The organism is Lentzea xerophila, from assembly GCF_051094245.1.
GTDB lineage: Bacteria > Actinomycetota > Actinomycetes > Mycobacteriales > Pseudonocardiaceae > Lentzea > Lentzea xerophila.
Map to the genome: position 1 here is coordinate 8,458,280 of NZ_CP194934.1, position 55,890 is coordinate 8,514,169.

The 55,890-nt window shown below is 68.8% G+C and carries 55 protein-coding genes and 1 pseudogene (2 of these 56 only partly in view); 26 read left to right on the forward strand and 30 right to left on the reverse strand.

Features of this window, described 5'->3' with window-relative positions; genetic code table 11:
• Nucleotides 1-285: the 3' end of a TetR/AcrR family transcriptional regulator gene (locus tag ACRSBM_RS40620; RefSeq protein ID WP_434452022.1), read on the forward strand. Its footprint begins 318 nt before the window's first position; only the last 285 of its 603 coding nucleotides appear in the window; the start codon falls outside the window, past its left edge; it ends in the stop codon at nucleotides 283-285.
• A 319-nt stretch (nucleotides 286-604) separates the two neighbouring features.
• Here ACRSBM_RS40620 and ACRSBM_RS40625 read toward each other — a convergent pair whose 3' ends face one another.
• Nucleotides 605-1,465 carry an NAD(P)-dependent oxidoreductase gene (locus ACRSBM_RS40625; protein ID WP_434452023.1) on the reverse strand — a complete coding sequence of 287 codons (861 nt, stop codon included), beginning with the start codon at nucleotides 1,463-1,465 and terminating at the stop codon, nucleotides 605-607.
• Between the two features lie 73 nt (nucleotides 1,466-1,538).
• On the opposite strand from ACRSBM_RS40625, the gene ACRSBM_RS40630 reads away from it, so the two are divergent.
• The gene (locus ACRSBM_RS40630; protein WP_434452024.1) at nucleotides 1,539-1,901 is read left to right on the forward strand and encodes a MerR family transcriptional regulator; all 363 of its coding nucleotides are present in this window, start codon (nucleotides 1,539-1,541) and stop codon (nucleotides 1,899-1,901) included.
• Between the two features lie 327 nt (nucleotides 1,902-2,228).
• On the opposite strand, the gene dnaB is transcribed toward ACRSBM_RS40630, so the two are convergent.
• From dnaB to ACRSBM_RS40660, 6 genes are all read right to left on the reverse strand, one after another.
• Nucleotides 2,229-4,256, reverse strand: a complete 2,028-nt coding sequence (gene dnaB, locus ACRSBM_RS40635) for a replicative DNA helicase (protein WP_434453434.1) — start codon at nucleotides 4,254-4,256, stop codon at nucleotides 2,229-2,231.
• Nucleotides 4,257-4,821: 565 nt separating this feature from the next.
• Complete coding sequence (rplI, locus tag ACRSBM_RS40640; RefSeq protein ID WP_434452025.1) at nucleotides 4,822-5,274, reverse strand: 50S ribosomal protein L9; 453 nt, start codon at nucleotides 5,272-5,274, stop codon at nucleotides 4,822-4,824.
• Between the two features lie 17 nt (nucleotides 5,275-5,291).
• On the reverse strand, nucleotides 5,292-5,531 hold the full coding sequence (gene rpsR / locus ACRSBM_RS40645) for a 30S ribosomal protein S18 (RefSeq protein ID WP_030480165.1): 240 nt from the start codon (nucleotides 5,529-5,531) through the stop codon (nucleotides 5,292-5,294).
• A gap of 58 nt (nucleotides 5,532-5,589) precedes the next feature.
• Nucleotides 5,590-6,099 carry a single-stranded DNA-binding protein gene (locus ACRSBM_RS40650; RefSeq protein WP_434452026.1) on the reverse strand — a complete coding sequence of 170 codons (510 nt, stop codon included), beginning with the start codon at nucleotides 6,097-6,099 and terminating at the stop codon, nucleotides 5,590-5,592.
• 30 nt (nucleotides 6,100-6,129) lie between these two features.
• Complete coding sequence (rpsF, locus tag ACRSBM_RS40655; protein WP_355565778.1) at nucleotides 6,130-6,504, reverse strand: 30S ribosomal protein S6; 375 nt, start codon at nucleotides 6,502-6,504, stop codon at nucleotides 6,130-6,132.
• A 101-nt stretch (nucleotides 6,505-6,605) separates the two neighbouring features.
• Nucleotides 6,606-7,544 carry a hypothetical protein gene (locus ACRSBM_RS40660; protein ID WP_434452027.1) on the reverse strand — a complete coding sequence of 313 codons (939 nt, stop codon included), beginning with the start codon at nucleotides 7,542-7,544 and terminating at the stop codon, nucleotides 6,606-6,608.
• A 131-nt stretch (nucleotides 7,545-7,675) separates the two neighbouring features.
• Here ACRSBM_RS40660 and ACRSBM_RS40665 point away from each other — a divergent pair, with 131 nt between their 5' ends.
• The 3 genes from ACRSBM_RS40665 to ACRSBM_RS40675 are packed head-to-tail and all read left to right on the forward strand — an operon-like array spanning nucleotide 7,676 to nucleotide 10,873.
• Nucleotides 7,676-8,446 carry a deoxyribonuclease IV gene (locus tag ACRSBM_RS40665; RefSeq protein ID WP_434452028.1) on the forward strand — a complete coding sequence of 257 codons (771 nt, stop codon included), beginning with the start codon at nucleotides 7,676-7,678 and terminating at the stop codon, nucleotides 8,444-8,446.
• Nucleotides 8,447-8,469: 23 nt separating this feature from the next.
• Nucleotides 8,470-9,846 (forward strand): glycosyltransferase family 87 protein, encoded by a 1,377-nt coding sequence (locus tag ACRSBM_RS40670; RefSeq protein ID WP_434452029.1) that lies wholly within the window; start codon nucleotides 8,470-8,472, stop codon nucleotides 9,844-9,846.
• 19 nt (nucleotides 9,847-9,865) lie between these two features.
• Nucleotides 9,866-10,873, forward strand: coding sequence for a GDSL-type esterase/lipase family protein (locus ACRSBM_RS40675; protein WP_434452030.1), 1,008 nt, complete (start codon nucleotides 9,866-9,868; stop codon nucleotides 10,871-10,873).
• Here the strand turns inward: ACRSBM_RS40675 and ACRSBM_RS40680 are convergent.
• From ACRSBM_RS40680 to ACRSBM_RS40690, 3 genes are all read right to left on the reverse strand, one after another.
• On the reverse strand, nucleotides 10,785-12,398 hold the full coding sequence (locus ACRSBM_RS40680; protein ID WP_434452031.1) for a glycosyltransferase family 87 protein: 1,614 nt from the start codon (nucleotides 12,396-12,398) through the stop codon (nucleotides 10,785-10,787). The two genes, ACRSBM_RS40675 and ACRSBM_RS40680, sit on opposite strands and share 89 nt — an antisense overlap.
• A gap of 107 nt (nucleotides 12,399-12,505) precedes the next feature.
• Nucleotides 12,506-15,019, reverse strand: a complete 2,514-nt coding sequence (locus ACRSBM_RS40685; protein ID WP_434452032.1) for a transglycosylase domain-containing protein — start codon at nucleotides 15,017-15,019, stop codon at nucleotides 12,506-12,508.
• A gap of 362 nt (nucleotides 15,020-15,381) precedes the next feature.
• On the reverse strand, nucleotides 15,382-15,780 hold the full coding sequence (locus ACRSBM_RS40690; protein ID WP_434452033.1) for a DUF5318 domain-containing protein: 399 nt from the start codon (nucleotides 15,778-15,780) through the stop codon (nucleotides 15,382-15,384).
• Nucleotides 15,781-15,944: 164 nt separating this feature from the next.
• On the opposite strand from ACRSBM_RS40690, the gene ACRSBM_RS40695 reads away from it, so the two are divergent.
• Nucleotides 15,945-16,487, forward strand: a complete 543-nt coding sequence (locus ACRSBM_RS40695; RefSeq protein ID WP_434452034.1) for a PadR family transcriptional regulator — start codon at nucleotides 15,945-15,947, stop codon at nucleotides 16,485-16,487.
• 35 nt (nucleotides 16,488-16,522) lie between these two features.
• Nucleotides 16,523-17,608 (forward strand): inositol-3-phosphate synthase, encoded by a 1,086-nt coding sequence (locus ACRSBM_RS40700; protein ID WP_434452035.1) that lies wholly within the window; start codon nucleotides 16,523-16,525, stop codon nucleotides 17,606-17,608.
• Between the two features lie 33 nt (nucleotides 17,609-17,641).
• Here ACRSBM_RS40700 and ACRSBM_RS40705 read toward each other — a convergent pair whose 3' ends face one another.
• From ACRSBM_RS40705 to ACRSBM_RS40720, 4 genes are all read right to left on the reverse strand, one after another.
• Nucleotides 17,642-18,376, reverse strand: coding sequence for an SDR family NAD(P)-dependent oxidoreductase (locus ACRSBM_RS40705; protein WP_434452036.1), 735 nt, complete (start codon nucleotides 18,374-18,376; stop codon nucleotides 17,642-17,644).
• Between the two features lie 10 nt (nucleotides 18,377-18,386).
• Nucleotides 18,387-18,878 (reverse strand): ComF family protein, encoded by a 492-nt coding sequence (locus ACRSBM_RS40710; RefSeq protein ID WP_434452037.1) that lies wholly within the window; start codon nucleotides 18,876-18,878, stop codon nucleotides 18,387-18,389.
• Nucleotides 18,879-18,987: 109 nt separating this feature from the next.
• Nucleotides 18,988-19,884: a DNA-processing protein DprA gene (locus ACRSBM_RS40715; RefSeq protein WP_434452038.1), complete on the reverse strand. Its 897-nt coding sequence runs from the start codon at nucleotides 19,882-19,884 to the stop codon at nucleotides 18,988-18,990.
• Between the two features lie 101 nt (nucleotides 19,885-19,985).
• Nucleotides 19,986-20,615, reverse strand: coding sequence for an HAD family hydrolase (locus ACRSBM_RS40720; RefSeq protein ID WP_434452039.1), 630 nt, complete (start codon nucleotides 20,613-20,615; stop codon nucleotides 19,986-19,988).
• 62 nt (nucleotides 20,616-20,677) lie between these two features.
• On the opposite strand from ACRSBM_RS40720, the pseudogene ACRSBM_RS40725 reads away from it, so the two are divergent.
• The 4 genes and pseudogenes from ACRSBM_RS40725 to ACRSBM_RS40740 all read left to right on the forward strand — a co-directional run bounded on the left by ACRSBM_RS40725 (nucleotide 20,678) and on the right by ACRSBM_RS40740 (nucleotide 26,811).
• Nucleotides 20,678-21,844, forward strand: a pseudogene (locus ACRSBM_RS40725) (MFS transporter).
• A 64-nt stretch (nucleotides 21,845-21,908) separates the two neighbouring features.
• Complete coding sequence (locus ACRSBM_RS40730; RefSeq protein WP_434452040.1) at nucleotides 21,909-23,924, forward strand: PhoX family protein; 2,016 nt, start codon at nucleotides 21,909-21,911, stop codon at nucleotides 23,922-23,924.
• Between the two features lie 131 nt (nucleotides 23,925-24,055).
• On the forward strand, nucleotides 24,056-26,158 hold the full coding sequence (locus ACRSBM_RS40735) for a PhoX family protein (protein ID WP_434452041.1): 2,103 nt from the start codon (nucleotides 24,056-24,058) through the stop codon (nucleotides 26,156-26,158).
• Nucleotides 26,159-26,271: 113 nt separating this feature from the next.
• Entirely contained in the window at nucleotides 26,272-26,811 is a 540-nt protein-coding gene (locus ACRSBM_RS40740) for a DUF3455 domain-containing protein (RefSeq protein ID WP_434452042.1), read from the forward strand.
• On the opposite strand, the gene ACRSBM_RS40745 is transcribed toward ACRSBM_RS40740, so the two are convergent.
• Nucleotides 26,784-27,980 (reverse strand): MFS transporter, encoded by a 1,197-nt coding sequence (locus ACRSBM_RS40745; protein WP_434453436.1) that lies wholly within the window; start codon nucleotides 27,978-27,980, stop codon nucleotides 26,784-26,786. The two genes, ACRSBM_RS40740 and ACRSBM_RS40745, sit on opposite strands and share 28 nt — an antisense overlap.
• On the opposite strand from ACRSBM_RS40745, the gene ACRSBM_RS40750 reads away from it, so the two are divergent.
• A complete protein-coding gene (locus tag ACRSBM_RS40750; RefSeq protein ID WP_434452043.1) occupies nucleotides 27,972-28,649 on the forward strand; it encodes an SDR family oxidoreductase in 678 nt (225 codons plus the stop codon). The two genes, ACRSBM_RS40745 and ACRSBM_RS40750, sit on opposite strands and share 9 nt — an antisense overlap.
• Before the next feature lie 419 nt (nucleotides 28,650-29,068).
• Here ACRSBM_RS40750 and ACRSBM_RS40755 read toward each other — a convergent pair whose 3' ends face one another.
• Nucleotides 29,069-30,376 (reverse strand): amidohydrolase family protein, encoded by a 1,308-nt coding sequence (locus ACRSBM_RS40755; protein WP_434452044.1) that lies wholly within the window; start codon nucleotides 30,374-30,376, stop codon nucleotides 29,069-29,071.
• Nucleotides 30,377-30,600: 224 nt separating this feature from the next.
• On the opposite strand from ACRSBM_RS40755, the gene ACRSBM_RS40760 reads away from it, so the two are divergent.
• On the forward strand, nucleotides 30,601-30,807 hold the full coding sequence (locus tag ACRSBM_RS40760) for a hypothetical protein (RefSeq protein ID WP_434452045.1): 207 nt from the start codon (nucleotides 30,601-30,603) through the stop codon (nucleotides 30,805-30,807).
• A gap of 3 nt (nucleotides 30,808-30,810) precedes the next feature.
• On the opposite strand, the gene ACRSBM_RS40765 is transcribed toward ACRSBM_RS40760, so the two are convergent.
• The 4 genes from ACRSBM_RS40765 to ACRSBM_RS40780 form a co-directional block, all read right to left on the reverse strand.
• Nucleotides 30,811-31,974: a sensor histidine kinase gene (locus ACRSBM_RS40765; RefSeq protein ID WP_434452046.1), complete on the reverse strand. Its 1,164-nt coding sequence runs from the start codon at nucleotides 31,972-31,974 to the stop codon at nucleotides 30,811-30,813.
• A 301-nt stretch (nucleotides 31,975-32,275) separates the two neighbouring features.
• Nucleotides 32,276-33,382 (reverse strand): nitric oxide synthase oxygenase, encoded by a 1,107-nt coding sequence (locus tag ACRSBM_RS40770; RefSeq protein ID WP_434452047.1) that lies wholly within the window; start codon nucleotides 33,380-33,382, stop codon nucleotides 32,276-32,278.
• Nucleotides 33,383-33,514: 132 nt separating this feature from the next.
• Nucleotides 33,515-34,159: a tRNA (guanosine(46)-N7)-methyltransferase TrmB gene (gene trmB / locus ACRSBM_RS40775; RefSeq protein WP_434453438.1), complete on the reverse strand. Its 645-nt coding sequence runs from the start codon at nucleotides 34,157-34,159 to the stop codon at nucleotides 33,515-33,517.
• Between the two features lie 68 nt (nucleotides 34,160-34,227).
• Nucleotides 34,228-34,737 carry a hypothetical protein gene (locus tag ACRSBM_RS40780; RefSeq protein ID WP_434452048.1) on the reverse strand — a complete coding sequence of 170 codons (510 nt, stop codon included), beginning with the start codon at nucleotides 34,735-34,737 and terminating at the stop codon, nucleotides 34,228-34,230.
• Between the two features lie 155 nt (nucleotides 34,738-34,892).
• Here ACRSBM_RS40780 and mycP point away from each other — a divergent pair, with 155 nt between their 5' ends.
• Nucleotides 34,893-36,038, forward strand: coding sequence for a type VII secretion-associated serine protease mycosin (gene mycP / locus ACRSBM_RS40785; protein WP_434452049.1), 1,146 nt, complete (start codon nucleotides 34,893-34,895; stop codon nucleotides 36,036-36,038).
• Here the strand turns inward: mycP and ACRSBM_RS40790 are convergent.
• The 3 genes from ACRSBM_RS40790 to ACRSBM_RS40800 form a co-directional block, all read right to left on the reverse strand.
• Nucleotides 36,004-36,906 (reverse strand): ABC transporter ATP-binding protein, encoded by a 903-nt coding sequence (locus tag ACRSBM_RS40790; RefSeq protein WP_434452050.1) that lies wholly within the window; start codon nucleotides 36,904-36,906, stop codon nucleotides 36,004-36,006. The two genes, mycP and ACRSBM_RS40790, sit on opposite strands and share 35 nt — an antisense overlap.
• A gap of 110 nt (nucleotides 36,907-37,016) precedes the next feature.
• Nucleotides 37,017-37,766: a hypothetical protein gene (locus ACRSBM_RS40795; protein ID WP_434452051.1), complete on the reverse strand. Its 750-nt coding sequence runs from the start codon at nucleotides 37,764-37,766 to the stop codon at nucleotides 37,017-37,019.
• 5 nt (nucleotides 37,767-37,771) lie between these two features.
• The gene (locus ACRSBM_RS40800) at nucleotides 37,772-38,683 is read right to left on the reverse strand and encodes an ABC transporter ATP-binding protein (RefSeq protein ID WP_434452052.1); all 912 of its coding nucleotides are present in this window, start codon (nucleotides 38,681-38,683) and stop codon (nucleotides 37,772-37,774) included.
• A gap of 131 nt (nucleotides 38,684-38,814) precedes the next feature.
• Between ACRSBM_RS40800 and ACRSBM_RS40805 the strand changes: the two genes are divergently transcribed.
• Entirely contained in the window at nucleotides 38,815-39,249 is a 435-nt protein-coding gene (locus ACRSBM_RS40805; protein ID WP_434452053.1) for a PPOX class F420-dependent oxidoreductase, read from the forward strand.
• Here ACRSBM_RS40805 and ACRSBM_RS40810 read toward each other — a convergent pair.
• Nucleotides 39,246-40,034, reverse strand: a complete 789-nt coding sequence (locus tag ACRSBM_RS40810; protein WP_434452054.1) for an HAD family hydrolase — start codon at nucleotides 40,032-40,034, stop codon at nucleotides 39,246-39,248. The two genes, ACRSBM_RS40805 and ACRSBM_RS40810, sit on opposite strands and share 4 nt — an antisense overlap.
• Nucleotides 40,035-40,081: 47 nt before the next feature.
• Here ACRSBM_RS40810 and ACRSBM_RS40815 point away from each other — a divergent pair, with 47 nt between their 5' ends.
• From ACRSBM_RS40815 to ACRSBM_RS40825, 3 genes are read left to right on the forward strand one after another with little or no spacing between them, the layout of a single operon-like run.
• Nucleotides 40,082-40,609 carry a TetR/AcrR family transcriptional regulator gene (locus ACRSBM_RS40815; RefSeq protein WP_434452055.1) on the forward strand — a complete coding sequence of 176 codons (528 nt, stop codon included), beginning with the start codon at nucleotides 40,082-40,084 and terminating at the stop codon, nucleotides 40,607-40,609.
• Nucleotides 40,609-41,088, forward strand: coding sequence for a pyridoxamine 5'-phosphate oxidase family protein (locus ACRSBM_RS40820; RefSeq protein ID WP_434452056.1), 480 nt, complete (start codon nucleotides 40,609-40,611; stop codon nucleotides 41,086-41,088). Before ACRSBM_RS40815 ends, ACRSBM_RS40820 begins: the two co-directional genes overlap by 1 nt.
• On the forward strand, nucleotides 41,072-41,992 hold the full coding sequence (locus tag ACRSBM_RS40825) for an SDR family oxidoreductase (RefSeq protein ID WP_434452057.1): 921 nt from the start codon (nucleotides 41,072-41,074) through the stop codon (nucleotides 41,990-41,992). Before ACRSBM_RS40820 ends, ACRSBM_RS40825 begins: the two co-directional genes overlap by 17 nt.
• A gap of 41 nt (nucleotides 41,993-42,033) precedes the next feature.
• Here ACRSBM_RS40825 and ACRSBM_RS40830 read toward each other — a convergent pair whose 3' ends face one another.
• Together ACRSBM_RS40830 and ACRSBM_RS40835 are read right to left on the reverse strand one after the other, a co-directional pair.
• Entirely contained in the window at nucleotides 42,034-42,690 is a 657-nt protein-coding gene (locus ACRSBM_RS40830; protein ID WP_434452058.1) for a response regulator, read from the reverse strand.
• 9 nt (nucleotides 42,691-42,699) lie between these two features.
• Complete coding sequence (locus ACRSBM_RS40835) at nucleotides 42,700-43,875, reverse strand: sensor histidine kinase (RefSeq protein ID WP_434452059.1); 1,176 nt, start codon at nucleotides 43,873-43,875, stop codon at nucleotides 42,700-42,702.
• 116 nt (nucleotides 43,876-43,991) lie between these two features.
• Here ACRSBM_RS40835 and ACRSBM_RS40840 point away from each other — a divergent pair, with 116 nt between their 5' ends.
• Together ACRSBM_RS40840 and ACRSBM_RS40845 are read left to right on the forward strand one after the other, a co-directional pair.
• The gene (locus ACRSBM_RS40840) at nucleotides 43,992-44,660 is read left to right on the forward strand and encodes a hypothetical protein (RefSeq protein ID WP_434452060.1); all 669 of its coding nucleotides are present in this window, start codon (nucleotides 43,992-43,994) and stop codon (nucleotides 44,658-44,660) included.
• Entirely contained in the window at nucleotides 44,657-45,025 is a 369-nt protein-coding gene (locus ACRSBM_RS40845; protein ID WP_434452061.1) for a GntR family transcriptional regulator, read from the forward strand. The genes ACRSBM_RS40840 and ACRSBM_RS40845 overlap by 4 nt, the downstream gene beginning before the upstream one ends.
• Here ACRSBM_RS40845 and ACRSBM_RS40850 read toward each other — a convergent pair.
• Nucleotides 45,010-45,447, reverse strand: a complete 438-nt coding sequence (locus ACRSBM_RS40850; protein WP_434452062.1) for a hypothetical protein — start codon at nucleotides 45,445-45,447, stop codon at nucleotides 45,010-45,012. The genes ACRSBM_RS40845 and ACRSBM_RS40850 overlap by 16 nt on opposite strands.
• Nucleotides 45,448-45,495: 48 nt before the next feature.
• Here ACRSBM_RS40850 and ACRSBM_RS40855 point away from each other — a divergent pair, with 48 nt between their 5' ends.
• The 6 genes from ACRSBM_RS40855 to ACRSBM_RS40880 all read left to right on the forward strand — a co-directional run bounded on the left by ACRSBM_RS40855 (nucleotide 45,496) and on the right by ACRSBM_RS40880 (nucleotide 52,398).
• Nucleotides 45,496-47,007 (forward strand): dynamin family protein, encoded by a 1,512-nt coding sequence (locus ACRSBM_RS40855; RefSeq protein ID WP_434453441.1) that lies wholly within the window; start codon nucleotides 45,496-45,498, stop codon nucleotides 47,005-47,007.
• Between the two features lie 26 nt (nucleotides 47,008-47,033).
• Nucleotides 47,034-47,369, forward strand: coding sequence for a nucleotide exchange factor GrpE (grpE, locus tag ACRSBM_RS40860; protein ID WP_434453443.1), 336 nt, complete (start codon nucleotides 47,034-47,036; stop codon nucleotides 47,367-47,369).
• On the forward strand, nucleotides 47,366-49,186 hold the full coding sequence (locus ACRSBM_RS40865) for a dynamin family protein (RefSeq protein WP_434452063.1): 1,821 nt from the start codon (nucleotides 47,366-47,368) through the stop codon (nucleotides 49,184-49,186). Before grpE ends, ACRSBM_RS40865 begins: the two co-directional genes overlap by 4 nt.
• 103 nt (nucleotides 49,187-49,289) lie before the next feature.
• Nucleotides 49,290-49,976, forward strand: coding sequence for a DUF6802 family protein (locus ACRSBM_RS40870; RefSeq protein WP_434452064.1), 687 nt, complete (start codon nucleotides 49,290-49,292; stop codon nucleotides 49,974-49,976).
• A gap of 311 nt (nucleotides 49,977-50,287) precedes the next feature.
• Nucleotides 50,288-52,114 (forward strand): phosphoenolpyruvate carboxykinase (GTP), encoded by a 1,827-nt coding sequence (locus ACRSBM_RS40875; protein WP_434452065.1) that lies wholly within the window; start codon nucleotides 50,288-50,290, stop codon nucleotides 52,112-52,114.
• Nucleotides 52,115-52,188: 74 nt separating this feature from the next.
• Nucleotides 52,189-52,398 carry a hypothetical protein gene (locus tag ACRSBM_RS40880; RefSeq protein WP_434452066.1) on the forward strand — a complete coding sequence of 70 codons (210 nt, stop codon included), beginning with the start codon at nucleotides 52,189-52,191 and terminating at the stop codon, nucleotides 52,396-52,398.
• A gap of 128 nt (nucleotides 52,399-52,526) precedes the next feature.
• On the opposite strand, the gene ACRSBM_RS40885 is transcribed toward ACRSBM_RS40880, so the two are convergent.
• From ACRSBM_RS40885 to mctP, 3 genes are all read right to left on the reverse strand, one after another.
• Complete coding sequence (locus ACRSBM_RS40885; RefSeq protein ID WP_434452067.1) at nucleotides 52,527-53,369, reverse strand: septum formation family protein; 843 nt, start codon at nucleotides 53,367-53,369, stop codon at nucleotides 52,527-52,529.
• Entirely contained in the window at nucleotides 53,366-54,613 is a 1,248-nt protein-coding gene (locus tag ACRSBM_RS40890; protein WP_434452068.1) for a hypothetical protein, read from the reverse strand. Before ACRSBM_RS40890 ends, ACRSBM_RS40885 begins: the two co-directional genes overlap by 4 nt.
• A 70-nt stretch (nucleotides 54,614-54,683) precedes the next feature.
• A protein-coding gene (gene mctP / locus ACRSBM_RS40895) for a monocarboxylate uptake permease MctP (RefSeq protein WP_434452069.1) crosses the window boundary here: on the reverse strand, nucleotides 54,684-55,890 show its 3' portion. Its footprint extends 428 nt past the window's final position; only the last 1,207 of its 1,635 coding nucleotides appear in the window; the start codon falls outside the window, past its right edge; the stop codon is at nucleotides 54,684-54,686.

Below are 55,890 nucleotides of genomic sequence, written 5' to 3' on the forward strand. Positions count from 1 at the left end.
CAGGCCATGCGCGCCATGCACGTGGAGATCGTCAACGACCACCTCCTCGCCGCCGACTACCAGCTGCGCCTGGACCAGCCGATGCGCGAGCTGAAGAAGAACCGCCTGCGCGCCGCCCAGCAGGTGGGCCAGCTGGCCGCGGACATCGACCTCGACGTGGCGGTCGACATGATCTGGGGGCCGATCCTCAACCGGTGGCTGCACCGGACCGGGCCGTTGACCAAGGAGTACGCGGACCAGGTGGTGGACACGGCGCTGCGCGGCATCGAGCCTCGCCAGGCCTGAACCTGGGTCACCTGAGCACCGAAGGTGCCTGCGCACTCGTGTTCGTGGACCTGTCCACCGACGTGCCGGCCTTCTACGTGACACCACCCGACGTCGAACGCGGCGACGTCGAGCGGCACCCCGATGCTTGGGACAGGTTCGATGCCTAGCGCCCCTCGACGGTCGTGGCTCCATGCGCGCGAGGGATCACCGGCTGGCGGCCGAACTGTTCGCCCACTCGATCACGGCGATGATCTGCCGGAGGCACAGGGGCCGACGCGAGGTGCGGCCTTGGCTCCTGCGGCTGCCAGGTGGCTGACCCGGCTGCCACCAGCACGACTCATGGCTTGCGGAACTGCTCCACCAGCGCTGCGTAGCCGCTGGCGCCGTGGCCGACGGCCGCCGCTCGCTCGGCCAGTGCCTTGACGAGTTTCGTCAGTTCGGTGTTGATGCCGAGCGACTCGCTCTCCTCGACCACATGTGTCATCGCCGCCAGGTGGGTGTCGATGGTGCCGTCGTCGGCCGGGTAGGTGCCGTTGTCGGCCTGCCGCGCGTAGTTCGGCAGCCAGCCGGCCACCGTGTCGATCGCCGTCCGTGCGATGGGGAGGTACGCCGTGGCGGACACGCCGGCCGTGCCGAGGATCGCGGCGGCGTTGAGGAAACCGTCGAGCATGCCCCACATGAGGACGAGCGTGGCCATCTCGTGCGTGGCCGACAGTCCGGGGTCGTCGCCGAGGTGGAGGCCTGTGCCGAGGCTGTCCAATGTGGACTTATGGGCGTCGTACAGCGATCGTGGCCCGCTGTAGGCGAGCACGGCCTCGGCCGTGCCGACGGCCTCCGGGACGGCCATGATCCCGCCGTCGAGGTAGCCGCCGCCGCGGCGTGCCACCTCCTCGGCGAGCGCTCTGGCGCGTGAGGGCCTGCCCGAGGTCAGGTTCACCACGACCCGACCGTCGAGCGGTTCTTCGAGGACGTTCGCCACGGCGTCGTAGTCCGACACGCAGACCACCACGAGCGGGGCGGCCGCGATCGCGGCCGCCGGGGACTCGGCGAGCGTCGCGCCCCTGGCCACGAGATCGTGAGCCTTAGCCGTCGTGCGGTTCCACACGGTCGTCGGGTGTCCCGCGCGCAGGAACGTCCCGGCGAGGGCGCCGCCCATCAGTCCGAGGCCGAGAACCGTGACGGGTGTGCCGGTGTGCATCATGTGCTCCTTTTCTGCTCGGTGGCACAATCGTCAACCTTCACACCGGTATGAAGGTCAAGGGGGAAATCGCGTGCTGATCGGGGAGCTGAGTCGGCGGACCGGGGTGAACGCGCACCAACTGCGGTACTACAAGGCGCAGGGTCTGCTGGTGCCCGACCGTGGCGGCAACGGCTACCGCGAGTACGGCGACGACGCCGTGCTGGCCGTGGCCCAGATCAGGAAACTGCTCGATGCCGGGCTGTCGACCCAGGAGATCGGCTACCTCCAGCCATGCGTCACCGGCGCGGCCCCCGACCTGAAGCCCTGCCCGGAGACCCTGGACCTGCTGCGGGCCCGCATCGCCGGACTGGACGAGCAGATCGACATGCTCGTCCAGTCTCGCCAGACATTGCGGGACTACCTGGCGGCCACGGAACGGCGGATGGCTGGCTGACCTCGCCTGAAACGACATCGTTACGACACCGTTCGTGGAAACTACGAAAATCGGCCGAAAGACACCACAACGGCGCGTCGGCGTCAGGCGCTGTACGCCTTATCACCTCGTGCGACGTCAAATGGGTCGATTTGTCGGCGAGTAGGTTGACCGCCCCATTGGCGCGTTCGACGTGGTTCGAGCGTCGATAGCTGACCGTTGCAGCTACGTCGGCATGGCGGCGACACCACCCAGGCGACCCAGTCTCAGCCGTGCTTCAGAAAGGAAGTCGAGATGAAGCAATTCCCGAGAAGATGAAGTCAGGGTTGAGACCTACACCGGGTCGGCTCAGGTCTGGGCCAGGTCGGTGAAGCGGCTGTAGTGCAGCTGGTGCGCCACGGTGATGGTGGCGGTCGGACCGGCGCGGTGCTTGGCGATGATCAGGTCGGCCTCGCCGGCGCGCGGGTCGTCGCGTTCCCAGGCGTCCGGACGGTTGATCAGGATGACCATGTCGGCGTCCTGTTCGAGGGAGCCGGACTCGCGGAGGTCGGAGAGCATCGGGCGCTTGTCGGTGCGTTGCTCGGGGCCTCGGTTCAGCTGGGAGATCGCGATGACCGGGACCTCCAGCTCCTTGGCGATCAGCTTCAGGTTTCGGGAGAACTCCGAGACCTCCTGCTGGCGTGACTCGGTCCTCTTGCCCGACGACATCAGCTGAAGGTAGTCGACGACGACGAGTTTGAGGTCGTGGCGCTGCTTGAGGCGGCGGGCCTTGGCGCGGATCTCCATCATCGTGAGGTTCGGGCTGTCGTCGACGAACAGGGGGGCCTCGCTGATCTCGCTCATCCGGCGGGCCAGGCGGGTCCAGTCGTCGTCGCTCATCTTGCCGCCGCGCATGTCGCCGAGGCGGATGCGGGCCTCGGCGGAGAGCATGCGCATCACGATCTCGGTGCGGCTCATCTCCAGGCTGAAGATGGCGCTGGTCAGGCCGTGCTTCACCGAGCACGACCTGGCGAAGTCGAGGCCCAGCGTCGAGTTGTGGGTCGGGATCATCGTCTCGCCCGCGAGGTACAGGTGGTCGTGGTTGTCGACCTCCACGCACCGGACCGGCACGGAGGCGACCGGGCGCACCGCGAGGATCTCCACCTGGGCGTGCTGGCCGAGGCCCGCGAGCAGCTCGTCGACGTCGCGGCGCAGGCGGGCGAAGCGGCCGTCGATCTGCAGCGCCGCCAGCAGTTCCTCGCGCTGCTTGCGGGACGCGCGCAGGTACGCGGCGGGGATGTGCGGGTCGTCGGCCAGGTCGAGCTCCTTGGCGACGCGCAGTTCGTCGTCCGTCAGCTCGAGGTCGCCCAGGCCGGAGAGGAACAGGCCGAGCGCGCGGGGCGAGAGCGGCAGCGGGGCCGCGGGCAGGTCCCACGCGGCGGACATGCGGATGAACTGGCGGCACAGGCCGGAGCGCTCGAACAGCTGCGCGGTCGTGCGGATCGCCCAGAAGCCGCCGGTCTCGCTGCACGACTCCGTCAGCCACTGGTGCTCGGCGTCGGCCACGATCACCGCGCCGTCGGAGAACTCGACCTCGAAGCACGGGCGGCCCGTCATCACCTCGGTCGCGGCGACCACGCGCGTCGGGCGGCCGTCCGCGCCGATCAGGTACGAGCCGACCTCGACGGCACCCATGGTCGTCCAGCCGGACGGGGTGGGCAGCGGGGTGTCGAGCGCCAGCGCCTTGCCGACGCCGGGGCGGGCGGCGACGATGATCATCTGGCCGCCGTGCAGGCCGTTCGTGAGCTCGTCGAGGTCGGCGAAGCCGGTGGGGATGCCCTGCGAGATGCCGCCGCGGGACGCGATCGCGTCGATCTCGTCCATCGTGGGCTGGAGCAGGTCCTCCAGCGCGACGTAGTCCTCGGTCGTGCGGCGGTCGGTGACCTCGTAGATCGCGGCCTGCGCGCGGTCGACCACCTCGTCGACGTCCGCGCCCTCGGCGCCGTTGTAACCGAGCTGCACGATGCGCGTGCCCGCCTCGACCAGGCGGCGCAGCACCGCCTTCTCGGCCACGATCTCGGCGTAGTAGCCGGCGTTCGCGGCCGTCGGCACCGTCGCGATCAACGTGTGCAGGTACGGCGCGCCACCCACGCGCAGCAGCTCGCCGCGGCGTTCGAGCTCCGCCGAGATAGTGATCGGGTCGGCCGGCTCGCCGCGGCCGTACAGGTCGAGGATGCAGTCGTAGATCGCCTGGTGGGCCGGGCGGTAGAAGTCGTTCGGCGCGAGCGCCTCGATGACGTCCGCGATGGCGTCCTTGGACAGCAGCATGCCGCCCAGCACCGACTGCTCGGCGGCGAGGTCCTGGGGCGGCTGACGCTCGAATGCGGGCTCCGCCATGCCCCGGTCGTCCACGAGCGCCACTGCTGAATCACCCCTGCGAAGAGTCGAGAGCCGGTGCCTGGTCCCCTAGTTGTACAGCGCGGCACCGACAATTTCGGGCGGCCACGCTGTGCGATGACGTCGCCCTGCCGCGACGCTAGAGGGACCCGTCCGGAGCAAGCAAACCAGCGTGTGGATCGCCCTGTGGACAACTGGGGGACAACCTGTGGATGCTTGCTCATAGGGGTCGTGGAGCTGGGGACAACCTGTTGACAACCGGTGGAGTGACAGAAGTAACTGCAGCTCAGTGGCTGTGCACAAGTTGTGGAAAAAGTTGTGCGCCACACCGTCGGCGTGTCGCAAAAAACACCTTCGTCGGCGTGTCGCCATCACGCTGAACGACTGGTTTATCCACAGGACGTGGACAGGGCGACACTGCTCCTAACGAGCGAAAGCGCCACCCACCCGGAGCATTCCGGGTAGGCGGCGCTTCAGCAAGCTGAACCCCGTTTTCCGCAACGCGGGGGCCCTACGTTTCCCTCAAGGAAACGCGGGGCCCCCGCGTTACGTGAGAAGCAGGGACTTACTCGCCGGCCGTGACGTCGACCGGCAGGGCGACGGTGACCTCGGGGTGGAGGCGAACCGTGACCGAGTGCTTGCCGGTGGTCTTGATGTGACCCGGCAGCTCGATGGCGCGCTTGTCCAGGGCCGGACCACCGGCGGACTTGACGGCAGCCGCCACGTCCGACGCGGTGACCGAGCCGAACAGCTTGGTGCTGCCGGCGGCGGCCTTGGCCTTGAGCGTCACGGAGAGACCCTCGAGCGCGGTCTTGATCTCCTTGGCGTGGTCCAGGTCGCGCACGCGGCGGGTGTCCTGCGCGCGGGTGATGACCTGGATCTGCTTCTGCGCACCGCGGGTCGCGACGATCGCGAGACCACGCGGGAGCAGGTAGTTGCGGCCGTAGCCGTCCTTGACCTCGACGATGTCGCCGGGAGCGCCGAGGCCGGAAACGTCAGCGGTGAGGATGAGCTTCATCGCGGTGTCTCCTTTCCTTAGCGAGCGGTCGAGGTGTAGGGCAGCAGGGCCATCTCACGGGCGTTCTTCACGGCAACAGCGACGTCGCGCTGGTGCTGCGAGCAGTTGCCCGTGACGCGGCGGGCACGGATCTTGCCGCGGTCGGAGATGAACTTGCGGAGCAGCGTCGTGTCCTTGTAGTCGATCAGCGACGCGCTCTTGTCCTTGCAGAAGGCGCAGACCTTCTTCTTGGGCTTGCGCACAGGCGGCTTGGCCATGTGTCTCTAACTCCTGAATACGCGATGAGTGAAGTACTGGATGACCGGTGCTGTCGGTCTAGAAGGGGGGCTCGTCGGCGAAGCCACCAGAGCCGGCCGGCGGGGCGGAACCCCACGGGTCGTCTGCCGGCGCGCCGCCGCCACCGCCGCGAGACTGCTGACCGCCGCCGCCGCCGAAGCCGCCGCCACCGCCGCCGTCTCCACGGCTGACCTTGTTGACCTTCGCGGTCGCGTAGCGCAGCGAGGGGCCGATCTCGTCGACCTCCAGCTCCACGACAGTGCGCTTCTCGCCTTCCTTCGTCTCGAAGGAACGCTGGCGCAACCGTCCGGAGACGAGCACTCGCGAACCGCGGGTGAGCGACTCGGCCACGTTCTCGGCGACCTGCCGCCACACGTTGCACCGCAGGAACAGCGCCTCGCCGTCCTTCCACTCGCCCGACTGCTTGTCGAACGTGCGGGGTGTGGAGGCGACCGTGAAGCTGGCCACCGCCGCACCGGACTGGGTAAAGCGCAGTTCGGGGTCGGCAGTCAGGTTCCCGACCACCGTGATCGTCGTCTCACCAGCCATGTCTTGGGAGCTCCCCTGGATCGAGGTTCGTCAGGCCCTGGCGGCGGCCTTGGCCGCCGACTTGGCCGACTTGGCGTCCGACTTGGCCGCAGCCTTGGCGGCCAACTTGGCAGCCTTGGCGGGCTCGCGGCGCAGGACCTTCGTCCGGAGCACCGTCTCCTGCAGACCGAGCTGGCGGTCCAGTTCCTTCACCGCTTCAGGCGTCGAGGTCAGGTCGAGCACCGCGTAGATGCCCTCGCTGTTCTTGTTGATCTCGAAGCTCAACCGGCGCTTGCCCCAAACTTCGACCTTCTCAACGTTGCCACCAGTGGTTTTGATGACGTTGAGGAACGTGTCGAGAGACGGCGCGATCGTGCGCTCGTCGAGACTGGGGTCGAGGATGACCATCACTTCGTAATGACGCATGAGGACCACTCACCTCCTGTGGACTCGCGGCCACGGGCTTTCCGTGGCAGGAGGGTCGTCGCGTCAGCAACTGACAAAGGTTAACAGAGCGCGTCCGGCGACTACGCAGGGGTGCGGCGAAGCACCCAGGTCCGCACCAGCGCACCCGTCACCAGGGCCAGCATCAGCACCGCGACCAGCACCGGAGCACCGACGCCGCCGGGACCGCCCAGCCTGGGCAACGCCGTCGCGCGGCCGGCCGCCTGCACCGAGTCGCCCTCGATGCCGGTGCCGTTGGACGCGCGCGGCACCTGCGAGCCGTACCGCACGCCGGGCGACGGCGAGTACAGGCCGGGCATCGCGAACGGCAGCGAGCCGTAGCTGAACAGCGGCACGCGGCCGAAGTTCGAGCCGATCGGGTAGAGGGAGAAGTCGCGGTTGCTCGGCGCGCCCGCACCCGTGCCGGGCAGGCCGGGAGAGGTGCCGGGGTGCGTACCGGGCTGGCCGGGCGGCGTGCCGGGCTGGGGCTGCTGACCGGGCGGTTTCGGCGCGCCGGGCAGTGAGCCGACGGCCTGTTGTGAGGCGTCGCCGACCGCCTTGGCGCCGTCCTGAACGGGCGCGACGGCCTGGTTCACGCCGGTCACCGTCACCTGGCAGCCCTGCGTGAGGGTCGCGCGCACGGTCTTGTCGAGGGTGCCGAGGATCGGTCCGAGCAGGGGCAGCTTCTGCAGCTCCGCCATCACCGCGTTCGCGATCGTCGCACCGCTGATGGTCGTCGTGCCGACCTGCACCGCGCCGATCGGCATGGGCTTGGCCTGCGCGAACGCCTGCTTGAACGGCTCGGCGAGCGGCGGTCCCAGCAGCGGGACGGCGCGCACGAGGTCCGTGACGGGCTGGGTGACGGCGGCGGGGCTGAGGGACACGGGCGTGCCGGGCACACCCTGCACGGACGTGGCGCAACTGCCCACGACGATGGGTTCCGCGGCTGTGGCGGAGGTGCTGCCCACAGAGGCGGAAGCCAGCGTCAGAAGCGTCGCGGCGGTGACGCTCAGCAGTCGCATGCCGACCCCTTTCCTACTCCCTAGTAACGACCGTAGGTCCTGGTGGTGACGTAGACCATCCCCAGTTTTTTCAGTTACTCCTATCGGCGGCGGCTGTGATGGCGTCATGGACGCCGTCTACCCTCCTGTTCATGCGCATCGGGGCCCATGTACGCGACGACGATCCGGTCGGCGCCGCGGCCGAACGCGGGGCCGAGGTCGTCCAGTTCTTCCTGGCTGATCCCCAGGGCTGGAAGAAGCCGAAACCCCACCCGCAGACGGAGGCACTGCTCGCCTCCGGCCTCGACGTGTTCGTCCACGCCCCGTACATGATCAACATCGCGTCGCTGAACAACAAGATCCGGATTCCGTCCAGGAAGAACGTGATCCAGCACGCGGAGGCCGCCGCCACCGTCGGCGCGCAGGGCCTGATCGTGCACGGCGGGCACGTCACGAAGGGCGAGGACCCGGCGGAGGGCTTCGCGAACTGGCGCAAGTTCTTCGAACGGCAGGTCGCCGAGGGCGGCTTCGCGGTCCCGATCCTGATCGAGAACACCGCGGGCGGCGAGAACGCCATGGCCCGCACGTTCGACTCCCTCAAGCTGCTCTGGGACGCGGTCGGCGAGTTCGGCGCGGGGTTCTGCCTCGACACCTGCCACGCGTTCGCCGCCGGTGAGGACCTCGTCGGCATCGTCGACCGGGTCAAGGCGATCACCGGCCGCATCGACCTCGTACACCTCAACAGCTCGCGCGACGAGTTCGGCTCCTCGCGCGACCGGCACGACAACATCAAGACCGGCACCATCGACGCGGACCAGCTGGCGGCCGTGGCCGCCAGTGCCGGATGCCCCGTCGTGGTGGAGACTCCGGACGAGGGCCAGGCAGACGACATCGCCTTCCTGCGCGACCGCGCCGGCCGGTGAAGACCGTGCACGAGGTGGTGAGCGTGACGCCCGAGCGAGGCGACGCCCGGCGTTTCGTCAACCGCTTCGGCAAGCCCGCCGCCGTCGTGCTCGTGCTGCTCTGCGGGTTCACGCTGCTGCTGGGCTTCGTCAACAAGGACCGCTGCACCGGTCCCGCGTTCGACCAGTGGGGCCGCACGCAGCCCGACTACGACGAACGCAACAAGGAAGACGTCTGCTACTCCGACATCCAGCACCTCTGGATCGGGCGCGACATCGACCGCCACGTCTTCCCGTACGTCGACGGCGGCATCAACAAGGACGGCATCCTCGTCGGCGGCTCGGTCGAGTACCCGGTGCTCTCCGGCCTGCTCATCTGGGCGGGCGCGATCTTCGCGCACAACGACGCGGAGTACCTGCTCTACTCGTCGCTGCTGATGGCGCCGTTCGGCCTGCTCACGGGCTGGTTGCTGGGCAAGCTCGCCCGCTGGCGCGCGTTGCTGTGGGCGATCGGGCCACCGTTGATCCTCTACGCCTTCCACAACTGGGACCTGCCGGTCGTCCTGTGCTCGGTCGCCGCGGTCTTCGTGGTGCACCGGTGGAACAGACCGCTGGTCGAACGGGCCACCGTCGCGTCCGTGCTGCTGGGGCTCGGGTTCGCGTTCAAGGTCTACCCGGCGGCCTTCGTGCTGCCGCTGATGCTCTTCGTCGCCACCGGCGGCTGGCGCGGCCAGGAGATGCCGGAGGGCAAGAAGGCCGACATCGCCGGCGCGGTCAAGGTCGGCCTCGCGTCGATCGTCACGGTCGTGCTGGTCAACCTGCCGTTCGCGGTCGCCGGCTACGAGGGCTGGCTCGCGTCGTTCGAGTTCCAGCAGCTGCGCCGGGTCGACATCACCACGAACTCGGTCTGGTACTGGGGCCTGCGGCCGTTCATCGGCGACGACGCGATGCAGTCGCTGGTCGGCGTCATCTCGCCGGTCGCGATCCTGGTCTCCTTCGCGATCGCCGCCGGCTACGGCTGGGTGCGCTTCCAGCGCGAGGGCAGCTACCCGTGGATCGCGGTGTCGGCCGCGATGCTGTGCGGCTTCATGCTGCTGCACAAGGTCCACTCGCCGCAGTACACGCTGTGGCTGGTGCCGTTCCTCGTGCTGCTGCGCGTGCGGCTGATGTGGGCGTACGTCTACTTCGTGGTCGACCTGGCGATGGGGATCGGGATCTTCCGCTGGTTCTGGGCGATCGAGTTCGGGCAGCCGGCCGGCATCTACGACAGCTTCTCCGCGCAGGCCGTGATGATCGGCGTGTGGGGCCGTGCGGCGCTGCTCGTCGCGCTGTTCGTGGTGTTCCTGAAGGCCAGGGACGTCACGGAGGATGACCACGAAGATCTGAAGTTCATCCGCGGAGCTGTAGCCGCGCGGAGGTGATCCGCCGCAGACTGCATCGGTGAGGGTGATCATCGCGCTGGCGTTGCTGCTGGCCTGTGGCGCCTCCGGCGTGCCGACGCGGTCGGAGGTGGTCCGCTGGCTGCCCGTGTGGCAGGCCGTGCCGACGCTCTCGGCCGCGGTGCCGGACCACGTCGTGCGCACGACGGTCGACCTCGCCGCGGGCGGCACGTCGGTCCGGGTTCGCCTGTCGAACCTGATGGGCATCAAGCCGGTCCGCGTCGAGCAGGTCACCGTCAAGGCGAACGGCGAGACGCGCGAGCTGACGTTCAACAGGTCCCGCGCCGTCACGATCAGCGCCCGCGCGGAGGTCCACAGCGACGCCGTGCGGCTGCCGGTCAGCACGACGCTGGAGATCAGCACACACGTCCCGAACGGCACACCGTGTCAGGCGCGCGCATGGCACACCATCACGTCGGCGCGCGCGTACGTCTGCCTGGTATCGGCGGTCGAGGTCGCGGGCTTCACGGCACCGGGCGCCGCAGTGATGCTCGGCGACTCGATCACCGAGGGGTACGCCGAGGGCAACTGGCCGTCGTTGGTCGAGAGCGACTACGCGGTGCTGAACGCGGGCATCGGCGGCAACGGCGTGGTGTTCGGCACCGCGCCGATGGTCACCCGTGTGTCTCGTGACGTCCTCTTCAGCGAAGAAGTGCGCAAGGTCGTGTTGCTCGGCGGCATCAACGACATCCAGCACGGCATCAGCGCCGAGAACATCATCGCGGGCATCCGCACCGTTCAACTGCGGTGCCGCAACGAGGGCGTGGAGTTCCACGTCGGCACCATCACGCCGTGGCGCGGCTGGATGACCTGGACCGAGGAGGGAGAACGGCAGCGCCAGGAGGTGAACGCGTGGATCCGCGCCACCTTCCCCGACGCCATCGACTTCGACGAGGCCGTGCGCGACCCCGCCGACCCGCTCAGACTGCGTCCGGAGTTCGACTCCGGTGATCACCTGCATCCGAACGCGACCGCATTCGATGCGATGGCTCGCCTCGTGCGGGTGTGACGATCTGCCGGTCCGGCGCATCGGCCAGGACACCCGCCAACGGGTCGTCGCCCGCCATCTGCACGAGGTCCCGCTCGGGGTGGTAGATCTCCCTCAGGATGACCACGCACAACGTGATGACGGCCGCGTCGCGCAGCAGCACGGCCCCGAGGAACCAGTCGATGGGCAGGCCCTTGTTGTCGGTGCCGAGGTAGAAGTACATGCGCGGCACCCACACCAGCGCGTCGACCGCCATCCAGGCCAGCAGCAGCTTCCAGCGCGGCAACGCCAGCACCGCCAGCGGCACCAGCCACAGCGAGTACTGCGGGCTCCACACCTTGTTCGTCAGCAGGAACGCCGCCACGACCAGGAAGCCGAGCTGCGCGAGTCTCGGCCTCGTCGGAGCTGAGAGGGCCACGTAGGCGATACCGGCGCAACAGGCGAGGAACAGCACCATGCTGACCGTGTTGAGCACCGTCGGCGGCTGCCCCTGCGTCAGCCCGGGGTCGAAGCCCTGCCACCCCGTCCACTGCATGAGGACGTTGTAGAGCGTGTCCGGGTCCGCGTTGCGTTCGGTGTTGAGGCGGAAGAACTCCTTCCACCCCGTGTGCGAGGCCGGGTTCAACGCGATCGGCGCGTTGACCAGCGCCCACGCGCCGATTGCCGACGCGGTGGTGGTGAGGCCCACCTTGATCCGGTTGGACCGCCAGCACAACAAGAGCAACGGCCCGAGAAGGAACAACGGGTAGAGCTTCGCCGCGCCGCCCAGCCCCAGCAGCACACCGGCGAGCACAGGCTTCTTCCGCGCCCACGCCAGCAGACCGGCCGTCGCGAACGCCGTCGCGATCGTGTCGAAGTTCGTGAACGCGTGGACGATGACCAACGGCGACACGGCGACGATGGCCGCGTCCCACATCCTGCGCCGCGCGATCCGAGCCACCGAGAACACCGTCACCAGCCACGCGACGGCCAGCCAGAACGCCGTGACGTTGAAGAACACGATCACGGTCATCGGCAGCCCCGGCACGAGCGCCACGAGCCCCTGCGCCACCCGCGCGTTCAGCCACATGAACAGGCCGGTGACCACCGGGTACTCCATGTACCGGACGTGCTCGGTCGGCTTGCCCTCGTCGTCCTTCCACGACGTGATGTACGGGAAGGCACCGCGCTGGTCGAGCCGTTCCGCGGTGTAGAGCGGCACGGTGTCGGAGTAGCACAGGGCGGTGAACTGCTTGCTGCCCCGCCAGTCCAGCTGCACGACGCCCTTGTCGTCGACGTACTGCTGGATGCACGGCGACTTCTGCACCCACCCCAGCGTCAGCGTGACCACGGCGAGCAGCAGGACCACCCGCAGGGCTGTCCAGAAGTAGTTCCGGCCGACCAGTGCGTGCTCGCCGAGCCGGCCGCCGAACGGTCTGCTCAGGCCGCGCGCGAGCGACTCGGTCCACGTGGGTGCGACCCGCTCTTCGTGAGTGAGCGAGTCGGTGTCCTCGGCGAGGTCCGGGGTGGAGGCCTCGGCGGGACGCTCGGCAGGGCTGCTGGGCACGTCGCGGATGTTACGGCCAAGACCGTTTCGCCGTGGTCAACATCCCTGGACCGAAGCAGGAAGGGCCCGGCGCGTGCGCGCCGGGCCCTTCAGCTCATGGTCGATCTTTAGGTGTCACCCGGATCCCGGCCCCCGGTCGGGTTGCCCGGGTTGGGCCTGCCCGACGTGCTCGGGTTGGTCGGGTTGCTCGGGCACAGCAGGCCCTGGCACGGCTCCCCCGTCGGGCGCGTCGGCCTGGTGGACGACTCCGGCGTGTTCGTGGGGGTGCTGGTCTTCGGTGCGCTGCTCGGCGTGGACGACGGCGGCTCGGACTTGCGCGGCGGGTTGAAGTTGCCGAGCGGCTTCGGCTTCGCGAACTGCTCCTTCTGCGTACCCGCGAGTGCCGCGTCCATGAACTTCTTCCACATCTGGCCGGGCAGACCACCACCGAACACGGGCTTGCCAGCCTTGTCCTTGATGGCCACGTTGCCCGCGTCCTTGCCGACCCACACGGAGGCGGACAGCTGCGGCGTGTAGCCGACCATCCAGGCCTTCGAGTTCTGGGTCGCATCGTCGGCGAGCTCATGCGTACCGGTCTTGCCGGCGCACTCGCGGCCGCCCGCGCACGGGATCTTCGAGTAGCCCGGGATGTCCTTGAGGGTCTCGGTGACGTTGTCCGCGATGTCGCGGCTCTTCTCCTCCACCGGGTCGAACGCCGGAACCGGCTGGTCGACGTGCTGGTAGAGGACGTCACCGTTCGGGCCCGCGATCTTCGTGACGAAGAACGGGGCGCGGTACACGCCGCGGGCCGCGAAGGTCGCGTACGCCGAGGCCATGTCGAACGGTCGCACCTGGGCGTTGTCCGCGCCGATCGCGATACCGGCGTTGGGAGCGCCGCCGCCTTCACCGACCAGCGTCTGCTTCTCCTGGCCGCCGATCCTCACGACCTTCGGAATGCCCGCCGCGTGCGCCGCGTCCGCCACGGCCTTGGGGCCGGTGTCGTTCGCCACCATGTCGTAGAACACGGTGTTGAGGGACTCCTTCATGGCCTGCTTGATCGGGCATTCCTTGCCGCACGTGGTGTTGCCCGCGTTGCGGATCGGCACACCGGCGATCGTGCGCGGTGTCGCGTCGTAGGTGTCGCCGATGCCCTTGCCCATCTTCAGGGCCGCGACCAGGTCGAACGGCTTGAACGACGAGCCTGCCTCCTGGATCGTGCCCTTGGCGTAGTCGATGCCCTTCAGGCCGTCCTTGCCGGGGTAGTAGGCCCTGACGGCGCCGGACTGCGGCTCGATCGCGCTGAGCGACGTGCGCAGCTCCGGGTCCTGGCCCTCCATGACGGAGTTCACGGCGTCGACCGCGGCCTGCTGCATCTTCGGGTCGATCGTCGTGTGGACGGTGACGCCGACCTTCTGCGCCTTCTCCATCGTGAGGCCGATGAGCTCACTGTCGATCTCGTTCTGGACCTGCTGGCTCACGCGGGCGAGCGGGCCTTCGAGGCTCGCGGGCTGCGTCTGCTCGAACGGCAGCGGCGTCGGGTACTGGCGAGCGTCGTAGTCCGCCTGGCTGAGCCACCCCTTCTCGAGCATCTGCTTCATCACGAACTCCCAGCGCTTCTTCGCGTGCGCCTCGTCCTCGGACCACGAGGGAGTCTGGATCATGCCCGCGATGAAAGCGGCCTCGGAAGGCGTGAGGTCCTTCATCTCCTTGTTGTAGTAGACCTGCGCCGCGGCCTTCATGCCGTTCGCGCCACGACCGAAGTAGACCGTGTTCATGTACGCGGTGAGGATCGTGTGGTGGTCCGACTCGTTGCTCATCTTGTAGGCCTTGACGAGCTCGGTGAACTTACGAGTCAGCGTCGCTGCCTCGTTGCCCGTCGCCTTCTTGATGTACTGCTGCGTCAGACCGGAACCACCGGAGCTGCCGCCGGTCGCCTGGATCCAGACGGCCCGGGCGATGGCCATGGCGTCGAAGCCGGGGTTGTCGTAGAAGTTCGCGTCCTCCGCGGCCATGACCGCCTGCTTGACCGTTTCCGGAAGCTCCTCGAACGTCAGCATCGTGCGGTTCTGACCGGGCGAGGTGATCTTGCCCATCTCGGTGCCGTCCGAGTAGAGCAGGGTGATCGTCTTGTCCTGGTCGGCCGCGATGTCGTTCGGCCGGGGCCAGTCGACGAGCGGGTACGCGATCGCGATGGCGGCCACCGGGCCGATGATCATCAAACCGATCGCGACGAACGCGCCGATCCGGACGCGCTTCCAGATCTTCTTCTTGCGCAGGCGGCGCTCCTCCTCTTCGGTGAGCTCCGGCTCGTCGTCGTAGTACTCGTCGTCGTCATCGTCGACACCGGCCATGAGGAACTCGTCGTCCGGCTCGCGGTGCGTGATCAGCTCCGGCTCGCGCTGCGTCGGCCGGTTGACCGGCGGCATCTGCGTGGTGCGTTCCTCACCGGGGTTGCGCGGCGGAACGGGGCGACCGGGACCGCCGGGGCCGCCGGGGCCGCCCTGCGGGCCGCCGGGACCACCAGGTCCGCCGGGGCGACGCGCGCCGGGAGGTGGTGCGATCGGCATGCCGCCGGGAGGCGTCGGGGGACGACCACCAGGTCCACCGGGGCCACCCTGCTGGGGGCCGCCGGGACCGTTCATGGGGCGTCCCGGGCCTCCCTGCGGACCTCCGGGCGCACCCAGCGGGCCACCGGGACCACCCTGCGGACCGCCTGGTCCGTTCGGGCGGCGTGGGGGCTGCTGCTGTGGGAAACCACCGGGCGGCGTGCCACCCTGAGGAGGGCGCGCGAAACCGCCGGGCGGGGTGCCCGGTCGAGGCTGATTCGGCATATCGCGTCTCGTGCCGCCGCCGTCCGGGTCGTCCCCGGTCGGCCACTGCGGTTCGCCTCCGCGCTGCCTGTCATCATGCTGGTCGTTCACGTGAAAAGGCCTCCCAGACCGGCGTGCGGGAGCACGCGGTTCGGTGGTCGTACTTCGTTCGGAGCAGTGTCACCTGTGGTGGTTCATTCCGCCGCAGTCCTCCTGCGTGGCTTTTCCAGCCCACGCTTCCCCAGGACGTATGACTGCACCAGGTGGTTCCAACTGCACGTGCGGCAAACTTCCACGACGTACACGGAGAACTCGTCGAAGAGTGTCGCCATCTTCACCAGTTCTTCAGGTGCGCGCGCTGAGCCGGCCGCGTGCTTGAGCTCGTCACCGTAGACCCACGACACGTGGGTCAGTGGTTCCTTCCGGCACACCGGGCACGGCACTTCGGTCGCCGTTCCGTGGAACTTCGCAGCTCGCAGCAGGTACGGGGACGCGTCGCAGACCTCCATGGTGCCCGTGCGACCGGCGTAGACCTCCGCCAGCAGCGCACGGCGCTGCAGCGAGTAGTCCACCACCTGTCGTTGGATCAGCACGTGCCCAGAGTACGTGCCGACTGCTTTGGCGAGATGGGCCGTTCAGGGCAGCGACCTCCGGCGCGGTATCACGGTGTGCCACATCCCACACTGTGAGGAGCCATCGATGTATCGCGGCGATATAATCGCTTCACCTATCGGTGCAGGCGCGAGGAGGTGACTCGTTGTTCGAGTTCGCGCTGCTCGGCCTGCTGCACGAGGCGCCCATGCACGGCTACGAGCTGCGCAAGCGCTTGCATGACCTGCTCGGAGCGTTTCGCGCGTTCTCGTATGGGTCGCTGTACCCAACATTGCGGCGACTCCAACGTGCGGGCCTGATCGTGGAGGAGGGGCCGGAGGAGCCAGCTCTCTCCTGGGGACGTCGGGCGCGCAAGGTCTACAAGCTGACGCCGGAGGGCAAGGAGCGGTTCGCCGACCTCCTGGCCAACGCGGGTCCGCAGACCTGGGACGACGACTCGTTCGGGGTCCACCTGGCGTTCTTCTCGCGCACGCCGGCTGACGTCAGGATGCGCATCCTGGAAGGCCGCCGGCGGTGTGTCGAAGAACGCAGGGAGGGGCTCCGCGAGCGGCTCACGCGCACGGGCGAGCAGATCGACCGCTACACCCGTGAGCTGCACAGGCAGGGCCTGGAGAGCACGGAGCGTGAGGTGCGGTGGCTCAACGAGCTCATCGCGCACGAAAAGCACGAACAGTCCGAGCAGGACTGAGCAGCACTTCATCGTTGAACAAGGAGGACTCGGCAATGGGCGAAAACCGCCGCACCGTTCGAGTGGCCATCGTCGGGGTTGGCAACTGCGCGGCGTCGCTGGTGCAGGGCGTCCAGTACTACCGTGACGCCGACCCGACCACCCGCGTGCCCGGTCTGATGCACGTGCAGTTCGGTGACTACCACGTGCGCGATGTCGAGTTCGTCGCAGCGTTCGACGTGGACGCGAAGAAGGTCGGTGTCGACCTCGCCGAGGCGATCGGGGCCAGCGAGAACAACACCATCAAGATCGCGGACGTGCCGCCGCTCGGCGTCGTCGTCCAGCGCGGTCACACCTACGACGGTCTCGGCCGGTTCTACCGGGAGACGATCGAGGAGTCCGACTCCGAGCCCGTCGACGTCGTGCAGGCGCTGCGGGACGCCGAGGTCGACGTGCTGGTCTCGTACCTGCCGGTCGGTTCGGAGGACGCGGACCGCTTCTACGCCCAGTGCGCCATCGACGCCGGTGTGGCGTTCGTCAACGCCCTGCCGGTCTTCATCGCGTCGGACCCGGAGTGGGCGGAGAAGTTCCGCGCGGCCGGCGTGCCGATCGTCGGTGACGACATCAAGTCCCAGGTCGGTGCCACCATCACGCACCGCGTGCTGGCGAAGCTCTTCGAGGACCGCGGCGTCCAGCTCGACCGCACCATGCAGCTGAACGTCGGCGGCAACATGGACTTCCTCAACATGAAGGAACTGGAGCGCCTGGAGTCCAAGAAGGTCTCCAAGACCCAGGCCGTCACCTCCCAGGTCGACCGCGAGATGGGCAAGCGCAACGTCCACATCGGCCCGTCGGACTACGTGGCGTGGCTCGACGACCGCAAGTGGGCCTACGTGCGCCTGGAGGGCCGCGCGTTCGGTGACGTGCCGCTGAACCTCGAGTACAAGCTGGAGGTCTGGGACTCCCCGAACTCCGCGGGCATCATCATCGACGCGGTCCGCGCGGCGAAGATCGCCCTGGACCGGGGCATCGGCGGCCCGATCCTCTCGGCGTCGTCGTACTTCATGAAGTCCCCGCCCGTGCAGTACTCGGACTCCGAGGCGCACGAGGCCGTCGAGAAGTTCATCCGCGGCGAGGCGTGACGTGTGGGGGCCGCTCTCGGGCGGCCCCCTCCTTCACCGCTTGGAGAGCCGCAGGTTCTGCCAGCTGCCGTCCGCGGTCCACCCGCCGTCGACGGGCAGCGCGACGCCGTTGACGTACCGCGCGTTGTCGCCGGCCAGGAACCGCACGGCCTGCGCGATGTCGTCCGGCGCGGCGAACCGGCCCATCGGCACGTGGTCCGTGATGTCGTCGTCGACGTAGTACCCGCCGGCCTGCGACTCGACGTCCATCTCGGTCTTGACCCAGCCGGGACACACGGCGTTGACCCTGATCCCCCGCCCGCCCCACTCGACGGCGAGCGTCCGCGTCAGCCCGATCAGCCCGTGCTTGGTCGTGTTGTACGCCGCCCGGTCCGCCACACCCCGTAGCCCGGCGACGGACGCGATGTTGACGACGCTGCCCGAGTTCTGCGCGAGCATGACCTTGCCCAGCGCCTGGGTGAGCAGGAACGGCCCGGTCAGGTTGACCGCCATGATCCGTTCCCACTGCTCGAGCGTCGTGTCCTCGAACGGCACGATGCCCGCGATCCCCGCGTTGTTGACCAGAACGTCGACCCGGCCGTGGGTGCGGGTGACGTGATCGGTCAGCCGCTGGACGTCCTCGGCGCTGGCGACGTTGCCGACGATGCCGTCCTTGCTCTCCCGCAGGTCGAACCCGACGACGGCGAACCCGTCCTCGCGCAGCACGTCCGCGATCCGCAGCCCCATGCCCTGCGCCGTGCCGGTGACCACAGCAACTCGTTGCGTCATGGCCGCCACGCTAGCCGCGCCGGCAGAGGCAGCACGTGTCCCAGTCGAACGGAACCGGCGCTGCAGGGCATGGCTCGTCGAGGTGCCTGCCGATCACCAGGCCGGCCACGTGGCCGGCGCCGGCACGTTTCAACGCGACCGCTGCCGACTGCACACTCGCGCCTGAGGTCCAGGTGTCATCGACCAGCAGGACGCTCCGTCCTCGGACATCGGCCGTCACGTCGTAGCAGTGCGGCCGCATCCTCCGGTCGTTCTTGCAGCTGGTCATGAGAGCTTCCGCGAATCGCCTGCTGGTCAGGCCGATGCGCCTGCCGAGAACGTCGACCAGCGGTGGAGTGCGGCCCTGTGAGCTGGGTACGACTGTCACGAGGTCGAAGTCGCTCAGACAATCCCCGTGCCTGGCCAGAAAGGTCGCGAGGACGTACGCCAGCTCGTTCGTGAACTGCCGCCGCACCTCGGCGGACTGGCTGTTCTTGTACTGGGACAGCACCCGTGCCAGCACCGTTCGAATCCATCGGTCGTGCGTCGGCATGTCACGCACACGTTCGGTCCGCGAGCTGAGGGCAGGACGAGGAAGTTGCGGTACCGCTCCAGAATGCGGCTGAGCGGGCTCACCTCAGATCGATCAAGTCCGGAACTCCGGCGCGCAGCTCGTCCAGCACGCGCAGCAGGTGGTCGGGACTCTCCAGGACGGTCGTGTTCGGCCGCTCCGCGATCTCCCGGCCCCAAATCGTGCCGGACACGACCTCGGGCAGCAGGAAGACGTGCCTGCCGTGTTCCAGCGCGAGCCGGGCCTGGATACGGGTGCCGCTGTGCTCGCCCGCCTCCACGACGACGGTCGCGATGCTGCAACCGCTCATGACGGCGTTGCGCATCGGGAAGTGGTGCTTGGCGGGACCGGCGTCCGGCCAGAACTGGGACACCACCGCACCCGTCCTGGCGATCTCCTGCTGGAGACCCTTGTTCTCCGCCGGGTAGCAGCGACGCAGGCCCGTGCCGACCACGGACACCGTTCGTCCGCCGGCATCCACAACGGCCTGGTGTGCCGCCGTGTCGACGCCTGCGGCCAGACCGCTGAAGACCGTGATGTCGTGCTTGGTCAGCGTCGTAGCGATCTCGCGGGTGATGTGGAGTCCTCGCGCGCTCGCGTGCCTGCTGCCGACGACCGCGATGCCGAACTGGTCTGCGGGGTCCAGAAAACCCTTGCACGTCAGAAAAGGCGGTCGCTGGTGAACCATGAGCAACTGAACCGGGTACTGCTCGTCGAGCACGGTGACGAGGTGGATGCCCTCGTCCTCCCAGGACTCGATCTCCTTCTCGACCAGCTCCAGCCGTCCGGCCACGTCGGAGGCGATGTGGTCCAGCGTGGGCTGGTCCGGGGTGAGCAGCGACTCCAGCACGGAGAGGGCGGAGCCGGCGTTCTCCACGGCGTTCGTGACGTCGGCCCAGCCGCGCTCGCTGTCGCGAAGTGCGAGCAGGAGCGCCGCCTGTTCACGCCGGTTCACCACGGTCACATCCTATCGAACACAGGTTCGACACGCTTGGCCGAATCGCCTGAAAGTGGGCGAGTCTAGCCGGAAAACCGGTGATCGCCGCTGGTCGTGACCGGCTACGCCAGCGCGTCCGGCAGGTCGGCGATCGAGGCCAGCACCCGCACCTGGTCCAGCACCTCCGCGGCAGGCGGGAAGTGCGGGTTCGGCACGGCGAGCACGGTCATCCCGGCGGCGAGCGCGGCGCGCAGCCCGTTGGTCGAGTCCTCGACCGCGTAACAAGAAGCCGGAGCAACGCCGAGCCGCGACGCCGCCAGCAGGTAGACGTCCGGCGAGGGCTTCCCGGCGGCGCACTCCTCCGACGAGACCGCCACGGGCACCGGCAGCCCGGTCACGTCCAGGAACACCTTGATCAGCACGGCCGGAGCCGAAGAGGCGATCGCGACCGGAAACCGTGACGCCACGGCCCTCACGGCCTCGACGGCACCGGGGATCACCGGCAGGTGCGCGGCGTACGCCTTCTCCATCTCGGCGATCACCCCGGCGGAAGCCTCGGAAGGAGTGAGCTGAACGCCGACGGCCGACACCAGGTACGCGCCCCACTCCGGCGTCGACATCCCCTGCATGTCACGGGTCGCGGTAGGAGTCCACGCCCCGCCGTGCGCGGCGGCGAACGCCTGGCGCACCTCGTCCCACACCTGCTCGGAGTCGATCAGCACGCCGTCGAGGTCGAAGATCACCGCATCCACGAGCAGAACCGTACCGCGCCTGATGCTTCGCTATGCTAAGCAATATCTGTTAGGGTAGCTAAGTGAATTTCAAGGCTCAGCCCAAGCAGGTGTGGATCACGGCGTTCGCCGCGGTCATCGCCTTCATGGGGATCGGGCTCGTGGACCCGATCCTGTTGTCCATCGCGGAGGGTCTGCACGCAACACCGTCGCAGGTCACCCTGCTCTTCTCCTCCTACCTCGGCGTCCAGGTCGTGGCGATGCTCTTCACGGGTGCCGCGACGGCGCGGTTCGGGGCCAAGCGCACGCTCGTCGGCGGGCTCGCGCTGATCGTCGTCGCCACGCTGGCGTGCTCGGCGGCGGGGAGCATCGGGCAGCTCGTGGGGCTGCGGGCCGTCTGAGGGCTCGGCAACGCCTTCTTCATCGCCACCGCGCTCAGCGTCATCGTCGGCGCGGCCAGCGGCGGGCAGAAGGGCGCGATCCTGCTCTACGAGGCCGCGCTCGGTCTGGGTCTGAGTGTGGGGCCGTTGCTCGGTGCGTTGCTCGGCAGCTTCTCGTGGCGCGGGCCGTTCCTCGGGACTGCGGTTCTGATGGCCGTCGCGCTGATCCTTTGTGCAACGTTCCTGGCCAGGGACTCGCACGAGGAACGCCCCCGGATCGGGCTGCTCGACCCGCTGAAGGCGCTGCGCAACCCCGTTCTGCTGCGCATCTCGATCGGCGCGGCGCTCTACACGGCCGCGTTCTTCACAGTGCTGGCGTGGTCGCCGTTCGTCCTGCGGTGGGGTGCCGTCGAGATCGGACTGATCTTCTTCGGCTGGGGCGTGTGCGTCGCGGTCTCGAGCGTCTTCCTCGCGCCGCGGCTCGCGGACCGGGTCGGCGAGAGGGCGGCGATCATCGGGTCGGTGCTCGCGTTCGCCGTGCTGATGCTGCTGATGGCGGTGCCCAGCAAGCCGGTGCTGGTGGTCGCCGTGATCGTGAGTGGCCTGGTCAGCGGCCTGTTGAACACCCTGTTCACCGGCACCGCGATGAGCGTCGGCGACGCGCCGCGGCCCGTGGCGAGTGCCGGGTACAACTTCCTGCGCTGGCTCGGCGGCGCGTTGGCCGCGACGTTCGTGAGCCACCTGGCGCAGCCGTTCGTCGTCGCCGCGGTCCTCTGCGTGGTCGCCGCCGGACTGCTGGCGTTCAACAGGACGGACACAAGGGACGTTCCGTCCGAAGCTGTCCTCGCGGGTGAACAACTTGTGGGTTAACAAAGCATGAACGGAAGCCTACGGTCGGTTGCGGTTCCCGCACCGACCGTAGGAGGCCACCACCATGATCCCTCTGCCACTCGTCAACCACCGCGTGGGCAGAGCAGCGGTGACATGCGAGTACCGCTGTGGGGACGCGTGCTTCCACGACGTCCCGAACACCTCCGACAACCCCTACTTCGGCGATCTGGTCAGCCGCCGCACCGCGCTCAAGGCCGGTGCCGTCGTCGCGGCCGCCGCGACGGTCGCTCTGCCCACGACCGCCGCCGCGCAGCCCGAGGCCCAGGGGCACCGGCCGCCGCGCGGCCTCGACTTCACGCCGGTCGAGGTCAACACCAAGGACGAGGTCGTCGTCCCCGAGGGGTACGAGCAGGGGATCGTGATCCGCTGGGGCGACCCGCTCTTCCCCGGCGTCCCCGAGTTCGACTTCGACAACCAGACCGCCGAGAAGCAGGCCAGGCAGTTCGGCTTCAACTGCGACTTCGCCGCGATCCTCCCACTGGACCCGTTGGAACTGACCGGAATCATGGTCACGAACCACGAGTACACCAGCGAGTCGTTCATGTTCCGCGGCTACGACTCCGCGAACCCCACCGAGGAACAGGTGAAGATCGCCTGGGCCGCGCACGGCCTCTCGGTGTTCATGATCAAGCGGTCGCTGTTCTCCGGCCACTACAAGGCGAAGTTCAGCAGGTACAACCGCCGCATCACCCTGCACACGCCGTTCGAGGTGCGCGGACCGGCGGCGGGCAGCGACCTGCTGAAAACCTCCGTGGACCCCACGGGCCGCAAGGTCCTGGGCACGATCAACAACTGCGCCGGCGGCGTCACGCCGTGGGGCACGATCCTGTCCGGCGAGGAGAACTTCAACCAGTACTTCGCGAACGCCGCCGGCCGCAACGACCCGAGACTCACGAGGTACGGCGTCACCGGCACGGCTACCACGCGCAAGTGGGAACGCTTCGACAAGCGCTGGGACCTCGCCCAGGAACCCAACGAGGTCAACAGGTTCGGCTGGGTGATCGAGCTCGACCCCAACGACCCGGACTCGACCCCGGTCAAGCACACGCACCTCGGCCGGTTCAAGCACGAGACCGCGAACGTGCGCATCGCCGACGACGGCCGGGTGGTCGCGTACTCCGGTGACGACGAGCGGTTCGAGTACATCTACAAGTACATCTCGAACGGCAAGGTCAAGCGCGGCAACAGCAAGGCGGCGCGCCGCCACAACATGACGCTGCTCGACGACGGCACGCTCTACGTCGCGCGGTTCAAGGGCGACAGCCCGGCGTCCGAGATCGACGGCACCGGAAAGCTGCCCGGTGACGGGAAGTTCGACGGCTCCGGCGAGTGGATCCCGTTGGCGGCGGGCACGAAGTCCTTCGTGCCCGGTATGACCGCGGAAGAGGTGTACGTCTTCACGCGCCTCGCGGCGGACAAGGTCGGCGCGACCAAGATGGACCGTCCCGAGGACATCGAGACGCACCCGCGCACCGGCACGGTCTACTGCGCGCTGAGCAACAACAGCGAGCGCGGCAACCCCGGCAAGGAAGGCGCCACCGAGCCGAACCCGCGCGTGAAGAACCGGCACGGCCAGGTGCTGGAGCTGACCGAACGGCGCGGCGACGCGCTCGCGCTCACGTTCAGCTGGAACCTGTTCCTCGTCTGTGGCGACCCGTCGGACCCGAACACCTACTTCGGCGGCTACGACAAGTCCAAGGTGAGTCCCATCTCCAGCCCGGACAACGTGGCGTTCGACCGCCACGGCAACCTGTGGATCTCCACGGACTCGGGCGGTGCGCTCAACGGGCTGAACGACGGCCTCTACGGCGTTCCACTGGACGGACGCGAGCGCGGGCACCTGAAGCTGTTCCTCACGGTGCCGCGCGGTGGCGAGACGTGTGGTCCGGTGATCGGCGAGCGAGTGGTCACCGTGTGCGTGCAGCACCCCGGCGAGGTGGACGGCGCGAGTGCCGACAACCCCGCCTCGAACTGGCCGGACGGAGGTAAGTCGCAACCTCGTTCGTCGGTCGTAGCGGTGTGGCGCAAGGGCCGCCGTCAGCTGGGTGAAATCGGTTGATCACCCTGCGTGCTGTGATCGTTGGGGAGTAGGACGAGTTCGCCTGCCGTTCACCTTCTGGACGGCAGGCGATCTCGTTGGGCTCTTAGGTTCGGCCAGTTCCCACACTGACACCGATCTCGGAGGCCTTCGTGTCCTCACCCACCGATCGGGGCCGCCGCCTGCTGCCCCTGCTCCCGACGAACCACCCGCTCGGGCGTCAGGCCGTCACCTGCGAGTTCCGCTGCGGCAACGCCTGTTCGCACGACGCGCCCAACGTCACGGAGAACGCCTACTTCGGTGACGTCGTCAAGGAGGTCGTGAGCCGCCGCGGCATGCTGAAGGCCGGTGCGGTCGTCGCGGCCGCCGGCGCCGGTGCGCTCGCGTTCTCCGGTTCCGCCGCCGCTGCCCCGGCCGGGGTCGACATCGACCTCGATCTCGACCTGGACCGCAGGTTCGGCCGCGACCGCGACGGGCTCAACTTCGAGGCGGTGCAGCCCAACACCCTCGACGAGGTTGCCGTTCCGAAGGGCTACCAGACGGATGTCGTCATCCGCTGGGGCGACGCTGTCACGCACGACGCGCCGAAGTTCGACTTCGACAACCAGACCGCCGCCGCCCAGGCGAAGCAGTTCGGGTACAACAACGACTTCTGCGGTCTCGTGCCGCTGCCGGGCTGGGACCGCTGGCTCATGGTGAGCAACCACGAGTACACGTCCGAAGAGTTCATGTTCAAGAACTGGAGCTCGGCCAACCCGACCGAGGAGCAGGTCAAGATCGCGTGGGCCGCGCACGGCCTGTCGGTCGTGCAGGTCGAACGCGACCACCGCTCCGGCAAGCTCGTGGTGTCCAAGGACAAGAAGCGCTACAACCGCCGCATCACCATGACCACGCCGTTCGAGGTGCGTGGCCCGGCCGCCGGCTCGAAGTACCTCAAGACCTCCGTCGACCCGTCCGGCAGGAAGGTCCTCGGCACGCAGAACAACTGCGCCGGTGGCGTCACGCCGTGGGGCACGATCCTGTCCGGCGAGGAGAACTTCAACCAGTACTTCGCGAACGCGGACCTGGTGACCGACGCCGACACCAAGGCGAAGCTCGGCCGCTACGGCTTCTCCGGCAAGGCGTCGCTGCGCAAGTGGGAGAACTTCGACAAGCGCTTCGACCTCGCGCAGGAGCCGAACGAGGCCAACCGCTTCGGCTACGTCGTCGAGATCGACCCGCTCGACCCGACGTCGACGCCGGTCAAGCACACCGCGCTCGGCCGCTTCAAGCACGAGGGCGCGAACGTCATCGTCGCCAAGGACGGCCGCGTCGTCGCGTACATGGGTGACGACGAGCGCTTCGACTACATGTACAAGTTCGTCTCCGACGAGCGCTACCAGAAGGGCGAGTCGAAGCGCGCCCGCGAGCACAACAAGCGGTTGCTGGACAAGGGAACGCTCTACGTCGCGCAGTTCACCGGCGACAGCCCGGTCGCCGAGATCGACGGCACCGGCAAGCTGCCGAACGACGGCGAGTTCGACGGCTCGGGCAAGTGGATCCCGTTGGCGCACAACGACAAGTCGTTCGTCCCCGGGTTCACCGCCGAGGAGGTCTACGTCTTCACGCGCCTGGCCGCCGACAAGGTGAGCGCCACGAAGATGGACCGTCCCGAGGACGTCGAGCCGTCGCTGAAGAACCGCCGAGTCTACGCCGCGCTGACCAACAACACCGACCGCGGTGTGAAGCCCGGCAAGGAAGGCGCCACCGAGGTCGCGCCGCGTATCAACAACAAGCACGGCCACGTCCTGGAGCTCGAGGAGCGCCGTTCGGACAACACGGCGACCACGTTCTCGTGGAAGCTGCTGCTCGTCTGCGGGGACCCGAAGTCGCCGGACACCTACTTCGGCGGGTACGACAAGTCGCAGGTCAGCCCGATCTCCTGCCCGGACAACGTCGCGTTCGACTCGCAGGGCAACCTGTGGATCTCCACCGACGGGAACGCCCTGAAGTCCAACGACGGCATCTTCGCGGTGCCGGTCGAGGGCAGGCGCCGCGGTTACGTGAAGCAGTTCCTCACCGTGCCCAAGGGTGCGGAGGCGTGCGGCCCGGTCATCACGGACGACTTCGTCCTGGTGTCCGTGCAGCACCCCGGTGAGCTCGACGGCGCGTCGGCGAACAACCCGTTGTCGCACTGGCCGGACGGTGGCACCTCGCAGCCGCGTCCGTCCGTCGCCGTCGTCTGGCGCAAGGACCGCCGCCGCATCTGCGGCTGATCCTGGCTCGCTCAGCTGGAAACCGGTGCGGAGACCACACCGTATGCCCAGGTGGCTGCACCGCGGACAGCCGAGACACGTCGCACTGTCTGTCCACTTAGGAGTGAGTGTTGATGAAGCGTGCTGGTCTCGTCCTCGTCGCGACAGCTCTGATCGGCATCGGCGCGGGAGCGGCGGGCTCCACCGCCGCACCGACCCCGGCGGTCATGAACGGAGCGGACGTGCGGGTCGCGCCCGCCGTTCAGGTTCCGGCCGGCCACCAGATCGTCGCCAGGTTCTACGCCAAGGGCGTGCAGACCTATAGCTGCACAACGGGTGCGTGGAAGGGCCTGGAACCCGCCGCCACCCTGGCCGACCGGCTCGGCCGGGCCGTCGGCCTGCACTCCCGCGGCCCGGTCTGGGTCTCCACCGCCGACGGCAGCGCGGTCGAGGCCGCCCCGGTCGACGGCGCCCGCAGCGAGGTGGCGGGAGCCGTTCCGGAGCTCCTGCTGAAGGCGAAGTCGACCAGGGGCGCGGGCGTGTTCGCCGGCGTCAGCTACGTGCAGCGTCTCGCCACCAAGGGCGGCGTCGCACCGGCCGGCGGCTGTACGGAAGGCGCGCAGACGTCCGTTCCATATGAGGCGCTCTACACCTTCTCCGCGCCCGCTCGCTGAACCAACGCGACCACGGCCGCGCTGACCATCGTGATGCCGACGACCCAGAGCCCCGTCTTCTGGGTGCCGGTGAGGTCACGCAGCCACCCGGTCACGTAAGGCGCGGCGAACCCGCTCACGTTGCCCAACGAGTTGATCAACGCGATCCCGCCCGCCGCCGCCGTCCCGCCCAGGAAACTCGTGGGCAGCGCCCAGAACGTGGGCAGGGCGGCGCACACCCCGATGGCGCAGACCGACACGGCCACCATCGCCGCGACGGGGTGGTCGAGGTAGAGCGCCACCGGAATCGCCGCGCCACCGACCAGCATCGGCGCGGCGACGTGCCACTTCCGTTCTCCGGTGCGGTCGCCGTGCCTGGCCCACAGGACCATGGCGACCGCGCCGAGGACGTACGGGATGGCGTTGATCAGCCCGCGCTCGACGATGCCCGCCCCTGGCGCGAGCCCCTTGATGATCGTCGGCAGGAAGAACCCCAGCGTGTACAGCCCGTACACGATCCCGAAGTACACGAAGCTCAACGCCAGGATCCGCGGGTGCGTCAGGGCCTTCTTCAGCGGCCAGTGCTCTTCCTGGGGCTGTTCGACGGCCTCTTCCGGCCTGTCCGGCAGCCAGAACCACGTCACGAACGCCAGCGCGATCGCCGGCAGCCCCTCGATCAGGAACATCGTGCGCCAGTCCGTCCACTGGATCAGCAACCCGCTGAACGTGGCCCCGAGCGCCGTCGAGATCGGCACCGCCACCATGAACAGCGCGACGATCCGCGCGCGGTCCTTCTGCGGGTACCAGTACGTGAGGTACAGGATGATCCCGGGAAAGAACCCGGCCTCCGCCACGCCCAGCAGGAACCGCAGCACGATGAGCACGGTCCCGTTGGGCACGAACGCCATGGCCGTCGCGACGATCCCCCAGCTGACCATGATCCGCGCGATCCACCTGCGCGCCCCGAACCGGTGCAGCGCGAGGTTGCTGGGGACTTCGAGCAGCAGATATCCGATGAAGAACACCCCGGACGCGAACCCGAACACCGTCGCCGAGAGCTCGAGCTCCTCCGACATGCCGTTGGGCCCGGCGAAGCCGATGTTGACCCGATCCAGGTAGTTGATGAAGTAGAGCAGGCACAGATAGGGCAAGATCAACTTCCTGGGCACTATGGTCCCCCCATGAGTGATCGTCCGGTCGCCCTCGTCACCGGGGCATCCAGCGGAATCGGCTCGGCCATCGCCCGCAGTCTGGCCCCAACCCACGACGTGCTGCTAGGCGGCCGTGACGAGACGTCCCTCGCGCTGCTCGCCGCCGAACTACCCGGCGCGCAGCCCTGGCCGTTCGACCTCACGAACGTGGCCTCGGCGGACCTGACCCCGTTGCGGCGCCTGGACGTGCTGGTCCACAGCGCCGGCATCGCCCTGCTGGGCCCGCTCGCCGAAGCGTCCTCAGAGGACTGGCGCAGGACCTTCGACGTGAACGTCTTCGCCGTCGCCGAACTCACGAACCTCGTGCTGCCGCAACTGCGCGCCGCCTCCGGACACGTCGTGCTGATCAACTCCGGCGCGGGCCTGAACGTCAACCCGGGCTGGGGCGTCTACGCGGCCTCGAAGTTCGCGCTGAGGGCCTACGCCGACGGCCTGCGCGGCGACGAGCCGTCGTTGCGCGTGACCTCGGTGTACCCCGGCCGGACCGCGACACCGATGCAGGAGGACGTGCGCCGCCAGGAAGGCGGCGACTACGACCCGTCGAAGTACATCGACCCCGCCTCGGTGGGGCGGGCGGTGGCGTCGGCCGTGCTGGCGACGCCCGACGCCCACATCACCGAGATCAACGTCCGGTCGCGGCCGAGGTGAGTTGTCCACAGGCCTGTCAACATCCTGTGGTCAAGTCGTGACGGACGGTAAAGTTGGTATTGGGGGAACCCGGCGCGTGCCTACTACTACGCGCCGCTAACAACCCCTACGCAGCCCGCAGCCGAGCAGTCACCGCGGCCACGCCGGCCTGGGCGTCGCGCCGGTCCGCCCGCGCCGTCTCGCCGCCGGGAACGACGCGGTCTCCGGCCGCCTGCGCGTCGCGGAGCGACGGCGTACTTGCTGCTGTGCGCCGCTAACGGCTCCTACGCAGTCCGGAGTCGGGCAGTCACCGTGGCCACGCCGGCCTGGGCCTCGTGCCGGTCCGGCCGCGCCGTCTCGCCGCCGGACACGACACGTGTCCGGCCGCCCGCGCGTCGCGGAGTCACGGCGTACCTGCTGCTGCGCGCCGCTAACGGCCCCTACGCAGTCCGCAGTCGAGCAGCCACCGCGGCCACGCCGGCCTGGGCCTCGCGCCGGTCCACCAGAGTTGACTCCCCGCCGGAAACCACGTGATCCCCGGCCACCCACACGTCGGTCACCCGGCGCGCCCCCGCCGCCCACACCAGGTTCGCCAGCACCTGCGAGTCCGGCGCGTCCAGCCCGGTCGCGAACGCCGGGTCGTCGGCGTCGACGTGCACGACGTCGGCCCACCGGCCGGCTTCGAGAGCACCGATGTCGGAGCGCCCCAGCGCGGAGGCCCCGCCCCTGGTCGCCATCAGCAACGCCTGCGCGGCCCCGAGCACCGTCGCGTCCATTGTGGACACGCGGGCGAACAAGCCGGCCAGCCGCGCCTCCTCCAGCAGGTCCAGGTCGTCGTTGGACGCCGGACCGTCGGTGCCCAGCCCGACCGCCACGCCCGCGGCCAGCATCTCCGGCACCCGCGCGATGCCCGAGGCGAGCTTCGCGTTCGAGCCGGGGCAGTGCGCCACGCCGACGCCGAAGGAGGCGTACAGCGCGATGTCGTCATCCGAGAGGTGGACGGAGTGTGCGGACAGCACCCGTCCGCCCAGCACGTCCGAAGCCTTCAGCAGTGCCGGCACCGACCCGTACTCGGCCCGTTGTGCCTCGTCCTCGAACGGCGACTCGGCCACGTGCACCATCAGCAGCGCCCCGCGCGAACGAGCCTCGACGGCCACCGCGGTCAGCTGGGCGGCCGACAGCGTGTACGCGGAGTGCGGTCCGTAGGCCAGTTCGACCCGCTCGCCGGGGCCGAACCGGAGTCCGTCGGCGTCGATCCAGGCGGAGATCTCGTCCGTCAGCGAACGCCAGTCCATCCCCGGCACGTCGAGGATCGCGCCGCCGAACACCACCCGTGATCCGGCCGCCAGCACCGAGGACACCACTTCGGGGCCGTGGAAGTACATCTCGGCGGACGTGGTGACGCCGTGCCGCAGCATCTCGACGGCGCCGAGCAGCATGCCCGTGCCGATGTCGGCGGGGGTCATCCGCGCCTCGTTCGGCCACATCTGCTCCTGCAGCCACCGCAGTAGCGGCAGGTCGGAGCCCAGGCCGCGCAGCACCGTCATCGGGCTGTGCGCGTGGGTGTTCACGAGGCCGGGCATCAGGATGCCGGACAGCGAGCGGACCTCGCCGGAGAACGCGGGCGCGGAGGCCAGTTCGCCCACGTAGGTGATCCGGCCGTCGACGACGTCCACGACCGCGTCGCGCAACACGGAGCAGGACGGGTCACAGGGCAGGACGACCGGGGCGTGCAGACGCAGTGACATGCGGAGAATCCTGCCATTGTGATGCCGATCACAATCATGCATACATCGGTGGCCGGTGGGAATCCTCGCTGTGTCGGGCGCGGGCCGACCCCCAGGGTCCGCCCCGGCCTTTAACTTTTCCCCATCCAAGGGGCCCGTTACGCGCAGCATGCGGCGGGCCCTTTGTGCATTCGCAGGCAACCACCGGCAGGACAGGGGCGTCTCAAGATCATGTCGAAGAAGCCGTGCACGTCCAGTGGACAGTTCCGCCGCGCGCAGAAGCCCGCCACCCCCAAGCCGCCGACCCGGCGCTGAGTTGGCATGATCACACCCCACGGTACGGGCGTGATCATGCGGAGGCATCAGTGGCCGACATCGACCCTCAGAACGACGACCAGTTCAGCGATGTCGAGATGACTCAGGAGTTCGAAGTCATCCGCGACGACAGCTGACAGCTAGCTGATCGGCAGTTCGGCGCGGACCGTCCACCCAGTCGGTTCGCGTCGGCCTGCGGAGAACGTGCCACCCAGCAGTTCCACGCGCTCGCGCATGCCGACGAGCCCGTAACCCCCTGATCCGCCAACGGGAACGCCCGACGCGACGCCGTCGTCGACCACGGTCAGGTGCAGCACACCGTCGCTTGAGGACAGTGCGAGGTCCACTGAGGACACTGCCGCCGCGTGCTTCCGGGTGTTCGTCAGCGATTCCTGCACCAACCGAAGCACGGACCGGGCGAGCTCCTGCGGCACGGCGGACCGCAGGTCGAACGAGAGTCGCACCGGCAGGCCGGATTCCGAGGCCAGCGACCGCACGTCGTCGACCAGGGACGAGGACGCGGCCGGTCCGGAGGACTCACCGTCCCGCAACGTCCCGACCAGCCGCCGCATCGCGGTCAGGGCTTCGTGGCCGGACGCCTCGATGGTCGGCAGCACCTGCTCGGCGGCGTCCCGGTTGATCTGACCGGCCCGCGCGTGCACCACGATCGCGGTCACGTAGTGCGCCACCACGTCGTGCAGCTCGCGGGCCAGCGCCATCCGCTCCGAGTTCTGGGCCGCCGCAACGGAAGCCGCCAGCTGAGACGCGCGTTCGTTGTCGCGTGCCCGGAAGTACAGGCCCGTCCCGATCGCGATCACCAGCATCAGCACCGCGCCGAACAGGTAGCCCGTGTAGTCGGGTTCGTAGCGCCGGTAGAAGTCCGCGGCCACGATCGGATAGCCGATGAACTCCGCGCTCACCATCGCCGCGACGACGATCACGCTGCCGGACACCGCGTACCAGCGCGGCGCCTCGCGCACGACGATCGCGATCGTCGCCATCGCCGCACCCGTCACGGAGACCGACGCGCCGCTGACGAAGAAGTGCGGCTGCAGGGCCACGCCGATGAAGCGCAGGTAGCCGGCGGTGAGGACGATCGCCGCGGCGAGGACGAGGGTGGCGTCGAACGGGCGCCGGGGTGCGAGCACCGCGATCGCGCAGATCACCGCGACACCGGGGGCCTGCCACCACGGGTTCGTGTAGTCCGCGGTGAAGAGTTCGAGCCCCGCTATGAAGGTCAGCGAGAGTGCCAGCGGCCACTGGCGTTTGGCGAGCAACCGCCAGTTCAAGTCCGTGCTCTCCACCCGGGCAACAGTAAGGCCGAAAGGGTGATCCCGCGTCCGACCGAGGTCTACCCAGGGGTCAGCCAGAAGGCTGAGTGGACGACCTGCGGAAATACCCTCACGGCGGATGCCGGATCACGCCCCGGTCACGGACTCTGGAGGAGCGATAGTCGGGGAAACGGAGGACGCCATGTTGTCAGTTGTGTTCACTTGGGCCGCCGCTGTGGTCGGCCTGTTGGTCCTTGCGCTGATGGCTCTCTCGGGCGTGATGATCGACTCGCAGAGCTAGGTCCGGAGTCGGGGCCGGCGTGTGATGGGGAAGTCAGACGCTGGTCAGGGAATGGTGCTGGCGGAGCAGCTCCGCCAGCCTGCTCGTCGGCTGGGGACGGGTCTCGTCCAACGCGGTGGTGAAGCGCGCCGGAGTACCGGTCCGTGCGCGTGCCGCGGCCGCGGTGTCCAGCCGGAACGCGGGCCGCGCGGCCGACGGGCGTTGACGCGAACGCAGCCACGCGAGGCGGTGCAACGCTTCCGCGTGGTGGTCCGTGATCGTGACGGCTGCCTTGTCGAACGAGTGCAGTACTGCCGCGTTCAGGTGAACCGTGGCGAAGTCCCGCCACAGCGTGCGTTCGGACGACGTGTCCAGACCCAGCGCGTCGGCGACTTCGCGCGCCACGCCGTAGGCACCTTCCTCGGCCAGTGACCGCGTGCCGATCTCGGCGCCGACGAACCACGAGTTGAACGGCGCGGCGGGGTAGTGCACGCCACCGATCGACAGCCGCATGTTCGAGATGACCGGCACCGCGTGCCAGCGCAGGCCCATCTCGCCGAACCACGGCAGACTCGGGTGCTCCAGCGGCACCTCGTGCACGATCTCGGACGGCAGCGTGAACAGCCGCGGTCCCTCGTGCTGGGTCTCCACCACCAACGGCAGCAGGTCGAAGCGCGAACGCCGCACCGGCGGCCGCCACCCCATGCCCTGCATGGTCTCGGTGAACTGGGTGTACCGGCGGTCCCCCATCCCGTCGGCGTACCCGGCGTACCGGATCAGCTGCTCGTTCCAGATCACCGGCCCGGGCGAACCGGGCGCGTCCGGCGCGAAGACCGTCACCAGCGGCCGGATCTCACCGCCGTTGGTGGCGAGGCGCAGGTGTTCGACGCACTCGCCGGCGACGGCGGCGGCGTTGCGGTAGCCGCGCAGATCGCGGACCTTGAGCCGGCGCCACGGCACACCCGAGGTGCACCAACCGGAGTCCCGCAGCGCTATCCGCGCGCCGTACGCGAGCTCGTTGGTGGTGTGGCGGTAGGTTCCGGTCTCGGCGATCTCGGCGCGCACCTGTGCGATGCGGGCGGACAGCGAGCCTGCGTCGGAGTGCGCCGCGTGGAACATGCGAACGAACTCCTCCGCGACGGGGAGGACGTCGGGGGTCACGGAGCGAGACGCTAAGCCCGGAAGAGGCTCACGCGTCACTGCCACTCGGGGCATTTCGGGTGATCAACACCTGCCACTCCAACGAGTGAAGGCTAGACCGAGGGTGCTCACTCGATCGGCTTGAGACCTCGATCAGGTGAGGTCGTTCCGCCGGAACATGAGGTCGTGCGAGACCCGGTCCTCGTTCACGGCGCGCTGCTCGAACTTCGTGACGGGCCGCCAGTCCGGTCGCGGCGCCCAGCCGTCGTACATGTTCGTCAGCAACCGCTCGCCCGAGCACACCGCGAGCATCTGCTCGGCGTAGTTCTCCCAGTCCGTCGCGAGGTGCAGCACGCCACCCGGCTCCAGTCGCGACGCCACCAGCGACACGAACTCCGGCTGCACGAGCCGGCGCTTGTGGTGCTTCTTCTTCGGCCACGGGTCCGGGAAGAAGATCCGCACGCCGTGCAACGAGGCGGGGGCGATGTGGTCGGTCAGCAGGTCGACGGCGTCACCGCGCAGCACGCGCAGGTTGTCGAGCCCGCCGAGGTGCTCGGCGCGCAGCAGCAGCTGGGCGAGCCCCGGCTTGTAGACCTCGGCGGCGACGTAGTTGAGCTCGGGCGCGGCGGCCACGAGCTGGGACGTGGTCTCGCCCATGCCGGAGCCGATCTCGAGCAGCACGGGAGCGGAACGGCCGAACCACGACGTGAAGTCCAGCGGGCCCTCGGGCAGGGACTTCACGTCGTTGCCCATCTTCTCCCAGTACGTGTCCCAGGCACGCTCCTGTCCCACGGTCATGCGCTCGCCGCGCTGGACGAAGCTGACGATGGAACGGGGGAACTCAGGCCTGGTCACGACCGAGCAGTCTAGGCAATCAGTTCGATGTCCTCGATTTGCCTCCGCAGGTCAGTGACGGTGAAGTCGATGGCCTGGGGGTGACCCGGCCCGCGGTGCGCGGGGACGAGATGGATGAACCCGCGATGCGCGTCGGTGAACTGCACCGTCGTCGGCATGGCGGGTCCGTAGACACCGCTCTCGGACGGCACGTACTCCCAGTACCCGACCTCGCCGAGGTCGACCCAGGGCACGAACACCCAGCCGGGACGGGACGAGAGCAGCGCGGTCACCGCGTCCTCGACGGCGTGACCTTCGGCACGGGAGCGCAGACGGCCCCGGTCGAGCGCACGCAGCCACCACGGCGCGGGCACGTCCTCGGCGGACCGCACGGAGCGGTACAGCGCGAGCACTTCGTCCTCGTTCGCGCGGTTCACCCAGGAACGGCGGGCGTCGGCAGGGGTGAGGGCGATTTCGGCAGGGTTGGGAGCTTCGAGCGCACTGGACCACTCGAGGCCGAGCATTGCTTCCACACGGACCACTGGCCACCTCCGCGGCGGGGATAACCCAATTGAACGGGAACTCAAACGCCGGTGATGTCCAGATTGCCGGTTTTCACGGCTTGTTAACAGCACTATTACGCAACGTGTGACGCCGGGCACGTTGCGCCCTGACGTGGAAACACGATGTAGCTGACGTGCCTCTGCTGTCCGCGCTCGCTGTCGCACTGCCGTTGCTGCTCGCCGCGCAGACGATCGAGGAACAGGAGTGGCACCTCGACGCGCTCGACATCTACTCGGCGCAGGACCAGGCACGCGGGGATGGCGTGATCGTCGCGGTGATCGACTCCGGGGTCGACGCCAAGCACCCCGACCTGGCCGGACGCGTCTTACCCGGCACCGGCTTCGGCAGCTCGAAGGGCACGGACGGCACGACCGACACCGACGGCCACGGCACCGGCATGGCCGGGATCATCGCCGCCACCGGGCGCAACGGGGGCGCGCTCGGCATCGCGCCCGGCGCCCAGATCCTGCCGATCGCGAGCGCCGAGAAGGAGCAGTTCACGCTCGACGTCGTCGCGGAGAGCATCAGGTGGGCCGCCGACCACGGCGCCAAGGTCATCAACATGTCGCTGGGCTTCTCGAGCTCGATGACACCGAGCCTGGTCAGGGCGGTGAACTACGCGATCGAGAAGGACGTCGTCCTGGTCGCCGCCACCGGTAACGAGGGCGGGGAGGTCTCCGCGCCCGCCAACATCGGCGGCGTCATCGCGGTCGCGGGCACGAACCGCGAGGGCAAGCCGTGGAAGTCGTCCAACGTCGGCGCGGACACGGTGCTCGCGGCGCCGGCGGAGGGCATCGTGACGGCCGCGCCGCAGGGCGTCTACGCCAGCGGGTACGCCGAGATGGACGGCACCAGCGCGGCGTCGGCGATCGTGTCCGGTGTCGCGGCGCTGGTGCGGGCGAAGCACCCGCGGATGGCCGCGAAGGACGTCGTCAACGCGTTGATCAAGACGGCGAAGGACATGGCGGAACCCGGCCGCGACGCGGCGACGGGGTTCGGCCTGGTCGACCCGATGGGCGCGCTCACCGCGCAGCTCCCGCCGGTGGAACGCAACCCGTTGCTGCCGCCGCCGAAGCCCTCGACCACGCGACCGGCTCCGACCGCGGTCGCCCAGCCGGCCGTCGTGATCGAGGACCGGCTGCCGTTCGTCGCGGCCGTCGCGGGCGGCACGGCCCTGCTGACCGGGCTGCTGATCGCCCTGCCCGCCATCAGGTCACGCCGCCCGCGGCCGCCGGTGCCCCCGCTCAGTGAGCGTGGTACTCCACCGACTCCCTGGTGAGCTGCATGAAGGCCTCCTCCAGCGACCCGCGCTGAGGGCTGAGCTCGTGCAGCACGATCTGGTGCTCCGCCGCGATCTCACCGATCTGCTGCGCCGGAAGCCCGTGCACCACCAGGGCTCCGCTCACCGAGTCGTCGGTGACCGTGGCGTGTGCCGCGAGGATCTCGCGCAGCTTCGCGGCGTGCGGTGAGCGCACCCGCACGTGGTCCTGGGTGGCGTCGGCGATGAACTGCTCGGTGGAGGTCTGCGCGATCAGCTGACCCTTGCCGATCACGATGAGGTCCTGGGCGGTCTGCGCCATCTCGGAGAGCAGGTGGCTCGACACGAACACCGTGCGGCCCTCGTCCGCGAGCCGGTGCAGGAACTGCCGGATCCAGAGGATGCCCTCGGGGTCGAGACCGTTGACCGGCTCGTCGAACAGCAGCACCTCGGGGTCGCCGAGCAACGCGCCCGCGATCCCGAGCCGCTGGGACATGCCGAGCGAGAACCCGCCGGCGTTCTTGTGCGCGACCTCGGTGAGGCCGACGACCTCCAGCACCTCGCCGACCCGGCTGGCCGGGATCTTGTTGGACACGGCGAGCCACTTGAGGTGCGAGCGCGCGGAACGGTTGGGGTGCACCCACTTCGCGTCGAGCAGCGCGCCGACCTTGCGCAGCGGCTGCTTGAGGTCGGCGTAGTGCTTGCCGTCGATCGTGACGTCGCCGCCGGTCGGTGTGTCGAGGCCGAGGACCATCCGCATGGTCGTGGACTTGCCGGCGCCGTTGGGACCGAGGAACCCGGTCACGCGGCCGGGCCGGACGGTGAACGACAGGTCGTCGACGGCCTTGGTCCGGCCGTAGTGCTTGCGCAACCGCACTGCTTCGATCATGGCCTCTCCCGTTCGCTGGCTCGCTCGAAAGACTGATCGGGACGTGGGTCACCCCCCGACGGATGACCCACGTCCCGCTCCCCCTTACCGGTGCCGGTCACGGCACCTGGTCACGCGTCCCGCCGCTTGGCGACGACCAGCGCGACCACCAGCAGCGCGACCGCGATGCCGGCGAAGTAGCCGAGCGAACCCCATTCGCTCAGCTTGAAGTCGACCCCCGTGCCGCCCTGTTCCGGGCTCGCCTCTCCCATCGAGACGAAGTGGGTGGCGTTCATGAACGGCAGCCAGGCCTGGATCTTGACGCCGACGTTGGGGATGATCCCGATCAGGCCCTCGGCCAGCATCTGCCAGACGAGCAGGATCGCGACCGCACCCGCGGTCTGGCGAACGAGGATGCCGATGGCCACGGCGATGACCGCGCCGACGGCGTAGATCAGGCCGACGCCCGCCACGTGCCGCCACTCGGCCGCCGTGTTGATCGCGAGATCCGAGCTCGGCGAGAGCAGCTTGGCCACGCCCCACGAACCGAACGCGATGATCTCGCCGAGCAGACCGGCGATGAACGCGACCACGGCGGTCTTGGCGACGAGCGCGGACGTGCGGTTCGGCACCGCGAGGAACGTGGAGCGGATGGTGTTGAAGCGGTACTCCGTGGTGACCGCGAGCGCCGCCATCACGAGCACCACGGCGATGGCGAGCTGGCTGCTGCCGATCTGGGTGACGCCGAGCGGCACCGGGCCGTCGGTCGTACCCGCGATGATCGCTGTGAGACCGACGCCCAGGACCATGGCGAGCGCGCTGCACCAGTAGGGCGAACGGGTGGAGAAAAGCTTGATTCTCTCGACTGCCAACAGGGTCATCAGACTCACTTCCCGATCTCTGCGTGGTACTCGACAGCATCGCCGGTCAGCTGCATGAACGCCTCTTCGAGGGAGCCGCGCTGCGGGCTGAGCTCGTGCAGGACGACACCGTTGGCGGCGGCGATGTCACCGATCTGGTCGCTGGTGGCACCCGTTACGGACAACGCGCCGTCCGCGCCGTCGCGAACGGTGAAGCCCTTGTCGACGAGCAGCGGGCCGAGCTTGAACAGCTGAGGACTGCGCACGAGGACGGAGTTACCCGTCGAGCGCTCGATGAACTCCTGCGTGCTGGTCTGGGTGATCAGCTTCCCCCGGCCGATCACCACGAGCTCGCTGGCCGTGAGCGCCATCTCCGACAGCAGGTGGCTCGACACCAGGACCGTGCGGCCCTCGGCGGCGAGGTTCTGCATGAACGTGCGGATCCAGAGGATGCCCTCGGGGTCCAGGCCGTTGACCGGCTCGTCGAACAGCAGGACCTTCGGGTCGCCGAGCAGTGCCGCGGCGATCCCCAGCCGCTGCGACATGCCGAGCGAGAACCCGCCGGCGTTCTTGCCCGCGACCTGCGTGAGGCCGACGGCGTCGAGCACCGCGTCCACGCGGTCGCCCGGCAGGCCGTTGGACTTCGCGAGCCAGCGCAGGTGGGCGCGGGCCGAACGGTTGGGGTGCACCCACTTGGCGTCGAGGAGCGCACCGACCGTCCGCAGTGGACGGTTCAGGTCGGCGTAGGGCTTGCCGTCGATCAGCACGCGGCCTGCCGTCGGACGGTCGAGCCCCAGGATCATCCGCATGGTGGTGGACTTGCCGGCGCCGTTCGGACCGAGGAATCCGGTCACGCGTCCAGGTTGGACGGTGAACGACAGGTCGTCGACCGCGACCGTCCTGCCGTATCTCTTGGTGAGGCCGATTGCCTCGATCATTGGTTTCCCCTCTCGGTGACGGGTACTACCTTGCTGCTCCGAGGGGGTACGCCACATCGCCCTGCGGTCTTCGAATCCCGTCAACTTCCGTCGCCGGGTACCGCTACCTCCGTCGTAGTTGAATGAGCCACATGGGATACACGGAAGCTCCCGAAGGCTGGTGGCGCGAGTTCGTGCTGGCCAAGCCCGCCCGCACCGCCAAGCTGGCCGTCACCCGCAAGGACGGCTCGCCGCACGTCGCGCCGGTGTGGGTCGACCTCGACGGCCCCGACGTCGTCTTCCTGACCGGGCGCGACACGGTGAAGGGCAAGTCGATCCTGCGCGACGGCCGCGTTGCCCTGTGCTTCGACGACGAGAACCCGCCGTTCAACTTCGTCACGATCACCGGCCAGGCCGTCGTCGACGAGGACCCTGATCAGCTGAAGTACTGGGCGGGCCGCACAGCGGCCCGCTACATGGGCGACGACCGAGCCGACGAGTTCGCCGAGCGCAACGGCGTGCCCGGCGAACTGGTCGTCCGGGTGAAGGCCGACAAGGTCGTCGCCGTCCGGAACGTCTCCGACTAGGCGGGGAAGAACCGCTCCAGGACCTGGGCCGCGCCGTCCTCCAGCACGGTCGGCGCGACCATGTCCGCCACCGCGTGCACACCGGCCGGCGCCTGCCCCATCGCGACGCCGAGGCCCGCCCACTTCAGCATCTCGACGTCGTTGGTGCCGTCGCCGATCGCGAGCGCGTCCGCGGCGTCGATGCCGAACTGCCCGCTGAGCTCCTCCAGCGCCGAGCCCTTGGTGACGTTGAGCGGCACCGCGGTCAGCCACGCCTCGGTGTGGTCGACCGACCACTCGATGCCCGGCAGTTCCAGGTCCTTCACGGCGAACGACAGCTCGGCCGGCGTGTGGTCGAGCCAGCGCACGACGAGCCGCGGCGTCGGCGTGGCCGCGATCTCGTCGAAGGTCGCGTCGGTCGTCGCACCCCACAGGTCGCCCGGCAGGAAGTGGCCGAGCGAGAGGTTGCCTACGCCGGTCTGCTCGATCGCGAACACGGCGCCGGGCAGCAGCGCCTGCAGCGCCTTGATCGTCGGACCGGGGTCGAACGTCGTGCGCCTGGTCACGTCGTTGCGCACCGGGTCCCACCACACGGCGCCGTTCGAGCACACGGCGAACGAGGCGGGCAACTGCGCGGCGATCGGGGTGGTGCCGATGAGGCTGCGGCCGGTGCACAGCACGACTTTGGCGCCGTGTTCCGTCGCGCGGGTGATGGCCGCCTTCACGGCGGGCGCGATCTCGTTCGAGCCGACCGGGGTCAGGGTTCCGTCGATGTCCAATGCCACCAGGCGCGGTCTCCAGTTCACTGGTGCGACCCTATGCGAAGGTTAGTGAACTGTGGTTCACTAATGCGGTGGCACGACCTCGCACGATCACCGACGAACGGATCCTGAACGCCGTCGCGGCCGTCATCGACCGGCGCGGACCGGAGTTCACCGTCGCCGACGTGGCCGCGGAGGCCGGGGTGTCGGTCGGTGCGGTGGCGAAGCGGTTCGGGTCGAAGAGCGGCCTGCTGCAGGCGTTGACCCGTGCGGGAACCGAGGAGGTCGTCCGCCGGACGCGTGCGGCCGGCAGCGTCCGCGAGGCGTTGCTGACCTGGTTCGACCGGCTGGCCGACCCGGTGGTCGCGACGAACAACCTCGCGCAGCTCGGCGTCGACCTGATCGACCCGGAGCTGCGCGCGTTGCTGGCACGGCACTACGCGGTGCTGGAGGCGGAGCTGGAGATCCTGTGCGCGGCCGAAGGACTGCCGCGCAACGCCGCCCGCGTCCTCGCCGCACTGGTCTACGGAATCTCGATGGACTGGTCGGTGCGGCCGCGCGGAGATCTGCTGACCCGCACGGCGGAGGACATAGATCTGGTGTTGAAGGGGATGCGCTGATGGCTACCTGGGCGGAGTTCACGGCGGAACAGCCCGACATGGCCGCGTTCGTGGAGAGCAGGTTCGCCGCGGACCGGCACGCGTTGATCGCGACGCTGCGGCGGGACGGCTCGCCGCGGATCAGCGGTGTGGAGCCGGACTTCACGCGGGGCGAGCTGTGGGCGGGGATGATGCCGAACTCGCTGAAGTCCCGCGACCTGCGGCGTGATCCGCGGTTCGCGCTGCACTGCATGACGACGACCGCCTCGATGACGGAGGCCGGTGACGCGAAGGTCGGCGGCACGGCCGAGTTCTGGACCGACAAGGAGCTCTACCTGAAGGAACTGTTCGAGCGCACGGGGTGGCGGCCGGAGCCGGACGAGCTGGACCTGTTCCGGTTCGACGTCACCGAGGTCGTGCAGCTCATCGTCGAAGGGGACGGGATGGTCGTCCTGTCGTGGCACGAGGGAAGGGGAACTCGCCGTGTCGTCAAGAAGTGAGCTCGATCTGAGCGGGAAGGTCGCGGTCGTCACCGGTGCCACGCGCGGTGCGGGGCGGGCGATCGCGGTCGAGCTGGGGGCGGCCGGGGCGACGGTGTTCGTCGCCGGCCGGACGACGCGGGCGCAGCAGTCGGAGGTCGGCCGGTCGGAGACGATCGAGGAGACCGCCGAGCTCGTGGACGCGGCCGGGGGCAGGGGGATCGCGGTCCGCTGCGACCTCACCAAGCCGTCCGATGTGGACGCTCTGGCGGCGCGCATCGACCGGCTCGACATCTTCATCGACAACGCCTGGGGCGGCGAGAACCTCGTCGAGTGGGGCAAGTTCTGGGAGCACGACCTCGACCGGCAGCTGCACATGTGGCGCAACGGCGTCGAGACGCACCTGATCGCCATCCACAAGCTGATGCCGATCCTGCTGAAGTCCGACGACGGTCTCGTGGTCGAGGTGACCGACGGCGAGGACGGCGAGGCGTACTTCGTGAACCTCCCGTACGACGCGGTGAAGAACACCGTGCGTCGGTTCGGCGAGGTGCTCGCCAAGGACCTTCGCGATGTCCCGAACGTGACCGCTGTCGCCGCCACGCCGGGGTTCCTGCGCTCCGAGCAGATGCTGGAGGGCTTCGGCGTCACGGAGGCGAACTGGCGTGACGCGATCAAGGACGTGCCCGACTACGCGTTGTCCGAGACGCCGCACTACCTGGGCCGAGGCCTCGCACACCTCGCGGCGGACAAGGACCGCGCGAGGTTCTCCGGCCAGTGCCTCTCGTCGTGGAAGCTCAAGCGCGAGTACGGGTTCACCGACCTCGACGGCTCGCAGCCCGACTGGGGCCGCTGGTGGGACGAGGTCGTGCAGCCGCGGATGGCGGGGGCGGTCGTGGACGCCGACCCCGAGCAGTACCGCTAGGCAAGGTTTATGAAAGCTCCCCTCATCAACCTCAATGCCGCTTAGGCGTCGCCAGGACGGACCAGGCCGGTCTCGTAGGCCAGCACGACGGCCTGCACCCGGTCCCGCAGTTCCAGCTTCGCCAGGATCCGGCCGACGTGGGTCTTCACCGTCGCCTCGGACAGGAAGAGCTTGCGGGCGATCTCGGTGTTCGACAGGCCCTTCGCGATCAGCACGAGCACCTCGCGCTCGCGTTCGGTCAGCACGTCGAGCACCGAGGCGTCGCGCAGTTCGCCGCCGCCGTCGCCGAGGAACCGGCCCAGCAGCCGCTTCGTCACGGACGGGGAGACCACGGCGTCACCGGAGGCCACCGCGCGCAGGGCCGAGACCAGGTCGGCCGGCGGGGTGTCCTTCAGCAGGAACCCGCTGGCTCCGTTGCGCAGGGCCGAGAGCGCGTACTCGTCCATGTCGAAGGTGGTCATGACCAGGACCTTCGCCGTGTCGGCCGCGGCGATCCGCTTGGTCGCCTCGACGCCGTCCAGGACGGGCATGCGGACGTCCATGAGGACGACGTCCGGGCGGAGCTTGTCGGCCATCTGCACGGCGTCCAGGCCGTCGGCGGCCTCGCCGACCACGTCGATGTCCTCCTGCGCCCCCAGCACCATGCGGAAGCCCATGCGCATGAGTTCCTGGTCGTCGACCAGCAGTACCCGAATCACTCGATCACCCTATGCGGCTAGTGGAAATGTCGCGCGCACGCGCCAGCCCCCGCCGGGGTTGGGGCCCGCCTCGAAGTCGCCGCCCAGCACCGCGGCCCTCTCCCTCATGCCGATCAGGCCGTTGCCACCGGAAACCTTGACCACGTCGTGCGGCGTGCCGAAGCCGTTGTCGATGACTTCCAGCCGTAGTTCTTCCGGCGTGCGGGCCAGGCGGACCAGGGCGGTCGTGCCCGTTCCCGCGTGCTTGATGGTGTTGGTCAGCGCTTCCTGGACGATGCGGTAGACGCCCAGGCCGACGCCTGCCGGGAGGTCGTCCACGTCGCCGGTGATCTCCAGGCGGACGGGGACGCCGGCGGCGCGGGTGTTCTCCGCCAGGTCGACCACGCCCCGCGCGTCGGGCTGGGGAGCCCACTGCGTCTCGGTGTCCTCGCTGCGCAGGACGCCCAGCAGGCGGCGCATCTCGGTGAGGGCGAGGCGGCCGGTCTCGGCGATCGTGCGGACCGCGTTCTCGGCCACTTCCGGCTGTGACCTGATCGTGTAAGCGGCGCCGTCGGCGTGGACGATCATCACGCTCACCGAGTGCGCCACGACGTCGTGGAGCTCGCGGGCGATCCGGGAGCGCTCCTCGCCCACCGCGATCTTGGCCTGCTGGTCGCGTTCGGTCTCGAGCAGGGCGAGGCGTTGTTCCAGCTCGCGCTGGTAGGCGCGGCGGGCGCCGATGAACTCGCCCATCGCCCAGCTGAAGCCGAAGATCACGAAGACCATGAACACGAAGAAGACGGCCTGCAGCTCGCCGATCCGGAAGATCCCCCAGAGCAGGGTGCCGGCCAGCAGCCAGCCCGCGTAGATCAGCGCCGTCTTGCGGTTCGTGTACGCGACGAGCGTGTAGAGCGCGATGGCCAGTGCGAAGTCCGACATGCGGACCGGGATGCCGGCCTCGCCGCCGTGCGTGAAGAGTTGCAGGAACGCGCCACCGAGGATCAGGTAGCTGCTGCCGAGCGGGTGGTAGCGGCGGAACGGCAGCGGGCCGAGCATCAGCAGCGTGACGACGAGGTAGGCGGAGAACGACACGCCCCGGTCGGCCGCGGTGACGGCGAAACCCATGTCGAAGATCAGCAGAACTCCGGCGATCAGGGAGTCCCCGAACACCGGATGAGACTTCATCCACAGGCTGAACCGCCGCACTGCACAAGGTTAGGTGCGGGCCGAACTTCCGCGCGTCGCGCCACGGGCTGACGCTGCGTACGACTTCAGTGTGAGTTATTGTGCTGAGGGGTTGACACAAAGTTCGGGGGTGCGCCATGTACGACGTCCTGTGGGCCGCCGGCGCCGGGTTGGTGCTGCTGGTCGTCCTGTGGCCGACGCGGTCGACCGGCAGGCGGTTGCTGAAGAGCTGGAAGGTGACCGACCCCACGCCGGCGCAGATCGACGACGCGGTCCGGTACCTGAAACGGCGGCGGTTGCTCTACCCGTGGCTCTACGCCGGGCTGACGCTCGTGCCGTTCGCCACCGGTCGTGGCGTCGGGTCGCTGGCCGCGGTGGTGCTCGGCGGCACGTTGCTGGCCGAGCTGCTGGCGTTGTCGTTGCCCCGGGAAGGCTCGCAGCGGGTGGCCTCGCTCACGCCGCGCGGCCTGTTCGACATCGGGTCACAGTACGTGTTGATCGCTTACGCCGCGATCGTGGCGATCGGGCTGGTCTGGTTGGTCGTGACCCTCCAGATCGGGCAGCTGCCCGTGCTCGTGGTGTCCGTCGGCGCGGTCGCGGCGGTCACCTGGGCGGCGGTGGCGCGGCCCGCGGACGGTGACGAGGAGGTCGACCGGGCACTGCGGACCCGCAGCGTGCACGTGTCGGCGGGGCTCGGCGCGGCGGTGGTCGGTGCGCTCGTCGGCGGGGTGTTCGCCCTCGTGGGCATCGCGGCGTGGGTGCTGATGGCCAACACCAACGTCGTGTCCAAGAAGATCGTCTGGTGACAGCTCCCCGGATCGTCGTCGACGTCGAGAACGGCGTCGCGCCGTGGCGCCAGGTCCGGGACCAGCTCGTCCGGTTGATCAGCGGTGGGGTGCTGCCGGTCGGGGCGCGGTTGCCGACGATCCGGCAGCTCGCGGCCGACCTCGGGCTCGCGGCGGGCACCGTGGCGCGCGCGTACCGGGAGCTGGAGACCGTGGGCGTGATCACAACAGGACGAAGGCAGGGCACCGTGGTGGCTGCCCTGCCTTCGCATGCACCGGACCCGCTCTCCGCCGCCGCGGCGGAGTTCGTCGCCGTCGCTCGGTCACTCGGCGCCAGTGAGGGGGAGGCACTGAACGCCGTGCGAGCCCACTACGTGGGTGAGTAAGGCGACTCGATCTTGTTCGCGGGCCGCGGTTCGCTCACATGTGAGTGGCGTTCCTCGTAGATTCGGTGCTCCTCGGCCATCTGGTCCGCGAGCTGCTGCTGGAGCTGACGATCCCGAATCCTGGCCAGGATCGCCATCGTGACGCCGTGTGCGAGTGCCAGCAGCAACAGCACAATGCCCAGCTTCACGACCACGTTCTTCACGGGGTCACCGGTCTCGACGTCGATGATCGACACCAGCGCCAACAGGCCGAGCACGACGAGGTGGAACAGCACGGCGGTCAGCTTCATCATGCCGCCGACCTGATCGTCGTCGTACGCGGCGCGCTTCAAATATCCCTTGCCGCTGTGGTAGATCAGCTGGCCGTCGACCACGACCAGGACGATCCCCAGCACTAGGAACGTCACGTAGCTGTCACCCATGCGCTGTGGCTACCCGCGCACGGGCGCGCACAAACCGTGGCACGATCTGTGCCCGTGACGGCGTTGCAGGGACAACAACAACTGGCTGGGCCGCTGTGCGCGGCGGTGGCCCATTTGTGCGTTGCCCTGCAGCCGCAGGTCTCCCCGCGGACCGCCGCCGGGTTCCAGGAGGTGCTGCGCCGCCTGCACGCGCCGTTGCAGGTCGCGGTGGCCGGGCGGATCAAGTCCGGCAAGTCGACTCTGGTGAACGCGTTGATCGGACGACGGGTCGCGCCCACCGACATCGGTGAGTGCACACGGCTCGTCACGCGTTATCAGTACGGAACTGTCGACCGCATCGAAGTCGTACTGAAAGACGGCCGGCGGCAGGTGTTGCCGTTCGACGCGAACGGCATGATCCCCGCTTCTCTTGGCGTGGAAGGCATCTCGCACATCGAGGCGTATCTGACGAACGCGGTGCTGCGCGACTTCACCGTCATCGACACCCCTGGGCTCGGCTCGCTGGACGCGGCCTCGGTCGCACGCACCGAGGAACTGCTGGATCCCGTGTCGCGCAACGCCGTCGCCGGTGCCGAGGCCGTTCTCTACGTCGTGACGCAGGGCGTGCGCGCGGACGACCATTCGGCGTTGGCCGCCTTCACCGCCGCGACGGCGTCACGCGAAGCCGGTCCGGTCAACGCCATCGCCGCGTTGAACAAGGTCGACGCCGTCGCGCCGGAAACCGTCGAAGGCTCGGAAGGGGACGTCTGGCGGGCCGCGGAGATCCTCGCGGCGAAGCAGGCCGACCTGCTCAAGCCGCGGGTCGCGGACGTACTGCCGGTGATCAGCCTGCTCGCCGAGTCCGCGGAGACCGGTGAGTTCACGTCGGCGGACGCGGAGGCGTTGCGGGCGCTGGCCGCCCTGGACGCGGACACCCGCACGATGATGCTGATGTCCGGCGACCTTTTCACGTCGTGGGGCTGCGACGTCGCGGCGGGGGTGCGGTCGCGGTTGCTGGAGAAGCTCGACCTGTACGGCATCGGCCGTGCCCTGCAGGCCCTCGACGCCGAACCCGCGCTGACCGCCGGCGCGCTGCGGCGGGTGCTGTTCGACGCCTCCGGGTTCGCCGCCGTGCGCGGACGGCTGGACGCGGTGTTCCGGGCCCGCGCCGACGGCATCAAGGCGGCGGCCGCGCTGGCCTCGGTCACGTCGCTGGCCGCGGGCGATCCCGGCGAACGGCAGCGCGTGCACGACGCGATCGAGGTCCTGCTGGCCCGCCCGGAGGCGCACCAGCTGCGGTTGCTGGAGGCGTTGACGCTGGTCTCGTCCGGTGCCGTGGCGCTGGCACCGGACCTGACCGAGGAGGTGCTGCGCGTCGGCAGCACCCCGGACGTGGCCGAACGGCTGGGCCTCGCCGGGCGTCCCGGCGCGGAACTGGCCGCGTTCGCGCTGGAACGCGCGGGTTGGTGGCGGTCGTTCGCGTCGTTCGGCGCGACGCCGGCGCAGGCTCGGGTGGCGCACGTCGTGCATCGGGCGTACTTCCTCATCTGGCAGCAACTACGTGCTGGGGGGCACCGATGAGCGTGAACGGAACCGAACACCCCGGCATGGCGTCGGACGACGGTGTGGAGACCATTGCCGACGAGCTGCTGGACCAGGCGCTGGCCGAACGCCGTGCGCTGGTCCAGCTGTGCCTGTACGCGCTGGACCGCGCCAGTGCCGGGGTGGTCGAACGCATCGAGGAAGGCCTGTCGTCCATCGGAGTAGTGGCGGTGCGCGCCGACGGTGAGCGCTTCGACCCGTCGCGGCACGAGGCCGGCGGCACCCTGCCGACCGACGACCTGGCGTTGCAGGGCCTGGTCGCCGAGACCGAGGTGCCCGGCTTCCGCGACCGCGGTCGTGTCCTGCGCGCCCCGATCGTGACGGTCTACACGGCCCGATGAGCAACCTCTCGCAGACCGTCCGGCAGACGCGCGAACGTCTCACCTCTCTCGTTCGCGAGCTAGATTCATCGATGGCCGACTGGGTCACACGGCGTTCGGCCCCCGAGGTGTCGTCGGTCGTGATCGTCGGCGAGACGAACCGCGGCAAGTCCTCGCTCGTCAACGCCCTGCTGGCGACCCCGGGCCTGTCGCCGGTCGACGCGGACGTCGCCACCTCGACGTACCTCGTCTTCCAGCACGGCCCAGCCTGGGCGGCCCGCGCCTGCTACCCCGGCCTGCTCGCGCCCGTCGGCTTCCCGCTGCCCGCGCTGATCAACTGGGTCTCCGCGGCCCACGAACTGCCCGAGGGCGAGCTGCCCCCGCGCTACGTCGAGGTCGACGCCCCGATCCCGTTGCTGGAGCGCATGTCCGTTGTGGACACTCCCGGCGTCGGCGGCCTGGAGTCGGTGCACGGTGAACTGGCGCTCGAAGCCGTCACCTCGGCCACCGCCCTGGTGTTCGTCGTCGACGCCTCGTCCCCGTTCACGCGCGGCGAGCTCGATTTCCTGAAACGCGTCGGCGACCGCGTCGAGACCGTCGTCTTCGCCCTGACCAAGACCGACCAGTACCGCGGCTGGCGCCAGGTCCTCGACGCCGACCGCGCGTTGCTGGCCGAACACGCCCCGCGCTTCGCCGACGCGACGTTCCACCCGGTGTCGTCGCGCATGTTCGACCTGGCCGCCCAGGCCCCGAACCCGGACGCGGCCGCCATGCTCCGGGAGCGTTCCGGCATCTCGTCGTTGCAGACCGCTCTGCAGGAGCTCGTCGCGGGCCGCGCCGGAATGCTGGCCGAGGCCAACGCCCTGCGCGCGTTGTCGACCGTGCTGGACGAGCTCGTCGTTCGCCTCGAACACGAGAAGCGCGCTCTGTCCGTGGGCGAGGATGAGGCCGCGGTGTTGCGCGCCCGCCGCGAAGAGCTGCAGACCGAACGCCGCTCGTCCACCCGAGGCTGGCAGGTGCGGCTGCGGGGCGAGGTCCAGCGCGCCCGCGTCGAGAACTCGCACGAGATCTCCCGCCAGATGCGCGAGCTGCAGACCTGGTACCGCCAGGCCATCGACGCGGCCGACCGCACCGCTCTGGCGTCGTTGCCGCAGCAGGTCGACACCGCGTTGCAGGTCGTGTCCGGCCGCATCTCCACCGCGCTGTCCGTGCGCCTGTCCCAGGTCGCCGACGCCGTCCTGGCCACGCTGTTCTCGTCGGAGGAACTGACCCTGATCCGCGGCCAGTTCGCCCGCGGTGTGCAACCCCCCGTCGTGTTACGCCCCAAGGAGAAGCGCCCGCCGACGGCCGAGGACAAGCTGCTGGTGTTCATGGGCGTCTCCGGCGGCCTGGGCGCGGGCAAGCTGGCCGTCATGCCGCTGGCCGGTCTCGGCATCGCCGCGCTGAACCCGATCGTCCTGCCCGTGACCATCGCATTGGGCCTCGGCGCGGGCTGGTGGATGGCCCGCACCCGCACCCACACCGCCGAGAAGCAGCACGTCAAGCAGTGGCTCTCCGACTCGATCGCCGACGCCCGCTCCACAGTGGACCAGCTGGCCGCCGAGCAGCTGATCGAGGCCGAGCAGGCTCTCTCGCTGGCCCTGGACGAGGCGCTGGCCAAGCGCATCGAGGCCATCGAGGCGGAGCTGCGGGAGGTCGACCGGGCGTTGCGGATGGAGGCCGGCGAACGCGGCCGCGAGCTGCAGGCCGTGATCCGGCAGCTCGCCGAGGTGGAGCAGGGGCGGTCGAAGGCCGAGGAGCTGCTCGGCCGCATCCGTTCGGTCCGCGACCGCGCCTGAGGAGGAGGAACGTCGTCCGGACCGGCTCAAACGGTTGGCCGGGGAACCAAACACGCCTAACGTGGGTCATACCGGTACATGAGCAAGTAGGAGGTGTGTCCCGGTGTACATCGACGAGAACGGTGCGGCCGACGCCGAGCTGAAGGTGACCGTCGAGGACGAGGAGTACACCGCCGACGTCACCTTCGACCTCGACTCCGACGGCGTGAACGACTCCGCCGTCGTCGAGACCGATGACGGTGGTCATCTCGCGTTCACCGACACGAACGGTGACGGCGACGCCGATCTGATGAGCACGTTCGACAAGGACGGCAATCTCCTGAGCCAGGCGCGGTTCGAGGAGAATTCCGGTGAGTGGGTCGCCGTCGACCCCAACGACACCCATCAGGAAAAGACGAATTCGTCATCCACGCAGGCGATTGTCGTGGACACCGACGAAGGTGAGCGAAACGTCGGCCAGGCGACCGAGGACACCGACGGCGACGGCAAGGCCGACACCGCGGTCGTCCGTGACGACGGCGGCGACACGTGGTTGTTCACGGACAAGAACGGTGACGGCAAGGCCGACGTGGCGACCGAGATCACACGGTCTGGCGAGGTCACGATGTCGGAACACCGCGGTGACGACTGGGTCGAGGTCGAGCACGGGCACATCGAGTCCGACGGCCGGTACGTGACCGACTCGAAGAGCGGCATTCTGGACGACTCGGACGACTGGCTCGAGGAAGAACGGTTCGACGGTGTCGTCCGAATCGATTCCACCACCGGGCAGTGGATCAGCCCGAACTGACGTGTGAACTGAAGCGCAGCTCACAGGCCCCGGTGTGGTGAGAACCGCACCGGGGCCTCTTGTGTTTTTCCGATCTCAAGCTCGCCTTAACGCCGTCCGAGTGCTGAATCGATTCCAGAATCGGTTTTGTGAGAGAAGCGACAGGCTGGGGGTGCGTTACCTGCCATTCACCGGGCTAACCTCGGTCCATCCCCTTCCACGTACGCCCGGCCCCACCGGGCGTACGGAGCTATTCCCGAGGACGACGAAGTCCTGCACCGGACCACCACGTGCTCGGGTTGCCGAGGCGTTCAGTCAGGAGACGAGACGAGATGACGGCAGTGACCATTCCCGGTCTCGAACAGGCACCCACCAACCACGCGCGTCTGCTCGCCTGGGTTCAGGAAGTCGCTGAGCTGACCTGCCCCGACGAGGTTGTTTGGGCCGACGGGTCTCAGGGTGAATGGGACCGTCTCACGAAGAAGCTCGTCGACGCCGGGACGTTCGTGCCCCTGAAGAAGAAGCCCAACTCGTTCTGGGCGGCTTCGGACCCGAGCGACGTCGCGCGGGTGGAGGAGCGGACCTACATCTGTTCCGTGCGCGAGGAGGACTCGGGCGCGACGAACAACTGGATGGACCCTTCCGAGATGAAGGCCATCATGACCGAGCTCTACCGGGGCTGCATGCGTGGCCGCACGATGTACGTGATCCCGTTCTGCATGGGCCCGCTCGACGCGGAGAAGCCGATGCTCGGTGTCGAGATCACCGACTCGGAGTACGTCGTCGTCTCCATGCACATCATGACCCGCATGGGCAGCAAGGCGCTCGCGCTGTTCGGTGAGGACGCTCCGTACGTCCCCGCGCTGCACTCGCTCGGCGCTCCGCTGGAGCCCGGCCAGGAAGACGTGCAGTGGCCGTGCAACACGACCAAGTACATCTCGCACTTCCCGGAGACCCGCGAGATCTGGAGCTTCGGCTCCGGCTACGGCGGCAACGCGCTGCTCGGCAAGAAGTGCTTCTCCCTGCGCATCGCCTCGGCGATGGCCCGGGACGAGGGCTGGCTCGCCGAGCACATGCTGATCCTCAAGCTCACCTCGCCGGAGAACAAGGCGTACTACATCGCCGCCGCGTTCCCGTCGGCCTGCGGCAAGACGAACCTCGCGATGCTGGAGCCGACCATCCCCGGCTGGAAGGTCGAGACGCTCGGCGACGACATCGCCTGGATGCGCTTCGGTGAGGACGGCCGCCTGTACGCGGTGAACCCGGAGAACGGCTTCTTCGGCGTCGCGCCCGGCACCGACTACCACACCAACCCGAACGCGATGCGCACCATCGCCAAGGGCAACTCGCTGTTCACGAACGTCGCGCTGACCGACGACGGCGACGTCTGGTGGGAGGGCATGGGCGAGCCGCCCGCCCACCTCACCTCGTGGAAGCACCAGGACTGGACGCCGGACAGCGAGGAGCTCAGCTCGCACCCGAACTCCCGTTACTGCACGCCGATCGAGCAGTGCGACATCAAGGCGCCGGAGTGGGAGGACCCGAACGGCGTGCCGATCTCGGCGATCTTCTTCGGCGGCCGCCGCGCCACGACGATCCCGCTGGTCACCGAGTCGCGCGACTGGCAGCACGGCACCTTCATGGGCGCCACGCTCTCGTCGGAGACCACGGCCGCCGCGGTCGGCAAGACCGGCGTCGTCCGCCGCGACCCGATGGCGATGCTGCCGTTCATCGGTTACAACGCCGGCGACTACTTCCAGCACTGGGTCGACCTCGGCAAGCGCGCCGACGCCGACAAGCTGCCAAAAATTTTCTATGTGAACTGGTTCCGCCGGGGCGACACTGTGTCTAACAAGCCTGGGCGCTTCCTGTGGCCTGGGTTCGGCGAGAACTCGCGCGTGCTGAAGTGGGCCATCGAGCGCCTCGAGGGCAAGTCCGCCGCCGTCGAGACCCCCATCGGGTACGTGCCGACGGCCGACGACCTCGACCTCGAGGGCCTGGACGCGTCGCGTGAGGACATCGAGGCCTCGCTGGCGTTCGACGCCGACGAGTGGCGTGCCGAGATCCCGCTGGTCGAGGAGTGGTTCGCGAAGATCGGCGAGAAGGTCCCGACCACGCTCCGCGACGAGCTGGCGGCACTGAAGCAGCGCCTGGGCTGATCCTTCTCAGGTGTTCGATGCCCCGGCGGTCAACGGCGACCGCTGGGGCATCTTTATGCGGTACTACTGGTGGTGTGACGCAGGACGACTTCCTCGGCGGGCTGAACTACGACGGGTCCAGGCGTGATGTGGAGGTCGGCCCGACCACGGGCATCGTGCGCTACTACCCCGTGCCGCCCGCCCCACCGGCCCGTACGCCGTGGTGGCGCTACGCGCTCGTGTTCGTCCTCGGTTCAACCGTCGGCGTGGTCGCCGGAGTGGTCCTGTGCAGCAATTTTCTGTGAGTCAGCGCAGCTCATCGTCTACTTGAAACGAAGTTGTCCACAGGTGTGGACGGCTCTGTGCACAGGTTGTGGATAGCTGTGGACAAGCCTGGGGAGTTCTCCACAGCCGGTGGGTCGCGATCGCCGGATCAGTTCGGCAGCGGGTTGTCGCGGATGCCGAAGAGGGTGCTGCTGAAGGTCTTCGTGGCCTCCGCGTAGCAGACGGCGTTGGTCCAACCCTCTGACCAGGCCTGGGAACCGGGGTTCCGCCACGCCGGGAACACGTCCGTGCGCTTGGTCGAACCCAGGTAGTGGTGCACGGCCTTGGTGCACTTCTCGCTCGCGATCGAGTTCATCTGCTCCTTGGACGGAGCGGGGTCGGTCGACCTGCCGAGGGACACGACACCGGCGGGCACTGCCTCCGCCAGGTGCGAGGTGTTGCAGGGGACGACCTTGACCTCCTGGTCCTTGGACGGCGAACCCTGGGTGCAGGTCTGGAACGTGCTGAAGCCGTCGCCCTTGAGAGCGTCCTTCACGGAACCCTTGCGCGCCAGTGGCTTCTCGTCCGGGCTGATCTCCACGACGGTGCACAGCCGCCAGCGCTGCCCGTCCTTCCAGCCCTGCTCGTTCGGCCAGAACGCCCAGACCCGCAGGCGCGTCGAGTCCGCGTCCGGGCTGCCCAGGTACTCGTTGAGCGTCTGGCGGCACGGCGGGAGCGCCGCCTTGCGCAGCGCCTGCGTGTCCGGGTAGGTCGTGGGCAGGCCGGTGAGCTCACCGACGCTCATGACCTCGGCCTCGTGCGACTCGGTGCACTGCAACACCAACAGCCTGTCGGCGTTCATGCACTGACCCGCCTTGGGCAGCGTGGGTGCGGCGGCGGAGGCGGTGGACGGCAGCGGTCCCGGGACCGCCTGCCCTCCCAGTTGAATCGTGCACGCGGACAGCGTCAACGTGCTCAGGACAATTGCCACCGCCAGCCGCACACGAGTCACACCACAGAGACTAGGGCCTTCACCTGATCGGCGATGTCCCGGCGCTGCTTTTCGAAGGCCGCATCGGTCAGCGCGGCCGGGTCGGCGGGCTGCCCGAGCACCGGAGTGTGCAGGTGTCCGCCGAGGACATTCGTTGCGCCGTAACCGATTCGCAGCCGGTTGGCCCGGTACATGCTCTCGTTGGAGAGGTAGTCACCGCCACTGCCGGAGGCCGCGACCCTGCCGGGAGTCGGCTCGTCCGTGCGGCAGGACTGCTGCGAGCCGACGACGACCCACTCGCAGAAGCTCCGGTTCAGCGCCACGGTGAACGGGCCGGTACCCGCGTCGATCATCTTCTGGAACGGCAGACTCGTCTCGATGAACTCGTTCGCCGGCTGCGGCCAGCCCGCGGCGTTGGGCACGCTGCCGTACGAGCCGATGTTGTTGTTGTCCGCGAAGCCACCGCGCCAGCGCGCCGCCCACCGCTCGATGTCGAACCGGCCGGGCCGACCCTGGCTGATCGTCACGAACGCGTCTGGCTTCTGCTGCAACGCGGACCCGTAGAACTGCTCGACGATCCCCTCGTCGAACCCGCCCCACAGCACCGGGAGCACGGAGGCCTGCAGCACGACCTTGCCGGTCGGCGTGTCGATCTCGCGGCCGTCGAGCTGCAGCGCCGCCGCACCGGCCGGGTTGGCACGCCGCACGTTCGTGCCGGTGAGCTGGAACGGGTCGAAGCCGGTGACCGCGACTCTGCGCACGCCGGGCGTGGCCGGGAAGGCCGAGTCGCTGAGTCCGCGGGAGGCCCAGTCGAACTGCTGGATGAGCTTCGCGCGGTCGTTCGGCGGCAGGGCGAACCGCGGCGTCCACTGGCGCAACGCGGCGCTGAGCCGCAGCCGCGCCCAGTAGAGCGGACGGTCGTCGTAGGCGTCGTGTGCCAGGGGTTGTGTGCTTTGGGCGCGGGCGACAGCGGCCTTCCACAGCGCGTTGCCCTCGCGTTCCACGAACTGCTTCGCCTGCTTCGGCACGACCTGCCGGCAGAGCTTGGCGGTGAAGTCCGTGACGCGGGCGTCGAACCCGGCGAGCTCGACGAGCGCGGGGCCGACAGCGGGGCCGCCCGTGACGAGCGTGTCGTCGAGCCGCTGCTCCTCGACGGTGAGCGGCACGGTGGTGTCGTAGCAGTTCGAGTCCTGCGCGTGCGCGAGGGCAGGACTCAGGGTGAGGGCGAGCGCGGTCAGTCCGACCAGTCCGGCGATGGTTTTCACGTCTTCGATCTCAACGGAAGAGGGCCACCCGCCGTAACCGGCGGGTGGCCCATTGTATTAACGCAGTGTCTCAGTGGGCAGCCACGGGCTTGACGCGCGGGTTGTCCTCGTCGACGTGGTAGTCGGACGGATCGGTCTGGTCCGTGCCGTTGAACATCTTGGCCTTCTTGGCGATCAGCGTGACGATGACGGCGAAGATCAGGTTGACCGCCAGCGCGACGATGCCGACGTAGATCGTCATGGCCGAGTCGCCGAACGGGTGCCAGCCGAAGATCGACAGCTTGCCGAGCGGCAGTGCCGACCCGGCGAAGTGTGCCTTGCCGATGGCCGGGTTGCCGATGTTGTAGAGCAGCCACATGCCGTAGCCCATACCGGCGATCCAGCCGGCGATCAGGCCGTACACGTGGAACCAGCGCGTGTACAGCGCGATCGCGACCGCCGGCAGCGTCTGCAGGATCATGACGCCACCGATGAGCTGCAGGTCGATGGAGAACTGCGGGTCGACGAACACGATGAACGCGACCGCGCCGAACTTCACCACGAGGCTCGCGAGCTTGGCCTGCTTGGCCTCCTGCGCCGGGGTCGCCCCCTTGTGGATGTACTCCTTGTAGACGTTGCGCGTCCACAGGTTCGCCGCCGCGATCGACATGATCGCCGCCGGCACCAGCGCGCCGATGCCGATGGCCGCGAACGCGATGCCGGCGAACCACGACGGGAAGTTCGCACCGAAGAGCTCGGGCACGATCGTGTTGGTGTCGGGACGGCCGGTCGCCTGGTTGACGATCGGCTTGGTGCCCGCGCTGATCGCGACGTAGCCGAGCAGCGCCAGCAGGCCCAGCACCAGCGAGTACGCCGGCAGCGCGACCATGTTGCGCTTGATGACGTTGCGCCCGCGGCTGGCCAGGATGCCGGTCAGCGAGTGCGGGTAGATGAACAGCGCGAGCGCCGATCCGAGCGCCAGCGTCGCGTACTGCAGCTGGTTGTTGCCGTTGAGCAGGATGCCGTCAGCCGGCGTCGGCGTCGCGTCGAACTTGGCCTGCGCGTCGTTGAAGATCTCGCCCCAGCCGCCGAACTTCGACGGCAGGTAGACGATCGCCACCAGGATGACGATGTAGATCAGGATGTCCTTGACGAACGCGATCAGCGCCGGCGCCCGCAGACCCGACTGGTAGGTGTAGAGCGCGAGGATCACGAACGCGATGAACAGCGGCAGGTGGCCGAGGATGCCGGAACCGTTGAGGCCCATGGACCGCAGCACCGCTTCGAGGCCGACGAGC

Coding starts and splice junctions, on each gene's coding strand:
- ACRSBM_RS40625 (WP_434452023.1), bottom strand. CDS start 1,465: ATGCACACCGGCACACCCGTCACGGTTCTCGGCCTCGGACTGATGGGC.
- dnaB (WP_434453434.1), bottom strand. CDS start 4,256: ATGGCGGAGCCCGCATTCGAGCGTCAGCCGCCCCAGGACCTCGCCGCC.
- rplI (WP_434452025.1), bottom strand. CDS start 5,274: ATGAAGCTCATCCTCACCGCTGACGTTTCCGGCCTCGGCGCTCCCGGC.
- rpsR (WP_030480165.1), bottom strand. CDS start 5,531: ATGGCCAAGCCGCCTGTGCGCAAGCCCAAGAAGAAGGTCTGCGCCTTC.
- ACRSBM_RS40650 (WP_434452026.1), bottom strand. CDS start 6,099: ATGGCTGGTGAGACGACGATCACGGTGGTCGGGAACCTGACTGCCGAC.
- rpsF (WP_355565778.1), bottom strand. CDS start 6,504: ATGCGTCATTACGAAGTGATGGTCATCCTCGACCCCAGTCTCGACGAG.
- ACRSBM_RS40660 (WP_434452027.1), bottom strand. CDS start 7,544: ATGCGACTGCTGAGCGTCACCGCCGCGACGCTTCTGACGCTGGCTTCC.
- ACRSBM_RS40665 (WP_434452028.1), top strand. CDS start 7,676: ATGCGCATCGGGGCCCATGTACGCGACGACGATCCGGTCGGCGCCGCG.
- ACRSBM_RS40685 (WP_434452032.1), bottom strand. CDS start 15,019: ATGAACGGTCCCGGCGGCCCCCAGCAGGGTGGCCCCGGTGGACCTGGT.
- ACRSBM_RS40700 (WP_434452035.1), top strand. CDS start 16,523: ATGGGCGAAAACCGCCGCACCGTTCGAGTGGCCATCGTCGGGGTTGGC.
- ACRSBM_RS40705 (WP_434452036.1), bottom strand. CDS start 18,376: ATGACGCAACGAGTTGCTGTGGTCACCGGCACGGCGCAGGGCATGGGG.
- ACRSBM_RS40730 (WP_434452040.1), top strand. CDS start 21,909: ATGATCCCTCTGCCACTCGTCAACCACCGCGTGGGCAGAGCAGCGGTG.
- ACRSBM_RS40740 (WP_434452042.1), top strand. CDS start 26,272: ATGAAGCGTGCTGGTCTCGTCCTCGTCGCGACAGCTCTGATCGGCATC.
- ACRSBM_RS40750 (WP_434452043.1), top strand. CDS start 27,972: ATGAGTGATCGTCCGGTCGCCCTCGTCACCGGGGCATCCAGCGGAATC.
- ACRSBM_RS40755 (WP_434452044.1), bottom strand. CDS start 30,376: ATGTCACTGCGTCTGCACGCCCCGGTCGTCCTGCCCTGTGACCCGTCC.
- trmB (WP_434453438.1), bottom strand. CDS start 34,159: ATGACCGTGGGACAGGAGCGTGCCTGGGACACGTACTGGGAGAAGATG.
- ACRSBM_RS40790 (WP_434452050.1), bottom strand. CDS start 36,906: ATGATCGAAGCAGTGCGGTTGCGCAAGCACTACGGCCGGACCAAGGCC.
- ACRSBM_RS40795 (WP_434452051.1), bottom strand. CDS start 37,766: ATGACCCTGTTGGCAGTCGAGAGAATCAAGCTTTTCTCCACCCGTTCG.
- ACRSBM_RS40800 (WP_434452052.1), bottom strand. CDS start 38,683: ATGATCGAGGCAATCGGCCTCACCAAGAGATACGGCAGGACGGTCGCG.
- ACRSBM_RS40805 (WP_434452053.1), top strand. CDS start 38,815: ATGGGATACACGGAAGCTCCCGAAGGCTGGTGGCGCGAGTTCGTGCTG.
- ACRSBM_RS40820 (WP_434452056.1), top strand. CDS start 40,609: ATGGCTACCTGGGCGGAGTTCACGGCGGAACAGCCCGACATGGCCGCG.
- ACRSBM_RS40840 (WP_434452060.1), top strand. CDS start 43,992: ATGTACGACGTCCTGTGGGCCGCCGGCGCCGGGTTGGTGCTGCTGGTC.
- ACRSBM_RS40850 (WP_434452062.1), bottom strand. CDS start 45,447: ATGGGTGACAGCTACGTGACGTTCCTAGTGCTGGGGATCGTCCTGGTC.
- grpE (WP_434453443.1), top strand. CDS start 47,034: ATGGCGTCGGACGACGGTGTGGAGACCATTGCCGACGAGCTGCTGGAC.
- ACRSBM_RS40865 (WP_434452063.1), top strand. CDS start 47,366: ATGAGCAACCTCTCGCAGACCGTCCGGCAGACGCGCGAACGTCTCACC.
- ACRSBM_RS40875 (WP_434452065.1), top strand. CDS start 50,288: ATGACGGCAGTGACCATTCCCGGTCTCGAACAGGCACCCACCAACCAC.